We start from the raw sequence: 57,085 nt of genomic DNA on the forward strand, positions 1-57,085 counted from the left end.
AGCCTGTACTACGACTATTCCCCAGGCCCGGCGCAATACGAAACGCCAAGCGGTCTGATCAGCGGCACCATGGAGCTGAAGCGGCAATTTATCATCCGCGACGGCGTGCTTTGCTCGATGTTCGACACCGGCGTGACGATTGGCGACGAGCTGTTGCAGGAGGTGCTGGGCAAACAGGCCGACGGTCAGATGAAAAGCATCGTCGCCACCATCCAGAAGGAGCAGAACAAAATTATCCGCAACACAAGCAAACGGCTCCTGATCGTCCAGGGAGCAGCCGGAAGCGGGAAGACGTCTGCAGCGCTGCAGCGCGTCGCATATCTGCTCTACCGCTATCGGGGAACGCTCCGGTCCGAGCAGATCGTCCTGTTTTCCCCGAACCCGATGTTTAACAGCTACATTTCTACCGTTCTGCCCGAGCTGGGCGAGGAAAACATGCAGCAGACCACCTTTCAGGAATACGTGGAACACAGACTCGGCGATTGGTTCACGGTAGAAGATCCGTTCTCCCAGATGGAGTACATCTACACGGCAATGAACGAACCCGGATACAACGCCCGTGCGGAGGGAATCCGCTACAAGGCTGGCGGTGAATGGCTCCGGGTGATCGATGCATACGTCGAATCGCTCCGAAATGTAGGAATGTGCTTCCGGGACGTGAAATTCCGCGGGCGTACGCTGATTTCCGCGGACGCGATCAAAGAGCGATTTTACGAGATGGATTCTTCACTGCGCATCCCTAACCGGATGAGGCTGCTGGCGGAATGGCTCTTAGGTGAGCTGAAACGGCTCGGGAAAAAGGAAATAAACCGTGCCTGGGTGGATGAAGCCATTGAGCTATTGGATCGCGATGATTATCAGCGGGTGTACCAAGAGCTGAGAGGCAAGAAACAGTTTTCGGGAGAGACGTTCAACGATTTTGACCGGGAACGGGAGCTGCTCGCAGTGAAGGTCGTGCAGGAGCATTTTGCCCCGCTTCGCAGGGAAGTCAAGCAGCTGCGCTTTATCGATCTTGCGGCGCTGTACCGGCAGTTGGTTGAAGATCCGCAGCTCGTGCAATCTCTCACAGGCTCCCTGGAGCTTCCCGGGCACTGGCCGGAGATTTGCTCGCAGACTATGGCGTGCCTGGATGGCGGGAATCTGTTCTGGGAAGACGCCACTCCCTTTTTATATTTGAAGGAAAGGGTGGAAGGCTTTCAAACGAATACAGCAGTTCGGCATGTGTTCGTCGATGAAGCCCAGGACTACTCCCCGTTCCAGTTTGCCTTTATGAAACGGCTGTTTCCCCATGCCAAATTGACTGTGCTGGGTGATTTGAATCAGGCGATCTATGCCCATTCGACGAGCGGCCAGGATTTTGCCGGGCTTGCGACACTGTACGGCGAGGAACATACCGAGAAAATCATCCTGACCCGGAGCTATCGCTCTACGAGGCCCATCGTCCAGTTTACCAGTGCCATGCTTCGCGGCGACAATGCGATCGAACCGTTTAACCGCGACGGGAAAAAGCCGACACTGACGAGGGTGTCGGATCAGCAGGATTTGGCAGAAAAAGTCGCAGCCCGGATTGGCGAAATGACGGCAGCAGGTCATCGCACTATTGCCGTCATCTGCAAAACGGCTAAGGAGAGCCGGGAAGCGTATGAAGCGCTGCGCGAAAAGGTACCGGTTCGGCTGATTGACAAAGAAACCGTCTCTTTTGAAGAAGGCTTTCACATCATCCCGGCCTACCTCGCCAAAGGGGTAGAATTTGACGGCGTTATCATTTACAATGCTTCCCGGGCGCAATACGGCCGGGAAAGGGAGAGAAAGCTCTTTTACACGGCTTGCACCCGCGCCATGCACGAGCTGCATCTGTATTGTCTGGGTGAAAAGAGTCCGTTTTTGGCTGACGCTCCGGCAGATGCTTATGTTGAAGTGTAAAGAAGAGAGAAGGTTTGTTCGCAATCGGATGAGGTGATGAGATGAAGACACTGCCGATCGACTCGATCATGCCCAGCTTGCTGGAGACATTTCGCTCTCATGCCAGCGCGGTGCTGATCGCTTCACCCGGTGCAGGGAAAACCACGCGTGTGCCGCTGGCGTTTCTCGACGAGCCCTGGCTCGCCGGACGCCGGATTTTGATGCTGGAGCCTCGCCGGCTTGCCGCCCGCATGGCTGCCCGGTACATGGCAGCTTCCCGGGGAGAACGAGTGGGGGAGACAGTGGGGTATCGGGTCAGGATGGATAGCCGCGTAGGCCCGAAAACGCGGATCGAAGTCATTACCGAAGGGATACTGACACGCATGCTGCAGTCTGATCCGGCCTTGGAAGACGTGGGGATGGTCATTTTTGACGAGTATCATGAACGAAGTCTTCAGGCCGATCTGGGCCTAGCCCTTTGCCTTCAGTCCCGTGAGTTGCTGCGGGATGACCTGCGGATATTGGTCATGTCCGCAACGCTGGAGGCAGAGCCTGTGTCCGCCTTGCTGGACGGTGCTCCGATCCTGAGGAGCGAGGGGCGTTCTTTTCCTGTGGAAACCCATTATTTGGATACCCGCTGGGAAGGGCCGCTCGAACAAAAAGTGGTTCATACCATCCAGCATGCGCTAAAGCAGGAAGAAGGGGATATCCTGACGTTCCTGCCGGGAGCAGGAGAGATTCGCAGAGTGGAAGCCAGGCTGAAAGAGCTGGAGCTGGGCGGACAGGAGAACGCAGGCAAGCGTATTCGAATAGAACCGTTGTACGGAAATATGCCCTCGGCGGCACAGGATCGGGCGATTGCGCCGTGCCCGCCTGGTGAGCGGAAAATCGTGCTGGCTACGTCGATTGCGGAGACCAGTCTGACGGTGGAAGGTGTCAGGACGGTCATCGACAGCGGACTGATGCGAGTCCCGCGCTTTTCGCCGCGCACCGGACTGACCAAACTCGAGACCGTACGGGTGGCGAGGGCGTCGGCGGATCAGCGTCGGGGACGTGCGGGCAGGCTTGGACCGGGCACCTGTTACCGCTTGTGGACAAAGGAAGAGGAACGGCAATTGGAAGCGGCACGGACGCCGGAAATCAAGGAGGCGGATCTGACGGCGCTTGCGCTGGAATTGGCAGTCTGGGGCGTAGCCGATCCGTCTGAGCTCTCGTGGCTGGATATTCCTCCCGCTGCGGCATTCAGGCAGGCCCGCCAGCTTCTTGCCAGATTGGGGGCACTCGATGAGTCGGGGGCGGTGACCCCGCACGGCAAAAGAATGGCGGAAACGGGATTGCCTCCAAGACTGGCCCATATGATCCTCGTCGCAATCCCGCTTGGTCTGGGCGGGCTGGCTTGCGAGCTGGCCGCTTTGCTCGGCGAGCGGGATGTGCTTCGTGGCTTGCGGGCAGGCGAGGATGTCGATATCCGGACACGGGTTGAAGCGCTGCGTTTTGTTCAGGATGCAGGGTCAGATCAGGTGGAGGAATATGCGGGAATATCTCTCAATCGCTCGCTCTGCCGAAGCGTATGGGCCGAAGCGGAGCATTGGAAACATTCGTTTGGCATACAGCAGGAGGCTTCAGACACGGCAGCGTGCGGACTGCTGCTTGCGTATGCCTTTCCGGACCGGATCGCCCAGCGCAGGGAAAATGGCCGTTTTCTGCTGCAAAACGGGAGAGGTGCGGTTTTTACGAAAATACAGTCTCTCGCGAACGCCCCTTATCTGGTGGCAGCCGAATTGGATGACCAGGGAAGTGAAAGCACGATTTACTTGGCAGCGCCGATTGACGCGGAGCAGCTGGAAAAGTATTTTGCTGACCAGATGGAAAACGAGGCCCTCGTCTATTGGGAGGCAGGCCAGCAAAGCGTGAGGGCGCGAGTCCGCAAGCGCCTGGGAGCCATTGTGATTCAGGAAGCCCCTTTGCTAGAGACCGACCCGGAAGATATATTGTATGCGCTTCTCTCCGGTATCTCATCGGAAGGATTGGAGCTGTTGCCCTGGACGAAACAAGCCCGGCAGTTGCAGCAGCGTCTGCAATTCATGCACCGGCAGGAACAGGGGCAAAGTCAAGGGCAAGGAAAGTGGCCGGATGTATCGGACGAGGCGCTAAGGGAAACGCTTCCCGACTGGCTGGGCCCCCATTTGCACGGGATGAAAAAAGGTGCGGATCTGCAGCGCCTCTCCCTCGCAGATATCCTGCTTGGAATGATCTCGTGGGAGCAGAGAAGAGAGCTCGACAAAGAAGCGCCTACGCATATCGGCGTGCCCAGCGGCTCACGGATTCCGGTTGATTACAGCGACCCGGATGCGCCGGTCCTCTCTGTCCGGCTGCAGGAAATGTTCGGGTTGATGCAAACCCCTCGCATCTGCTACGGGCGTGTTCCGCTGACGCTGCACCTCCTGTCTCCGGCACATCGGCCGGTCCAGGTGACCAGAGACTTGGCAAGCTTTTGGCAGAATGCCTATTTTGATGTGAAAAAAGATTTAAAAGGGCGCTACCCCAAGCATTACTGGCCGGACGATCCCCTGGAAGCGATGCCGACGAGCAAGGTGCGGCCAAAACCGTCCGCGAAATGAACATTTGCCAGAGGCTGTTCTCCAAGCGTCAACAATTGCTTGGGGAACAGCCTCTTTTATGCGCTGTCTTTCACCCTCTGAAAGGGTATCCAGCAGCCGCCTGAGCGTTATGTAGTCCCGTCCGGCATCGCCAAGACGTTAAAGTACCGATTGAATCTTGGAATGCAGTCGGACAGTCCAACTCACCCGCAAGTGTCCCACCGAACCGCCTGCGTTTTTCTCCTTGTTCATCTTCTCCCCTAAAGCTCGAACCAAGGGTCATTTCAAATAAATCTTTCAGCCAATTTTTGGACATGCTATGTTCATGAGATGAGCACTATCAAGATGAGGTGTTTGACAGGAATGGCAAAAAATATTTCCTTCCATGCGACCTGGAGCGAGGCGTACCGGATGGCCCAATCGCTGCGAAACAGCAAGCTGCGGTATTCGGTCAGACAGACTCCCGGAAAAAGCAATCTGGCTTTCTTCTTTCCCGAGGTGAGTATCAGCCAGTACGTCTACCTCTGCATTTTATTTGGCACTCACCGGTAAGCAAACAAGCATTCAAAAGAGAGGGCTGTCCAGCGTTAACAAGGACTTTATGACGCATGGCACCCTCTATTTTCATCGTACAGACATTAAGCGGAGCATGGCAAAAGCCAGATGCGATGGAAGTTCCCTGCCTGGCAGAAATGCCGGCGACTCACGGAGAGAATGCCGAGAGCCTTTCTTAGCTTAAAAAATATGGTGAATGGCGAATTTTGTTTGCAGCACCGCTATAAAAATAGCATCTCAAGCAGGTAATGGATTACAAATGATTAAGAAAATCAGAGGAAGCGGATTTGGTTCAGCATGCGTGAATACTGTGATTCTGCAAGGTGAATGGCTCCTTTGTTTGCTGAACTTTTTTCCTAACACTTCGCACATTTGCCATTTTCTATCGTAAATTCAAAAGACGACACTTTTCGATATTCAAATTACATAGTACAATCTGTATAAGCGAACTTGGGGAGTTCGTAACTTTGCAGCAGCGGCTCGAAACTGTGCAGGAGAGCCGCTCTATTTTTTTACGCTTTCACTGGATGATCTAGGTGATATTTCCTATAAATTCGCATAGCATAATCAGGAATAAAGAACTATAATGAAGCTATGTTATTCACGTGAATAATTCAGTACTACCCTCAATTGCCTGGCGAAAGCCAGGATTTTTTCGTTTATACAAGGTTGAGATAAAAAAATCTCCCACTGTCTCGGATGCTACTCCGGTAACGGGGAGGCTGTGTCGATTGGAGGCAGCGCGGGAAAAAAGCGTCCGGCGATCAATGCCTCAATCAATTCGTCGGTAGAGAGAGAAATCGTCAGGCCGGGGTCAGGAATATCTACGCGGAACAAGCCTGTCTCATGTATAAAATGGAGCGAGCCAGTCGGCGAAATCGAATAGAGCAAAAGATTCTGGCTGGATTTTCTGGATATTTTGACAAATTCTCTCAAAATTGAATAGAGTTCGCCCCAGACCGGCAGGTAGGGCTTCTTTTTATGCCGGAGCAATATTTCGACAAGCTGCTGCTGCAAGCAAACGAGCAATTCTTGTTGTGGGCTGGCTATTTTCAGGGACATGTAGAGGGCAAACTCCTTTTTTTGAAACTATGGATTAGTGTAAAAGATTGATTGTCAAGTTGCAAGCGTGGAAGAGCAGTCGGCCTGCGAGCGCTTCGATTCCGTGCATGCCTCGCGCTTCTTCGGCTTAGTGCATACTTCTGGCAGCAATGAGTGATGGCATTCAATTGACGGTTTTTTCAGATTCGATTAGGATTAGGAGCGAGTAGAAATCGAGGTGAAAGCATGCACACAAAGAAAAAGATGCTGCTGGTGACGGGAGAGGGAACAGACCATATTCCGGCGCTGCGGCTCGCTTTAGGTTCACCTGACATAGAGCTGACGGGCATCGTCTTTGGCGGGCCCAGTCAAACAGAGGCGATGAATCAGACAAGACAAGTGCTGGAGTCGGCAGGACAGAGCGGCCTGTTGCTGGCGCAAGCGGACCAAGGGGCGGAGCTGATTGTCCGGCAGGCAGACCTGCATAGAGGAGAGCTGATCCTGGTCACACTCGGTCCCCTGACAGAATTGGCCAAGGCCCTCCAAATGGACAAGGAACTGGCGAAAAAGTTTGCGGCCGTTATTGTAAAGGGAGGCGCAATCCGCGTACCGGGAAATGTCACCCCGATTGCCGAAGCGAACATGCATGCCGATCCGGAGGCTGCCGCGCTCGTCCTGGCTTCCAAGCTGCCGCTCCTCCTCGTTCCGCTCGATGCGACCTATGCGCTACATATGCGGATGGATGGGGGAAACAGTCTGGATGCGTGTGCGGCAATGATGGCAGCGATCCATCCGGAAATAGCAGAGAAGCAGACACTGAAGATTTCCGTCGACTGCCAGAGCACGCTTTCCCGTGGCGCCCTGATAGCAGATCTCCGGGCGATTCCGCGTGTCGGGATTGACACGGAGGTGTGCCTCGATATTCAGACGGAGCCAGTCGTCAAACGTGCTATGGAAGTCATGGGGACGGGGGACAAGCAATGAAAAAAATAATACTTGATGTAGATACAGGAATCGACGACGCTCTCGCCATTTCCTACGCCGTTCATTCACCGGCGCTGGAGGTTTTGGGAATCACCACGACCTTTGGAAACATTACGGTGGAGGAAGCGACGCGAAATACCGTGCAAATCCTGGAGCTTTTGGGATACAGCCAGATACCGGTCTATGCGGGAGCCAAGCGGCCGCTGTTCCGCGAGCTGAAGGAAAAAGCCAAGCTGTTTCACGGAGAAAACGGCTTGGGCAACATCGAGCTTCCGCCGCCGCAAACGCCTGTACAGAAGCAAGAGGCATCGGCATTCATGATCGAACAGGCGAGGAGACACCCTGGCAAGCTGACGATCGTTACCGTGGGCAGCATGACAAACCTCGCCAAGGCGATCAGGGACGAGCCGGAAATGACTGCGCTGGTGGAGCGGGTCGTCGTGATGGGCGGAGCCGTGACAGTGCCGGGTAATCGGACGCCGGTGGCGGAGGCAAATATTTGTGCGGACCCGGAGGCGGCAGAGCTGGTCTTTCAGTCCGGCATTCCGGTGACGATGGTCGGCCTCGATGTGACGATGCAGACGCTTTTGACCAGGGAGCATCTGGCCTTGTGGCGCGAAAAGGGGACGGATGTTTCCCGCTTGTTTGCCGACATGTGCGAATTTTACATGAATGCCTACGCGCAGGTAGGGAATGTCCGGGGATGCGGGCTTCACGACCCGCTGGCTGTCGGGGTCGTCATTGATCCGACCTTTGTGACTGCCGTTCCGATGCATGTCTCAGTGGATACATCCGGCGGACTGTCGGATGCGCGAACCATTGGCGACAGGCGGAAGCATCCGGCTGCCGCCGCCAATGTCGACGTTTGCCTGGAAGTTGACCATGAGCGGTTCGTCGAACACTTTTTGCAAAATGTTTTCTGATAGAAGATAAGTACACTGCGTGTGAATGCACATGGAAAGGTGAGGCCGATGCTGAAAGAGTTTAAAGAGTTTGCTTTAAAGGGGAACGTCGTTGATCTGGCAGTCGGGGTTGTGATCGGAGCTGCTTTTGGCAAGATCGTAACATCCTTGGTTAACGACATCATCATGCCGGCAGTAGGTTTGCTGCTTGGCAAAGTGGATTTTTCCAACTTGTTCATCAGTTTGGACAGCAGAGACTTTGCGACTCTGAAAGAAGCCAAAGATGCGGGGGTTGCCACGATCAATTACGGCTTGTTTCTCAATACCGTCATCGACTTTCTGATTATCGCGTTCTCCATCTTTATTGTCGTGAAGCAGGTGAATCGTTTCCGCAAAAAGAACGAACCGGAAAAACCGCCTGTGACTACGAAAGAATGCCCGTTCTGCATCTCTTCCATTCCGATCAAGGCGACCCGGTGCCCGCAGTGCACATCGCCTTTGACCGAAATCGAGGCAAAAGCGGCGCAAGGATAACGGTAGAAAAACGATGAGAAAGCAAGACGGGCCAATAGCGCTATCGTCATTGCCGAGCTGGTCTCTCTTTTATCGAGAGGCCGGCTTTCTTTTTTTCAGGCGTGCACGTCTGGCCAAATACTGAGAGCGCAAACGCTTGATCAAACGGTAATACGTCTTGTCAGGCAGCTTCGCAAACAGGCCGCGAGAAGGAAAATCGAAATTCACTTCGATAATGGAGAGCCCGCCTTTTTTGTCTACTGCCCAATCAATCCCTATTTGAGACGAATGCTTGTATTTGTTAAAGTGGGAGCATACATGGTGACTCAATCGGATAAGCTCGCGTGTGACAGTGTTCACCTGCTCGCTTTTTACCGCCTGGGATTGTCGCAGTGCTTTGGGCACCGTGGTGACATAGCCGCCGCCCCGGGCGACATTGGTAATGACACTGTCAGGGCCGGCGACCTTTGCCAGCATGCCGGCGTATTGCCACTTCCCTGCCCCATTGCGCAGCATCATTACCCGGATGTCAAACGGCCGTCCATTTACCTCGGCCAGCGGAATCCCCTTTTGAATAATGTGCTTTCTATTGCCCACGCTCTGATTGACGATTGGTTTCAGTTCCCCCAGTGTCGAGGCGGTGACGGTCTGTCCGCGCTCCTTGACCCATGCATATCCGCTGTCGGTTTTCCATACCTTCATAATGCCTTTTCCCATATGTGTTGAACTCGGTTTGATGTAGACCGTATCGTACTTCTGAAGAAAGGAATCAAGCAGCGCCGGTTGGTACAAAGCCGTAGCAGGCAGATAGCCTCGAATGACCGGATGCCTGTCAAAAAATTTGTGCAGGCTCCACTTTGAAGAAGGAATCAAGCGTATGCCCTCCATTCATAGACAGTTCTCTTGATAGGATATACAGCAAGACCGGAAACTCCACTCTTTTTCTTGAAATATTATTTACTCTATTTCAATTGACCGTGGTAATTTTATTTCATATAATGAAAGCGATAACAGGATTGACTATTCCAAACATTCGTTAGAGAGGCAATTTCGTAAAGATAAGCAGGGTGAGAGTAGGTGAGATCATGAATCAAACTCCCAGGCTGCAAGACTATCGGAGCAGGAAGAAGCATGCGTTGATCGGATTGATGTCAGGGACTTCGCTGGATGGAGTCGATGCGGCGCTCGTGGAGATTCTGACGGACGACCGGGAAGAAATCGAGAGTGTGCGTCTGCAGAAATTTCATTATTTGCCGTATTCCGACGAGCTTCGCGAATGGGTAAAGAGCTTGTGCAGCGTTGATACAGCCCGTCTGGACAAATTGACGGCGGTACACTACGGACTTGCGGAATGGTACGCCCATGCTGTTCGCGAGCTTCTGAAAAAGGCGGATCTTTCCCCGGAGGCGATTGATGCAGTCTGCGTCCATGGGCAAACCGTCTGGCATATCGACAGGCCTGTGCCCTTTCCCGGGCCGGAGGGGATGACAAATGTCCGCGCTTCCCTGCAGATCGGCGAGCTGTCGACCTTGGCAGAGCGTACCGGAATCCCTGTAGTGGGGAATTTTCGGGCGAGGGATCTGGCAGCCGGAGGGGTGGGCGCTCCGCTCGTCCCCTATGCCGATTATGTGCTCTTCCGCCATTCGGAAAAAGGCCGCTTGCTGCAAAATATCGGGGGGATTGCCAATGTGACGGTACTTCCTGCCGGAGCGGCTATTCAGGAAGTGACAGCTTTTGATACCGGTCCGGGGAACATGGTGATCGACGAGATCATCCAGCTCCTGACGGACGGAAAACTTCGCTATGACGAGAGCGGAGCGATGGCGGCAGGCGGAACAGTGTCTTCCGAGCTGCTCTCGGGCTTGTTGTCTGACCCCTATTACCGGCTCGCACCGCCCAAAAGCACCGGGCGGGAAGTGTACGGCAAAGCATTTGCTGCCCGGTTGTGCAGTGATGCAAGGGCGCTCGGCCTCTCCGCAGAGGATATCGCAGCTACCGCAACGGCGCTGACGGCAGCTTCTATCGCGGATGCGTACCGCCATTTTGTGTTTCCCCATGCCCGTGTTCACGAGGTGATCGTGTCTGGAGGAGGAGCGCATAACAAGACGCTGCTTCGCATGCTCCGGGACGAACTGCCCGATGGTATCGCGCTGACGACAGCGCAGGCGTACGGGGTGCCGGACGATGCCAAGGAAGCAATCGCCTTCGCTGTATTGGGACATGAAACCTTGATGGGCCGCCCGAGCAATGTACCGTCGGTAACCGGCGCGAAACGGGCAGTCCCATTAGGCAATATCTGTTTGTATTAACCGAAACTCAGGGGGTAAAAAACGTGAAAAAGAGAGTGTTGGCAAGTTTTTTCCTGTCGCTGTCCCTTATGCTTTCAGCCTGTTCGGGAGGCGGGAGCGCACCTGCAGGCGATTCCAAGCCGCGGTCCGAGGGAGCATCCCAGACTGAAGGAAAATCGGAATTGATCGTCGCGGTCGATCAGGAGCCGGTCGGGTACGATCCGCACAAGGTGCCTGCGGCCTCCAGTGCACGCGTTTACTCATTGGTTTATGACAGCCTGACCAAGCTGGACGCCAATCTCGATCTCGTCCCGGGGCTGGCGGAATCATGGGAAACGGCTCCCGACGGAAAGAGCATTACCTTCCATCTGAGAAAGGGTGTCAAGTTCCACAACGGACAAGAGATGACCGCGGAGGACGTAAAGTACACCTTTGAGCGCATTTTGAATCCGGACACCGGTTCGATCGCCAAATCGTACTTCGCCAGTGTCGATACGATCGAGGTGCCGGACCCTGCAACAGTCGTCTTCAAGCTGAAAACCCCTGATGCGGCTTTCCTGACCAATGCGTCCGCGTCCTCGGCTTCCATCGTTCCGAAGGGATCGACTGATCTGACGAAGGAAGCCAATGGCACCGGACCGTTCATCCTGGAAAAAAGCGAGCCTGGACAGTATGTCCTGCTGAAGAAAAACCCGGACTACTTTAACAAGGAATTGCCAAAGGTAGACGCGATCAAGTTTCAGATCATGAAGGATGAGGCAGAGCGCATGGCTGCCATTCGCGCCGGCAAAATCGACATCAGTGCTGTATCGGCGGATTCGGCGAAGCTTCTCGAGGGCAAGCCGGGTATCCAGATAAAGAGCTACCAGTCTCTGGAGTACAGCTATTTGGGTATCAACGTCAAGAAAAAGCCTTTTGACGATCCGCGTGTCCGCCAGGCCATCAGTTATGCCGTAGACCGCAATCAAATCGTGCAAACCGTATGGAAGGGCGAGGCATCCGTGACCGGGCCGATCGCACCGGCACTGACCAGCTGGGCGCTTGATCCGTCCAGCTATCCAAGCTACACGCCGAATGTGGAAAAGGCAAAGCGGCTGCTTGCAGAAGCGGGGTATCCAAACGGCTTTGACACGGTCATTGAAACAGCTTCTACTTACCCGGACATGGTTGAGTCGGCGCAAATCATTCAGCAGCACTTAAAAGCGATTGGCATCAACGCGAAAATCAACCAACTGGAGTGGGGCAACTACATCGACACCTGGAAATCCAAAGATATGAACATGATGGTCGGCCGCAATACATCCGGCGTGGACTCCGACCGTTCGATGCGCTACTTCTTCTCGACTACAGGATCGGCGAACGTCTGGAATTACTCCAACCCGAAATACGATGAGCTCGTTCAAAAGGCGCTGGAGACGGTCGATGTGCAAGAACGCAAGAAATTGTATGACGAAGCGCAAAAGCTGCTGGTAGAAGACGCACCAAACCTGTTCCTGGCTTCTCCGAAAAACTTTTACGCGGTCCGCGACAACGTCGATTTTTCGCCGACGGCAGCGGGCGAATCCACCGCGTTGGTGAGAGCATCGGTGAAGAAGTAAGTGAGATAGGGAGGGAGTCGGGGAGACGATCTCCCCGATTTCTTCTTTTGTGGAGGGGTATCTATGGGAAGTTACCTGATCAAACGAATCATTAGCTTGATTCCCATCCTTGTCGGCATTTCGATCCTCGTTTTTACGATCCTCCATCTCGTTCCGGGCGATCCGGCGTCGATCATGCTCGGGACGGAAGCGACCCCGGAGGCAGTCGCCGTCCTGCGAGCGGAGATGGGGCTGGATAAACCGCTCATAAGCCAGTACCTGCACTGGGCCGGCGGACTTTTGCAAGGGGATTTTGGTGTTTCTGTGCACACCGGCGAAGAAATTTTACCGCAGATTCTCAAGCGGTTCATGATTACGCTGCAATTGACGATTATGGCGGTTGTGATCGGCTGGACCCTGGCCATTCCGTTCGGCATCCTGTCGGCGATTCGCTCTCACTCCAAAACGGACAAGGTGATTCGCATTTTGACCTTGCTCGGGATTTCGGTTCCCAACTTTGCCATCGGTACGCTTTTGCTGCTCGGCCTGTCGCTGTATTTCAACTGGTTTCCGCCGATCGATGTGGTCCACTTTTGGGATGATCCGGCAGAGGCATTCAAAGTGTTTATCCTCCCGGCGGTTACGATGGGAATCGTCGTCGCTGCCGGCGTGATGCGGATGACCCGTTCCGCCTTTATGGAAACGATGGACAAAGATTTCATCCGCACCGCTCGTGCCAAAGGAAACAGTCAATGGACCGTGGTAATGGGGCATGCGCTGCGAAATTCCTCCATCCCTATCGTTACGATTGCCGGTATGCAGATCGGCTACCTATTGGGCGGGTCGGTCATTGTCGAACAACTGTTTTCCATACCGGGACTGGGGCAGTATGTCCTGGATGGCATTTACCAGCGGGATTATCCTGTCGTACAGGGAGGCGTCCTGTTCGTCGCTTTGGTGTTCGTCTTGGTTAATCTGATCATCGACCTGATTTACACCTGGATTGATCCGCGAATCAAGTATTGACAAGGGGAATGCGACATGCGCACATTTCGAAGACGCTTTTTTGAGAACAAAACAGCAGTCGTCTGTCTGATCGTCCTGCTGCTGCTCGCTCTGGCCGCTGCCTTCGCTCCCGTATTGTCTCCATACGATCCGACGCAGATGTTTCAGGATCATCGCATGGAGGGCAGCTCCGGCGAATTTATTCTCGGCACGGATCAATTCGGCAGAGACATTATGAGCCGGATCATCTACGGAGCCAGAGTCTCGCTGATGGTGGGAATTTCCTCGGTGCTGGTCAGCGTCGCTTTTGGCACGCTGTTTGGATTGATCGCCGGTTACTTTGGCCGCTGGATTGACGGATTGGTGATGCGTGTAATGGACGTGCTGTTTGCTTTTCCGGAAATTTTGCTTGCTTTGGCGATCGTGGCCGCGCTTGGGCCAGGGGCCTTCAATACCATTTTGGCGATCGGAATTGTCAATATTCCGATCTTTACGCGAACGGTCCGGGGAGCAGTCCTATCGATCAAAAATCAGGAGTACGTGGAAAGCGCAAGGGCTATCGGCGCCAGTACGCCGCGCATTTTGTTTCTGGAAATTTTCCCGAATGTAACGGCACCGCTGCTGGTCCAGGCATCCCTCGCTATCTCGGGTGCGATTTTGACAGAATCGGCGCTCAGCTTTCTCGGTCTCGGCATTCAGCCGCCAGACCCTTCGTGGGGCGGAATGATCTCGGAAGCGCGCCGCTATATGGAGCTGGCGCCGGGAATGATCATCTGGCCGTGCGTGGCAATGACGATCACCATCCTTTCCTGCAATATGTTTGGGGACGCTGTGCGCGATATTCTCGACCCGCGCCACCGCGGCAAGTAACGGAGGGACGAAGATGAGTCACGATCAGCTCGAATCTGCCTTGCGAGAGCGTTTGAAACAAAATCTGGAGTCGGGCATCAGCCAAGGGATTTTCCCGGGGGGAATAGCCACTCTTGCCAGAGACGGTCTTCCTGCCATAACCGTAGCGGTCGGGAAGACAGAGGGTGCACAGGACGAGCAGGAGCAGGCATTCGGCTCGGTAGAAGAGCCGAACATGACAAGCTCTGCAAGCCCCGCAGATTCATCCAAGCACGGAGACGGGAAAAAAGACGGCATCGAGGTCGATGCCAACACCATGTATGACATGGCTTCGCTGACGAAGGTGATGGTTGCGCTGCCGCTCGTTCTTCTCAGCGTACAGGAAGGCAGGCTGTCGCTGACAGATTCCGTCACCCGCCATCTCCCGGAGCTGGAAGAGGGGACGGATGCAACAACGAAACGCAAGATCACGCTGCTGCATCTATTGACCCATACTTCCGGCCTCCCCGCTTGGCGCCCCTTTTTCCTCTATGCCCGCGGCGTCAAGGAGTACCTGCGGCTGATCGCGGCTGAGGCGATGACGGGGACGCCCGGCAAACAGGTCGTCTACAGCGATCTTGGCTTCATGCTGCTTGGCTTTATCCTGGAGCGGGCATGGGATGAGCCGCTAGATCAATTGGCCCAGCGGCTTATCTTTCAACCGAGCGGGATGACCCGTACCTGCTATCTGCCCTTGCAGCATGACGGCCTGGATGTGAGCGCAATCGCACCGACGGAGAACGGCAATGCATATGAGCAGGACATGGCAAGGCAGCAGTTGATCCAGGAGGAAGCGCTCGGACTGCCGTCCGCCCGTGAGCTGTCGGAGCGTCTGGCTTGCTTTGACTGGCGGAGAGGAATCATCCGGGGATCGGTGCATGACTGCAACGCATATCACGGCCTCGACGGCGTCAGCGGCCACGCCGGGCTGTTTTCCACCAGCGCGGATACGGAACGGTACATGCGCATCTGGACTTCAAACGAGTCGCCCGTGCGGATCGATCCCGTCCTGCGAGCCACGGCAGTCCGCTCCCATACGGGTGAGCTTGCACCGATGAGAGCGCTGGGGTGGGAAGCATCCGCGACGGGGGGCACGCTGGAGCAGATGGCTGCAGGCTGCACAGGCGGCGATGTCCTCTCCAGCCAAGCCTTTGGCCACACGGGATTTACCGGAACATCGATCTGGCGTGATCCGGCCAGAGGCGCGACGCTGATCATCCTGACAAACCGGGTCCATCCGACTGTCAGCAGCCTGATCGGTCCGTGGAGGCGCTCTGTCTGCAATCAGCTGTTTTCCCTAATCGGGACGGCAGGCTCATCCTGAGCAAAAGGAGGAAGAACAATGGCTGCCATGCTACACATCGATCAATTACGTACATCCTTTGCCCAATCGGGTAAGAGCCTGACGATCATCGACGGTGTCAGTCTGACTGTCCAAGCCGGAGAAACCGTGGGAATCGTCGGGGAATCCGGCTGCGGAAAAAGCGTCACCAGTCTGTCGATCATGCGCCTTTTGGGCAAAAATGCAGAAATGACCGGAAGCATACGCTTTGAAGGGAAGGAGCTTTTGACGCTGTCAGAAAAGGAAATGCAAAAGATCCGCGGCAACGAGATCGCGATGATCTTCCAGGAGCCGATGACGTCGCTCAATCCGCTCCAGACGATCGGAAAACAGATCGGCGAGCCGCTCCGGCGCCATCTCGGACTCTCCAAGCAAGCAGCAAAGGAGAGAGCGGTCCAGTTGCTCAGGGAAGTCGGGATTCCCCGCGCGGAAGAGATCGTCGGCGAGTACCCGCACCAGTTGTCCGGAGGGATGCGGCAGCGGGTGATGATTGCGATGGCGATGGCTTGCTCGCCCAAGCTGTTGATCGCCGATGAACCGACGACAGCGCTCGATGTAACCATCCAGGCGCAAATCCTTGAGCTGATGAAAAAGGTGAGGGCGGAAAACCATACTTCGATTGTGTTGATTACCCACGACCTGGGCGTCGTAGCCGAGATGTGCCATCGGGTCATCGTCATGTACGCCGGACAAATCGTGGAGGAAGCGGAAGTTACGAAGCTGTTCGAGGAGCCGAAGCACCCCTATACAAAAGGGCTGTTGAATTCCATGCCGAGCGTCAGTGTGGATGCGGAGCGGCTGGAGGCGATTCCGGGCTCGGTGCCGCTGCTGCACGAGATGCCGGCGGGCTGCCGTTTCGCTCCGCGCTGTTCCCACGTGATGGACATTTGCCGGGAACAAAACCCGCAGCTTCTTCCTGTCGAGGGCGGTCAAAAGTGCCGATGCTGGCTGTATCAGGAGGGGGATGAGCGATGACGAAGCCGCTCTTGGAAATCAAATCGCTGACGAAGCATTTTGTCAGCAAAAAAGGCTTTTTCGGACAAGAAAAAGTGGTCCGCGCGGTCGACGGCGTTGACTTGACGATCTATCCCGGCGAGACGGTCAGTATTGTCGGAGAGTCGGGATGCGGCAAATCAACGACCGGACGATGCATACTCCGGCTGATCGAACCGACCGCGGGGGAGGTTTTTTTCGAGGGACGGGATATTTGCAAGCTGAGCCCGGCTGACCTCAGAGGGGTGCGCCGCGATATGCAGCTGGTGTTCCAGGACCCGTTTGCCTCGCTCAACCCGCGCAAGACAGTCGGGCGGATTTTGGAAGACCCGTTGATCGTCCACGGAATCGGAACGGCCCAGGAGCGGCAAAAACGGGTAGAAGAAATCATCGAGATCGTCGGCTTGTCCAAGCAGCATCTCAGCCGCTTCCCGCATGAATTTTCCGGCGGGCAAAGGCAGCGGATCGGGATTGCCCGGGCTTTGATCCTGCGGCCAAAACTGATTGTCGCCGACGAGCCGGTATCCGCTCTCGACGTGTCCATTCAGGCGCAAATCCTCAATCTGATGCAGGATTTGCAAAAGGAATTTCAGTTGACCTATTTGTTTATTTCCCACGATTTGAGCGTTGTTCGGCATATATCGGACCGTGTGGCGGTCATGTATTTGGGCAGAGTGGTGGAAGTGGCTGACAAGGAGTCCTTGTACCGGAATCCTACTCACCCGTATACCCAGGCACTGCTGTCCGCTGTGCCGGTTCCCGATCCGAAAAGGGAGCTGCAGCGCATCATCCTGGAGGGAGACTTGCCCAGTCCGTCCAATCCGCCAGCCGGATGCACGTTTCACCCGCGCTGCCGATCCTGCATGGATGTGTGCAGAAGCGAAATCCCGCTGCTCAGACAAAAGGAAGAAGGGCATTGGGTCTCATGCCATCTGGAGTAAAAGACGCAAATAGGAGAGCAGGGGAGGAGCGAACGGGATGCTGGAGAACTTGAAAGAACTTGTGACAGAAGGAAAAAACGAAAGGACGAGGGACCTGGATCAACTGCCTGTGCGCGAAATTTTGCAGGTGATGAACGACGAGGACAAAAAGGTGCCCTACGCGGTTGAGGACGTCCTCGATCAAGTGGCGGACGCAGTTGAGATCATCGTCGATTCGCTGCAAAACGGGGGACGCCTGTTTTACTTTGGCGCCGGGACGAGCGGCCGTCTGGGCATCCTGGACGCGTCGGAGTGTCCGCCCACATTCGGTACGGACCCCGAGCTGATCCAGGGGGTTATCGCCGGAGGACCTTCGGCGATGATCAGGGCGGTAGAAGGAGCGGAAGACTCCGAGGAGCTCGGCGAGGAAGACATTCACAAATACAACGTGACAGGAAAAGATGTTGTTGTGGGCATAGCCGCCAGCGGCCGTACGCCTTATGTGATCGGAGCGCTCCGGGCAGCACAGACGATCGGAGCGAGGACGATTTCGCTGTCCTGCAATGAGACAGCGCTGATCGATGGCGGAGTCGATGTCTCCATCAATGTTGTTGTCGGGCCGGAGGTCGTAACCGGGTCTACCCGGCTCAAGGCAGGCTCAGCGCAAAAGCTGGTACTGAACATGCTGACGACAGCAACGATGATTCGGCTCGGGAAAGTATACGGCAACCTGATGGTCAACGTCCAGGCGACCAATCAAAAGCTGCGGGAGAGGGTCAAGCGAATCGTGATGGAGGTCACGGGTGTCACATACGAGGAAGCCGGACGGCTGGCCGAGCTGGCCAACGGAGACGCGAAAGCCGCCATTTTGATGAAGCTGACCGGATCGAACAGGGAAGAGGCGCTGCAGCTGCTCGAACAGACCAATGGGAGAATTCGCGACGCCATCCGCCTGTACGGATAAGAGATGTAGCAGTCACCGTTGCCGAAAAATGTAACAGGAATGTGCTGTATACAATTGTTTTCGATAGATAGGAACCAAACCGGAGGGGAGACCGCTCCGGTTTTTTGCGTTTTCCAGGAAGAAGTTAGTTCAAAAATATTCAGTAGAGTTTAATCATAATGAAATTATAGAAAATAAATAAGAATACAAAAAACGCGGATTTTGTCAAAGTTATGCTATGATAACCTAGCGAAAAATATATAGATCAACCATGTAATTTTCAGTACCATCCAAAAGATACCAGAAAGCAGTGTCGAAAGTGCAAAAAGGAATTTCTTTACATTGAGAAAAAAAAAACCGTGTCTGCTACTATAATATTGTTACTTCGACAAATTTCGACAATTCCTTGTCGATTTTGTACTGATATATACACAATTACGAAAGGACAGCGAGGTGTCAGGATGAAACGATTCGGGTTAGCCATTCAAATTGTAATCGGTCTATTCCTTGGTATTCTGGTAGGTGCTATCTTTTACGGCAATCCTGCGGTGGCGAGCTACCTGCAGCCGATTGGCGACATCTTTATCCGGCTGATTAAAATGATCGTCGTTCCGATCGTCATCTCCACGTTGATCGTCGGGGTTGCTGGTGTGGGAGACATCAAAAAGCTGGGGAAGATCGGCGGAAAAACGATATTGTATTTTGAAATCGTTACCACGATTGCGATTATTGTCGGTCTTGTTGCAGCGAACCTGTTCCATCCCGGTGTCGGGGTTGACATGACGAATCTTGCCAAAACCGATATCCACCAATATGTGGAGACGGCTGAATCGACGCAAAGCCACAGCTTTGTTGATACCTTCGTCAATATCGTGCCGAAAAACGTATTCGAATCGATTGTCAAAGGCGATATGCTGGCGATTATCTTCTTCTCCGTCCTGTTTGGACTCGGGGTTGCCGCTGCCGGAGAAAAGGGTCAACCTGTTCTTCGATTCTTCCAGGGTGTGGCGGACGCCATGTTCTGGGTCGTCAACACAATCATGAAGTTCGCGCCGTTCGGTGTTTTCGCATTGATTGGCGTAACCGTTTCCAAATTCGGTCTGTCGTCCCTTGTTCCGCTCGGGAAGCTGGTCATTTTGGTACACCTGACGATGCTGTTCTTCATTGTGGTCGTTCTCGGTGTCATTGCACGCATGAGCGGGATTTCGATCTTTTCCATTATCAAGATCTTGAAGGACGAGCTTCTTCTGGCCTATTCTACGGCCAGTTCGGAGTCGGTGCTTCCGAAGATCATGGAAAAGATGGAGCGCCTTGGCTGTCCGAAAGCCATCACGTCATTCGTCATTCCGACGGGCTACTCGTTCAACCTGGACGGCTCCACGCTCTATCAGGCGCTGGCGGCTTTGTTTATCGCGCAGATGTATGGCATTCACATGCCGATCAGTGCGCAAATTACACTGATGCTGGTATTGATGGTCACCTCGAAGGGGATTGCGGGGGTGCCTGGAGTATCCTTCGTCGTACTGCTTGCGACCCTTGGCTCTGTCGGCATTCCGCTTGAAGGTCTTGCCTTCATCGCGGGAATCGACCGTCTGCTGGACATGGCTCGCACAGTGGTCAACGTTGTAGGCAACTCTCTTGCCGCTGTCGTTATCTCCCGCTGGGAAGGGCAGTTTGACCAGGCAAAAGCAAAAGAATACATCCGTGAAGCCACATCCAAGGTGGCGTAAAACGGTCAAAGGGCCCCTCGCCGGAATCATCAGGCGAAAGGGCCCTTTTTTGTTGTATCATGAAGTGAGGACTACGCAGAAATTGACCGGAGAGAAGAGCAATTTTCGCGAAGCGCTCCAAAGGCCGCTAACGGTACGATAAAGACATTTGCCGGAGCACATCGGCAGGGAAGGCGGTCAAAGCGCATGACTGCGCAAACGAAGCTGTATTTTTTGTGTATGCGAAAAAAGCGAGAAATCCGAGTGCAGCAAACATGCAATAGGGAGGTTTGGAAATAACTGGCACATTGGAAGTCCCGCCTGCCTTGTGCCAGAGAACAAAAAGTCGGAAAAGAGGGATTTTTTTATGAAGGAACGCTACTCAGTTGGAATCATTGGTTCCGGAGTGATGGGGGAGCGTCTTATGCACGCAATGAATACCCATGAACGCTTCACGGTGGCGGCAGTTTGTGATGCCGCTTCGCAGCGTGCCCGAGAAGTGGCAGACCGCTTCGGCATCGCAGCTTGGCATACAGACCATCGGCTATTGCTCCGTGAAGCGGAGCTCGATCTTGTTTACATAGCAGTTCCACCTAAATTTCACCATCCGATTGGCTTGGACGTGCTTGCCGCAGGGAATCATTTGCTGTGCGAAAAGCCCTTGGCGAACTCGGTTCAGGAAGGAAAAGAGATGCTGCGGGCGGCAACTGAGGCTGGTGTTATCCACGCCATGAATTTTCCGCTCTTCTATCGTCCGATTTTTCCCGAGCTGAAGCGGAGACTGGCGGAGATCGGAAGCGTGCGCAGGGTGGACATCGTCACTCATTTCCATCAGTGGCCGCGTCCTTGGCAGCAGACAGCATGGCTTTCCGGCCGGGAGCAGGGCGGCTTTGTCCGCGAAGTGCTGCCGCACTTTCTCCACCTGACCTATGCACTCTTGGGCCGCTGCGAAGTAGTTCGCTCTGATGTGGACTACCCGGAAAACCAGGAGCTATGTGAAACGGGTATTTCCGCGCTGCTTCGTCTCCCGGACGGAACGCCCGTCACGATTAATGGCCTCGCAGGCATCGCTCATGAGGAGCATTTGGCTTATACGGTCTACGGTACAAAAGGGACGCTGTCTGTGAAAAACTGGAGCACGCTGCTGGCAGGGGGGATGGGCCAGCCGCTGGAAGAAGTCCAGGTGCCGGATCAGGATCGCATGCACCTGCTGCTCGATGAGCTGGCGAATGCGCTGGATGGAAAAGAGGCGAGACTGATCGGCTTTGATACCGGACTCGTGGTCCAGGAAGCCTTGGAGGCCTTGCATGGAAAAGAATAAACCGCTCTATATGCGTGTTCCGGCCCGATAGATTGTCAGCCAGAGGCACATCACGCAGGATGAAAATGTCAAGTCCGAACGGATCGAAGCCCGGGCCGCGCAGTAGTTGAGAACGTCGGAGCGATGACACAGATTTGCATTTGCAGCCGGTTTTGGGAAGCTTGCCGGGATTGCAACGCAGGAAGCAAATTGTTCGATTGAGGTGAACAAAGTGAAGGAAGAAACGCTGGATATTTTTGACGAGAAAGGGCAATGGATCGGTACGGAAGCGCGCAGTGAAGTGCATCGGCTCGGACTGTGGCATCAGACGTTTCACTGTTGGATATACCGCCGGGAGAAAGAGCGGGTCTACCTGCTATTTCAAAAACGCCATCCTCAGAAGGACACCTCGCCAAACAAGCTGGATATCACTTCGGCGGGCCATCTGCTTGCCGGTGAAGGGCCGAGGGACGGCGTGCGTGAGCTGGAGGAAGAGCTGGGACTGGCTGTCTCGTATGAGAGCTTGCAGCATATTGGAGTCATACGGGATGTTTCCGGTGAGCCGGGCATTGTCGACAGGGAGATTTGCCACGTGTACGGATATGAATCCGACCAGCCCTTGGAAGCGTACCAGATCCAGCAGGAGGAGCTGACCGGCTTGCTCTGGATTCGGCTTGATGAGCTGATGAGATTGTTGAACGGCGAGATTTCTTCGGTTCGAGCGAGCGGATTCGTCTGCGACGAAGACGGAAGCGTCTCTGGAGTAAGCCAAGAGGTGGGGATGGCAGACCTGGTCGCTCATGAGAAAAGCTACTATCAGACAGTGTTCAAGGCGATCAGAAAACTGGCCGACACATCATAAAAACAGGCTGCACGGCAACATGAAGGGGCCCCGGTTTGTCTACCGGGATGCCCTTTTATCCATTCGGCTGCTCCAATAGCGAGCATTGTGAGAGTGGCAGCGGTTCGAGAGCGGGCGATACAAAGCCCGATTGTCTCTTTTTTCTTGCCAGAAGATGGAAGCATTCAGTAAAATATTTTTTATCAGATGTATCGCAACTGAAAAAAGGGAAGCGGGGGATGATGCCGGTGGAAGAAATCCGCGTATTGAAGCCTTCCGAAGCGGAGGGATTCGTCAGAATAGTCGGAATGGCATATCCGAGACAGGAAATGCAAGTGCCGGATATGAAGGAACGCTGGATCAATCGGATTCGCGAAAGCATGCAGGAGGATCCGGGGGTTTCTTTTGTCGGCTGTTTTCGCGACAACCGGATGGTCGGTGTGATGAAATGGTTCGATTTTCACATGAATGTTCATGGAAAACGGCTGCTCACCGGAGGGATCGGTACCGTTGCTGTTGACCTGCTGCACAAAAAGGAGAAAATAGCCAAATCGATGCTGCTCCATTTTTTGCGGGCATACCGTGATCGTGGCGTCAGTCTCGTCTCCCTTTATCCGTTCCGAGTCGATTTTTACAAACAGATGGGCTTCGGAGCCGGAACCAAAATGAATGAATACCGGGTTTCTCCTCTGGACCTGCCTGCCGGGAGCAAGCAGGACGTCATTGCTCTGTCCAAGGAGGACCGCGCTGATATCCTGGGGAGCTACAACCGCTATGCCGCGAAAACCCACGGGATGATCGAAAAGACGGCACGCGAGCTGGATGCCTTTCTGGATCGGCCGGAGCATATCGCCTTTGGCTGCCGAAAGGATGGACAGCTAAGCGGCTATCTGGTCCTGCAGTTTAAACAGGTCAGACAGGAAAATGCCAGCATCCACGATTTGCACGTCAAGGAGTTTATCTGTGAAACGCCGGAGGCCATGCGTGGACTTCTCGCCTTTTTGCGCAGCCAAGCCGACCAGGTCAGGCGCTGCATCTTTTATACCCAGGAAGAAGATTTTCACTTTCTGCTCGCCGATCCGGGAAACGGCTCTGACCGTCTGATCCCCTTCTACTATCATGAAAGCCATGCGTCCGGTGTCGGGCTGATGTATCGAATGATTGATGTAGCGGGTTATTTTCGTCAAATGGCGGATCACCGTATGGGAAGGGAAAGCTGCACGCTTACCTTTCATATTCGCGACAGCTTTCTGCCGGATAATGAAAAGAGTTATACCATCTGCTTTCGCGACGGGTTGCCCGGGCTACTTCCGGAAACGCCCGCACAAGCCGACGCGGAAGTATCACTCGATATCTCCGATTTTTCTTCGCTTGTCATGGGGGCAGTCCGCTTTCACAGCTTATACCAGTACGGGCTGGCCCATTTGTCGCGGCCCGAATACGTAGAGGTGATAGACCGGTTGTTTGCCGTCCCTTGCAAGCCACGCTGTACGACCGGTTTTTAGGTCGAATCAATTCTACCTTCTCTTCATATAGTGGCAGTAAAAGGGGAGGGGGTAGGTATTCCGTGTGGGGAGCTGTTCTCATATTTTTCATCTTCATGGTCTTGGTCTGGTGGGTGGTAGACCTCCTGTTCCGCTTTATGCGCAAAGACACGATCAAGTTTGATCAAAATCATTTATGGGAAAATTCTCCCATTACCAAGAAGGAAATGAACTACCCGGAGCAGAAAAAAGAATAAGGAAGGTTTTGCGGAAAATATCATAAGCGCCGTGTTCGCGGCGTTTTTTTCCATTTTTGCGTTTATTTCGCCAAAGTCACTCGCTAAACGGTGATCCCAAAGAAACAGGACCATATTCCTTAACATGAGGTGAAAACGGTGAATGGCGTCATCAATTGGCAACGAAGAGACTACTTTCGACTGCAGCTGGTTCCCCCGCTCTGTTCGCGCATGACAATCGTCATGTTAAAAGGAAAGACGATGAAGGTGGGGAGCGCAGATGTTTTGATCGAAGACATAGGAGGTGGCGGCCTTCGCTTTCTCTCTGATTTGAAATTGCCGGTAAATGATCAGTTGGTGCTTGAATTTGAAACAGAGGTATTTTCTCGGCAATTGAAAATGTACGGACATGTCGTTCGCAACAGCAATTGGAATGAAACGATCTATGAATACGCTGTCAAATTTACGATGGACGAGTGGGCCCACGCCGAGATCAATCGCATGGTCAATCTGCTGGCGATTCGCATGAGGCAAAAAAGCTCTTTGCCGAGCGGCTTGTTTTGGCAGGATGAGAAGCAAGCGTATTTTGCCAAAGCCGATTCAAGCGATCCGCAGGTTGTGTAATCCGTATATCTGAACAGACAAAAACCCCATCTGCAAGCGATGAGGTTTTTTGTTTTTAGCGGATACCTGAAGGCAGTGCCGGAGGAATGTAGTTCAAATGCTCGTCTGCGGTGATATAGTCAGTGTTTACCATCAGCAGCAGAAACCGTTTTCCCGATTCCGGGTCGCTGAGGATAATGTGATCTCTCCCTGCCGTTTCCAGAACACCGCGGAAAATTTTCGCATTCCACTGGGTATTGTTCTCAAAGGTTTGGTAAACCGTAATCACCTTTCCGCGGTTCAGGCGAAGGATGTTCTCAATGTAGGATTCTTCAACGACCTGACCGGGAGCCAGAGGCGTTCCGGGAATCAGACTTCCGCTTGGCTGCATGGGGACAGCTTGCTGTTGTCCCGGTTGAACCGGCTGCTGGCCCATCTGGTACGGAAAGGATGAAGAAGGATACATGTCCGTATAGGGGTAGGTGACATAAGGATTGTAAGGCATTTGTTGACTCATGATGAACTCTCTCCTTTTCTGGACTTGCAAGCACCATCAAGTACAATCAGAAAACACGGGGGCAATCCCTGGGGGAAGGGACGAAGAAGCAGTGGGCCTTGTAACGTCCCGAATTTCGCTGGTTATACCATTGCGCCGGACAGTTGCCGCTGGGTCGAAAAAACCACAATGCGTTTGAGGCGGGATGCGTGCGCTCTCCATTTACGACTCGTCTTGCCAGGCGGCGCTCCTTATCCCTGGCGCGCTGATAGAAGTAAGGTTTTTGTACAGCTTCATAACCTCCCGGTGACTGAAACACCATGTCCCGCATCGTTCGTATATTTCTAAAATCAAGACAATTGGCAAGAATGCGGTTCACGCCGACGTTTCCGACCATCAGCATGCCCAGTTCCCCTTCTCCCTCGGCTTCGGCACGGATCAGACGAGCCAACATGTCGACATCTCTGGAGTTTACCTTGATTACGGCCATCGCTTCACCTCCTCCAAAAAACTCACAATTACAATATATGGGGAGGTACATATTAGGTGAATGTCCATGAAATATTGCGAAAGAGACGAGGTATTTGGGGCCGCAAACAAAAAAACGCGTCCAGGAAGAGGGACAGCGCACTTTCCGGAGCGTTTTTGATTCAAAGGCAAACACTTTTCAGCAGACAATCAAGCGGTTTTTTTTCTGCGTTTATTCCATACCAGCCAGGCGATAGCGACAACCGCACCGATGCCCAGCACGGCTATTTCCAGGTATTCGTCGAGCAATACTTTGGCGTGTTTTCCATAGAGGTGAAACAATATTCCGATGAGATAAAATTTGATACCCCGACCGAGAATGGCAAACAGCATAAGCTTCGTCAGCGAATAGTTAAAGACGCCGCTTAAAATGGTGAACACCTTGAAAGGGATGGGAGTAAAGGAACCAATCAATACGGCGGCATCTCCGTTTTTGTCGAACTGTTCGGTAGCCAGCTTTGTCCACTTTTCCGGCAGGATCTTTCTCAAGATCGGTTTGCCGAGCCACTTGCCCAGTATGTATCCGATCGGAGCGCCAAGGATAGAGCCGGTAAACGCGACCGTGGCATAGCGCAGGGCAGCGGCTGGATCGATCAGGCTCATCGCGATCTGCAAGAAAAAGGGAGGAACGGGTACGATAAACGAGTCCAAAAAAGAAAGTCCAAATAGCCCCCAGACTCCATATTGCATGAAAACTTGTGTAATTTGTTCAAACATGAGCGTCTCCTCAAGTCCTTGATTATCGTTTCATTATACAGGAAACGAAATCGTTTCTGTAGTTCTATATATGTCTTGTACAAAGGTATATGTCTCGTATTACGTTGGTCGGCGAAAAGAGTTACAGAAAAACATGGAAAATGCAGAAAGAAACTTGCTTCTATTTGCCAACAGAAAAGGACATACTGTTAGGGATTTGTGAAAAGGAGGAATTGGTCACATGCAACCTCACGCGTACGGAGCACATGAAGTGATGGAGCTGCACGAAGTTTTGAATGAGGCGGTCAATGCGATCAATACGGCCCAGCTGTATGCTCCTTATGTTCGCGACCCTGAACTGAGTCACCTGCTTGGCCATCAGCTGCAATTCATGCAAAATGAGTACAACAGCATGGTCCATACCGTCCACGGGCTGGGTGCGGGAGAGGCGCTGCCATACCGTCCTGCTTCAGCGATAGCGGCGGCACATGCAGTCATGGGCACCATGCAGTCCGGTCAAATGCCGCAAATGTACCCGCAAACGTATCCGCAAACACAACAGCCGAATGTTCATCCCAATCAGATGGACGATCGGGATGTTTCTTCGGCAATGCTGGGCCTGCACAAGTCAGGGGCAACATGCAAAATGGCGGCAGCGCTTGAGGCTGCCCATCCACAGCTCCGAAACATGCTGCTGCAGAGTGCTGTCAACTGCGCCAACCAGGCTTACGAAATGTGGGGCTATATGCAGCGAAAGGGATACTATCCATTCCTGACGATGCAGCCGACCGCCAATGCGCAATTGCTGCGCGGCTACCAACCGGCGTCCGAAGGGAGCCAGGGTGCGGGGCAGCAAATGACACCGCCTCCCGCGGCTATGCCTTCGCCTCATAACGGGACGGTGATTACGAACGCGGTTGAGCCCGAGGGCCCTGCTTCGCAGCAGACCTCCGCCATCTCAGGCGTGTCCTACCCGAGCCCAACACTGCAGCGACCAGCGAATGCAAGCCAAATTTTTTCCTCTCCCACGTACAGACAGGAGCATTACGGAGTGAGCGAGGAGACGCAGGTCGCGGCTGATGCCGAGGGAACTTTGACAGCGGAAGCCTACAGCAGTCTGTCTCAGCCGACCGACAACAGACAGGGGCGAAGCAGAAAAAAAGGAGCTTCAGATTCGACAATTGGGTAAAAAGTCTCTAGGAATTGTTGACGTTGGGAAAGATTGTCTACTACTATAAGGGTACAGACCATACAACGGGAGGTACCCAATGAAAACACTGGGATCGGGGAAAGTCATCTTTTTTGCACCAAATGGAACCACTCTTGAATTTAAGGGAGAAATCGACATACGAGGCGATCGTTTGGCCATTACGGAAATTATCTACTTCAACGGAAAGCCCAACGGAGCACGCGAGATGAACGTTCCCTTGGAGCAATCGGTTATTTATTGGGACCCTGAAGTGTATGAGGAGATCGGCTTTGAATAATTATTCGCAGCGCAACCCTGCCAAGAGGTAGGGTTGTTTTTTCTTGCTTTGAAAAGCGACCGCTGTCTTCGATGTGCAACCTTCCCTCTGTTTCCATCCGTTTAAAAGTATATCGCCTCAAGCAGGACATATACTGTAACTACATTGCGGATTGGGGAGATGGACGATGCAAACGTACGCCTTATATTTTGAAAATGTCCCTGCGCATTGTGATGCTTTTCGCTCGATCATCGATGAGATGAAGGAGCGGGTCAACACCGATCCGGTGCGCATTACATATGAAGAACGCGATCAGGGCGATTTCAGGATGTTTCGCTTTCAAAGCTGGTGTATGGAAGAATACGATGCGGAGACGATAGAATGGGCACGTGCATTTATCTCGCTGGCTGTAGCCGAGTGGGTCATTCGGGTCAAGGAACCGGAGGTCATGGAGGAAATAGCCGGCGACCTGATCGAGTCCGAGCAGCTTGAAGATGAGTGGCCTTACGTTATTCCGTTCGTCCAGCGGCTTTTTGCAGAAGGGGAAGAAGAAGCCGATCTTCTGCAAGCGACTACCCGGAAAGCAAGGATATACCGGAAAGTGCGGGACTACCTGGAGGACGAGCGCGAATTGAACGTACTCGGGTTTGTCCGCTTCCGTCTGCAGGAGCATTGGAATGAGTTGTTTGAGCTGATCGAAACCGGCCTTGACGATTATCTCGAAGACAGGCAGTATCAGGAGTTCGTTGACCTGCTGCGCTTTTTTATCGCCGATCAGGAAGCCAAGCAGGAAGTCGTTCACGTTGTTCCTAGTGTGGACAAACCTTTCCATCTCTATGACAAACACGGAGACCGAATCTGGCTGGACCATCTGGACGCCGTCATGTTTACGGATGAACAGAAATGCCGGGAAGAGGATTATCTGGTGAGCGCTCTGGTAGCGATTGCGCCGGAACGTATCGTTTTTCACATGGCGCAGGACAGGCCCGCATTGACACAGACCGTTCGCAGCATTTTTGAAAACCGGCTGATCACCTGCCATTCGTGTTCCCTGTGTCTGTCCGGCAGACGTGTACTTGACGTAAACAAACCAACTCCTTTATAATACGAAAAACAACCTAACACGGAAAATACAATGAGAAGGACATGGACGATACCCATGTTGCTCCAGAGAGGCGGGACACAGGCTGGAAGCCCGCTGCGTACACGTATCGATCTACCCCCTTCGAGTAGCCGCCGGGAAAGAGCTTCTTGCTCACAGTATCGGCGAGCCGGTTCAAACCGTTACGTTTTCGAGAGGTCTGGAATCGACCTGCTTTTGACCCGTTGATGGGCAGGGCATGTCTACAGGCCAGTAGGGTGGTACCGCGGGTTACAAGCACTCGTCCCTTCAGGGATGAGTGCTTTTTTATTTTCCCTAAACAAAGCAAATACGATGGAGAAAGGAAGTATGGATCGTGGCACAAATCAACGTTACATTCCCTGACGGCGCCGTTCGTCCGTATGACGCAGGCGTCACTGTCGAAGAGATCGCCGGTTCGATCAGCTCCAGTCTGAAGAAAAAGGCGGTTGCCGGTAAAGTAAACGGCAAGGTAGTCGATCTTTACACACCGATCGAGGAGGATGCGGCCGTTGAGATCGTTACGCTTGATTCCGCGGATGGTGTGGAAGTGTATCGTCACAGCACGGCCCACTTGCTCGCTCAGGCGATTAAACGCCTGTACGGGAAAGAGGTAAAGCTGGGCATCGGTCCGGTGATCGAAGACGGATTTTATTACGACATGGATATCCCGGTGGCACTCACCCCGGATGATCTGCCAAAAATCGAGGCGGAAATGGAAAAGATCATCAAGGAAGACTTGCCGATCCGCCGCAAAGAAGTAAGCCGTGACGAAGCAGTCGCGATCTTCAAGGAAATTAACGATCACCTGAAGCTGGAGTTGATTCGCGACCTTCCGGAAGATGCCACTATCACCATCTACGAGCAGGGTGAATTCTTCGACCTGTGCCGCGGACCGCACTTGCCGTCCACCGGTTTCATCAAAGCATTCAAGCTGATGAGTGTGGCTGGGGCGTACTGGCGCGGAAATTCGGATAACCAGGTTCTCCAGCGCGTATACGGCACGGCTTGGCCGAAGAAGGCGGAGCTGGATGAATATCTGCACTTTATCGAAGAAGCGAAAAAACGCGACCACCGCAAGCTGGGCAAGGAATTGGAGCTGTTCATGTTTTCCGAAGAAGCGCCAGGCATGCCGTTTTATCTGCCGAACGGCTTCACTGTCCGCAACGAGCTGGAGCAATTCTCCCGCCGCATGCAGCAGCTGGCCCACTACACGGAAGTGCGCTCTCCGTTTATTATGAACCAGCGCCTCTGGCTGCAGTCGGGCCACTGGGATCATTACCACGAGAATATGTACTTCTCCGAGGTAGACAATACCACTTATGCATTGAAGCCGATGAACTGTCCCGGCCACATGCTGATCTATAAAAACAAAATGCACTCCTACCGCGATCTGCCGATTCGCTACTCCGAATTCGGTCAGGTGCACCGCCACGAGTATTCCGGCGCACTGAACGGGATGCTTCGGGTACGGACCTTCTGTCAGGACGATGCCCACGTATTTGTTCGTCCGGACCAGATCGAGGGAGAGATCAAGAGCATGATCCGTTTGATCGACTCGATCTACAAAGTGTTCGGATTTGAGTACAGCGTAGCTCTTTCCACTCGTCCTGAGGATTCGATGGGTTCCGATGAGCTGTGGGAGATTGCCGAAACATCCTTGAGAAACGTGTTGGAAGAAGCGGGATTGCCGTACGAAATCAAGGAAGGAGACGGTGCGTTCTACGGACCGAAGATCGACTTCCAGATTACGGACGCGCTGAAACGCCGCCATCAGTGCGGTACGATCCAGCTCGACTTCCAAATGCCTGAGAAGTTTGACCTGTCATACGTCGGCCAAGACAACGAGAAGCATCGTCCGGTCGTATTGCACCGCGCCATGTACGGTTCGATGGAGCGCTTTATCGGTATCCTGATCGAGCACTATGCTGGCGCATTCCCGGTCTGGCTCGCTCCGGTTCAGGTTCGCCTGATGACGATCAATGAAGTGCATGTGGAATACGCGCAAAAGGTCAAGGAAAAAATGGAGCAAGCCGGCATTCGCGTGGAGCTTGATGCCCGCAATGAAAAAATCGGGTACAAAATCCGCGAGGCACAGGTGCAAAAAGTGCCTTACATGCTGGTTATCGGTGAAAACGAAGTCGCTCAAGGGACGCTGTCCGTCCGCAAGCGCGGCGTAGGCGACGAGGGCGGCATGAGCGTAGATGCCTTCCTCGACAAGATTAAAGCCGAGATTAGCGAAATGAAGTAAACCTGACAGACCGCTTGGGTCAGTACAGGGGAGAAACAAACAAGCTGTCCGTTTGAAATCGGAAATGAAAAAGGTGCTGTCCGCAAGAGCCGGGACAGCACCTCTTTTCATAAAGCGAACCCGGGACTGCAAACTCGGGATAGCGAACTCGGGCGACGAGCGATCCGGACCCCCTCTTGGAATGATCTGCAGACCAGGGCTTTTTTGCTCCCGACTGTCCGTTAATGTCCTACGTACTTGGCGTACAGTCTCCGGGCAGCTGCGATGTCATCTGTACCCTGGATGAGCACGCGTCCGTCCTGGAAAAAGACGAGCGTGCAGCCTTCCACATGAAAGCGGAGCAAAAACGGATTGGCTTCGACTCGTCCGAGGACGCGAAAGCGCTCGGCCATTCGGTCGAGATTGACAGAGAGGGGGCGCTGCGGGCTGATTTGGACCGTATCTCTGCCGCACAGCGCGGCAAACTCCTCAGCCCCTTCTTGCCACTCGAGACTGCTGAAGCTTCGCCCGACACAGGCGGGGCATGCAGGATTTCGGCCATTTGCGACATTCATCTGCATGAAGTCGTTTTCCCAGATGTCTAGCTGTTCCAGATGGGGATTCAGCATGTCATCCGCTCCGATGAGCAGTTTGAGCGCTTCCGTCGCCTGGTAGGATGCGACAATGTGAACAATAGGGCCGATCACGCCGACTGTATCGCATGTTTCTCCCCGTCCTGCGGGAGCGGTAGGAAATAGACAGCGAAAGCAGGGAGTGATGCCGGGGCGGATAACAGAGAACATTCCGCGCGCGCTTACAACGCCGCCGTAAACCCAGGGAATCGAATGCTTTACGGCTACGTCGTTGATCAGATAACGAATCTGAAAGTTATCTGTCCCGTCGAGAATGACATCCACATCGGAGAGCAGGGCTTCCGCATTGACCGGGCTGATGTCTGCGACGATTCCTTCGACAGCAATGTCAGCGTTGATGCGCCTCAGCTTGGCAGTTGCGGCGACCGCTTTTGGCAGATGCTGCCTGGCATCCGCTTCATCGTAGAGCATTTGCCGCTGGAGGTTGCTTTCCTCCACAAAATCCCTGTCGATCAGCCGCAGGTATCCGACGCCGGCTCTCGCCAAGTGATTGGCGAGAACGGTTCCCAGTGCTCCCATCCCGACGACTGCCGCTTTTTTCTGTTGCAGCATATTTTGTCCCGCACTGCCGATCGGGGCAAACAGCATCTGTCTGGAATAGCGCTGCATCCAATCCGGATTCATTATCCAGGCCCCCTTTTTTAGTAAATCATCCGGCCGCAGAGGAAGTCCTGCAGCTCGGGACTTTTCGGCCGGGTAAAAAACGCCTCCGTACTTCCGTTTTCAACGATCCGTCCCTTGTGGATAAACAAGCATTCGTCGGTCAACCGCCTTGCCTGCTGCAAATTGTGAGTCACGATCAGGATCGTGATGTCCCGCGTCTGTTGGATCGCTTTCAGCACTCGCTCGAAAATGGCGATGTGATAAGGGTCGAGGTTTGCAGTCGGTTCATCGAGAAAGAGCAGATCAGGCTGGTATACCAGCACCCTTGCCAGGGCGATCCGCTGCGCCTCTCCGCCCGATAGGGTATGCGCACGCTGCTTGGCCGTATGCCCCAGCTCGACCAGTTCCAGCGCTTCCGTGACGAGCGAACGGATCGCCGTCCGATCTGTTCCGCGATAACGCAGCCCCAGTGCTACATTGTCAAAGACGGTGGAGTCAAACATGGTTGGCTTTTGCGGGACGTAACCGATCCGCCGCTGCAGTGGCAAGCCTTTTGCGTGGGTGAGCGAAGAAAGGTCAACAACCGTGCCAAACACATCCATCCTGCCTGCAGCCGGCTGCTCCAACAGCGTCATCGCACGCAGCAAGGTGCTTTTGCCCGAACCGCTGGGACCGACGATGCCGTAGATTTTCCTATGTTCAAATACGGCTTTGTCTACACGCAATACGGTCTTTCCTCTGTAGGCGACTTCCAGGTCGCTGAGCTTGAGCTTGTTCATCCTGTCATCTCCGCCCGGTTTTTAATTGGTTCAGTACGCCGATAACCAAGAAGCTGTTGAACAAAAAGCTGATCAGCAAAAGGACCAATCCCATTTGCAGTCCTGCCGTGAAGTTGCCCATTCTCGTTTCGAGTATGATCGCTGTGGTCATAACCCGTGTATGGTGCTCGATATTACCGCCCACGAGCATGACGGCGCCAACTTCGGAAATCGCTCTGCCGTATGCGGCTGCTACGCCAGCCCAGATGCCTTTGCGCGCTTCCTTGACGATGGTAAAGACGAGCTGCAGAGGGCTGGCACCGAGACTTTTCGCGGTTTCCCAATAGGCCCTCTCCTTTGCCTGGACGGCAGACAGGCTTAATCCAGCCAGGATCGGAGTGACCAAGACGACCTGGGCAAGCATCATCGCCTCCGGAGTGAACAAAAGGCCGAGCGAACCGAGCGGCCCGTATCGGGAGAGCAATAAATAGACGATGACCCCGACCAACACCGGGGGAAGACCCATACAAGTGTAAATCAATACGATAACCAGCCGTTTTCCCGGGAAAGAATAAAGACCGAGACAGGCGCCGAGCGGAATGCCGATCAAAGAGCCGAGCAATATTGCAGTCGTTGTCACTTTGAGGGAGAGCCAGACAACCTCCCATACTTCAGGGGTCATGAGCATGAAGCAGAGCCCCTATCGTTTCTTGGCAGAAGGGACGAACAGCCCTTTTCCGTATTTGTCTTTCCCGAACTCGCCGATTATTTTTTGCCCCTCCTCGCCGGTGAAAAACTGGATAAATTGCATCGCTTCATCCGGTTTGGAAGTCGATTTTACTTTGATAATGCCGTATGGATTCAGCAAAGACTGATCTCCCTGCATGACGACCTGCAAATTCAGCTTGCGGGAGAGATAGGTGGCCTCATCTGTGAGCGTGTAGGCATTTTTCTCATCCGCCATTTGCAGGGTTGCCCCCATTCCTTGACCAGAGGAGAGGTACCAGTCGCCCTCGGGAGTGAGCTTCGCTTCCTTCCAGATGCTTTTCTCCTTCTTGTCCGTTCCCGAATCATCACCGCGAGAGATGAATGGAGCCTTCTTTTCCGCGATGAGGGCAAACGCTTCTGCTGCGGTTTTCGCTGTTTTTGCGCCGGCCGGATCATCAGCGGGACCTACGATGTAGAACTGGTTGTACATGACGTCATAGGCGTCTGTTCCGAATCCTTTGGATACGAATTCGTCCTCCGCCTTTCGGGAGTGCACGAGGAGCACGTCGGCATTGCCGTCCTCGCCCAGCTTGATCGCCTGTCCGGTTCCGACGGCGACGACCTTTACCTTGATGCCGCTCTTTTGCTCAAAGGCGGGCAGCATCACATCCAACAGGCCGGAATCTTGCGTGCTGGTCGTCGTGGCCAAAACGATCTCCTTGGCGGACGATTCCGACGGCTTCGATTCGGGAGCTGCCGGTTGCCGCGGCTCCGCAGCGGTGGCCTGCTGCTGATTTCCTGCCGGAGGCTGCTGCGAGCTTTGCGTTGCTGCCGATGGCTCCTGCGAGCAGGCGGCGAGAAGCAAAGAAAGAACGGCAGCGAAGAAAGAGACATAAAGACGCTTCAATCTAATCATCTCCCTATTGTTGAAATCATTTTTACATTCTGTCAATTATTTTTCCGGTTGAGGACACCCCGTAGCCTCCCATGGCGACGACCATTTGTTTAAAGCCCGGGTCGCGCAGCACCTCGAGCATGATGCGGAATCGCTCCTGATCGAGCAGTCTCGTAGGCAATACGAGATCGTACCGCTCTTCCTGCACAGGGAAAAAGTCTAGTCCAAGCCCGCGGGCGGCACTTTCGATTCCCAGTGCAGTGTCCGCGTCTCCCCGCAGGACAGCGGAAGCAAGCTCGTAGTGTGTGTTCATTTCCCGGTAGTAGCCGGGTACGCGATCGGCGGAGCGGCCGAGCTGGCGCAGCTTGAAGTCGAGCAGCACCCGAGTGCCTGAGCCTCGCTGACGGTTGACGATGCGGTGACGGCCCGAGAGAAACTCCTCCCAGCTGGTGATCATCCGCGGATTGCCCAGAGGCACGATAAACCCTTGCCAACGGGTGACGAGATTGACGACGGCCACCTCCTCGTTTGGCAGCAGAGAGCGGATATAGGGGAGGTTATACTCGCCGGTCGTCTGGTCCAGCAGGTGACAGCCGGCGATGTCCACGCGGCCTTTGTACAGCTCGATCAATCCGTCCATACTCCCGGAATAGACAGGGAACAGCGTTACCCCGCGTCTGGCGATCATACGGGTGAGCAGGTCGAGCGACAAGTCATGGCTGCCGGCAAAGTAAATCTCCTGCAGCGGGTGACCTCTTCGCAAAACGGCGGCGCGGTCATGGAGAGTCGGAAGCTCCTCCTCTGACGATTTGTGAGCGCGCATGAAATGGTCGAGATCAGTTCGGAGAATGCGCAGGGCTCGTCCGATTTTGGAAGCCGGCAATTCCTTGCGCTTGATCATCTCGTAAACGGTGTACTTGGACAGCTTTAATACTGCAGCGACCTCTTCCGGAGTGAGATACGCCCGATCCACCAGAATCCCCCTTCCGAGCACGTTAATTTGGTTTTGTTTGGTTTTGTTGGTAGCAGTTTGGTTCCGTTTTGTTTAAAACAAACATACTTGAGGAATGGTTCGCTTGGCAATACATCAGTCGAAAAAATAATCGAAAAATTGGTAATTTTGCCGATCCGCCGCAGTATTATAGGAAGGAAATCCTGCTCGATAGTCGAACTTAGAGAGGATAACGTTCAGATTCAACCATATGGAAAAAAAGGGGGAAGCATGCGATGAACCTGGGAGGTTTCAAAAACCGCGAGATCCTGGTCGACCTCTCTTCCGGTGCCGTGGATTATCGCCAGATCGACGAGGAGCTGGCGAGGAAGTACATCGGTGGACGCGGGCTTGGAGTGAAATACGTGTATGACAACGGTCCGCAGGTGGAACCGTTTTCTGCCGAGAACATCCTTTGTGTGATGACCGGACCGGTGACCGGATCGCGCTCGGCGATGAGCGGCCGTCTCTGTATGGTGACCAAGTCTCCGTTGACAGGTACGGTGACGGATTCCCACATGGGCGGATGGTCGGCTGCGCGGCTGAAGTGGGCGGGCATCGACAACGTCATTTTCAAAGGCAAAAGCGACAAACCAGTCTACCTGTACATCGAGAACGGACAGGGAGAGCTGCGCGATGCAAGCGACTTGTGGGGAAAGGGGACCCGCGCTACAGTAAAGGCGATGCAAGAGCGCTACGGCAAGGAAGACCTGAGTGTGATCTGCATCGGACAAGCGGGAGAGAATCTGGTTCGCTTTGCGGGGTTCATGAACGAAAACGACCGAGCGGCAGGGCGTGGGGGCACAGGGGCGGTAGCCGGCAGCAAGAATTTGAAGGCGATCGTCATCAAGGCGCCCCAAAAAGGAAACATGCCGCAGCCTGCACAGGATGAGGAGTACAAGAAAGCAAACCAGAAGGCGCTCAAAGCGATCATGGAAGGCGGTCTGACGGCTCCGAAAAAGGGCGGTCTCTCTGTATACGGCACGAACGTTTTGACCAGTATCATCAATGAAGTAGGCGCACTTCCGACGATGAATTCCAAATATTCGCACTGGGACGGAGCAGAGGGGCACAGCGGCGAGACGGTCAACGCTACGCTGCTCGTGGCGGACAATACCTGCCATGCCTGTCCGGTAGCCTGCAAAAAGGAAGTCGAAGTAAAGGAAGGCAAGTACAAAACCCGCGTCGAGAGCTTCGAGTACGAGTCCGGCTGGGCGCTTGGCGCCAACTGTGGAGTAAGCGACGCGGCGCCGATTTCCTTTTTGATCAATCTGTGCAACGAGCACGGCATGGACACGATTGAGCTGGGGAATACGCTGTCCTGTATGATGGAAGCGTACGAGAAGGGGCTGACGGAAGAGAGAATCGACTGGGGCGATGCAGACCGGATGATCGAGCTGACGGAAATGCTCGTCTTCCGGAAAGGGATCGGCGATGTGCTCGCAGAAGGAACCGCCCGAGCGGCGAAGCACTTCGGCGACGAAAACCTGGCGATGTGCGTCAAGGGTCAGGCCATTCCGGCGTATGATCCGCGCGGCATCCAGGGGATTGGACTCGGCTACGCGACCAGCAACAGGGGGGCTTGTCACCTGCGCGGGTACACGGTTGCCAGCGAAATTGCCGGTATCCCGATGCCGACAGACCGCCTGAAGCCGGAAGGCAAGGGAGAGCTGCTGAAGGTATTCCAGGACCTATTGGCCTTCTCCGACTCGATGAACATTTGCAAATTCTCCTCGTTCTCGGAAAATGCGGAGAACTACGCTGAGCAGTACGCGACGATGACCGGCGTTCAAGTAAGCGCGGACGACGTCATGAAAATCGGCGAGCGCATCTACAATCTGGAGCGCCATTACAACAACCTGGCCGGATTCAATAAACGGGAGGACGACCACCTGCCCAAACGCTTTACGGAAGAGCCGGGAACAGGGAACAGTGCCGGCCATGTAAGCCGCATGGACGTCATGCTGGACGAATACTACCAGGTGCGCGGCTGGGTGGACGGCGTTGTGCCTGAAGCAAAACTGAAAGAGCTGGGCATTTCCTAGCAAGCAAGAAAAGGTGGAGCCTGGCATCCACCTTTTTCTGGCTATCTTTCTTTCTCGCCGGCTGTTTCCGGCCTGTCAACCGCCAACCCGGAGAACCTTGATCCGAAAGCGTTCCCACAGTCGGTCGAGCGTTCCCTGATCGTCAGCCTGAAAGCGGATAAACACGGCTTGCACCTCAAAGCGGGAGGTAATCGGTATGGTTTCCTCCCGCAACAATTCAGCTTGCCAACGTTCGCCTCGGACTGTGATCGGCAGCGTATCGCCGAGCGGCACTCCGCCGCACTCGGCGAGATAGGTGATCAGGTGAGAGAGAGGGATGCCGCGCAGCTCCACGGTTTGCTCAGCCATTTCAGCCTCCTGCTACCGGAGGGAACAGCGCAAACTGGTCATCCTCCTGCACGCGTGTCTCCAGCCCGTCTGCATGAATGACATTGCGCCCGTTGATAAAGACGTGGACAAATGGTTTGAGTGTTCGCTCCGGTGTGAAGACCTCCTCTTCCAACGCAGGAAACATCCTGATCAGCGTCTCGAGGATATCGATGACCCGATTGCCGTTGTCTGTAGGGACTTCTACCGTTTTTGCCTGACAAATTTCGCGGAAATTGGCGAATACCTTTACGATCATATCGGAATTTTCTCCTTTTTCTTGTAATTATAGTCGATCCTGTGATCAAGCTAAACGATTATTCCAAAGGGAGGCAGACATGAAATTCTTCCATGTAAAAACCGTGTCCGAGACGCTGCGCATCATCAACGAGCAATTCCAGCCCTGCCGGCCTCCCGTCGAGCTTCCCCTGATCGAAGTGTGCGGGATGGTGCTTGCCGAAGACGTCATCTCTGATGAGCAGGTGCCGCACTTTTCCCGCTCGACGGTAGACGGTTTTGCTGTTTGCGCCAAAGATACGTTTGGGGCCTCGGATTCATTGCCGGCGTTCCTGGACATAACAGGCCGGATCGAGATGGGCATGGCAGCGGATACTGCCCTGCATGAAGGACAGGCTCAGGCAATTCCGACAGGAGGGATGATCCCTGCCGGGGCTGACAGCGTCGTCATGATCGAGCATGTCGAAGAGGTTGGGGAGATGTTGAATGTCTTCCGGCAAGTTGCTCCAGGCGAAAATATCGTCCGGGCCGGCGACGACGTGGAGCGAGGAGAGCTGGTCATGGCTTGCGGGCATCGGCTCCGTCCACAGGATCTTGGCGTCCTGTCTGCGATCGGAAGGACATCGGTGCGTGTACACCCTCGGCCAATCGTCGGCATATTGTCCACCGGAGACGAGATCGTTCCTTCGGAAAAAAAGGTGCTTGCCCCGGGAGAAGTAAGGGACATCAACAGCGTCACCATCGGAGCGGCAGCCCGGCAATGCGGAGCAACGGTCCTGTACGGGGGAATCGTCAAAGATGATTACGATACCTTTGCCAAACGGGCAAGCGAATTGTTTCATAAAGTGGATTTTCTCATTTTGTCGGGCGGCAGCTCCGTCGGGACGAGGGACTACACCGTACAGGTGATGCAGTCTCTCGGTGATCCCGGCGTTCTGGTTCACGGTGTCGCGACCAAGCCCGGCAAGCCGACAATTCTGTCAAAAGCGGGAGAAAAACCGGTGATGGGCTTGCCCGGTCATCCGGTATCGGCGATGATTATGTTTCAACTCTTCGCTGTCCCCATACTGGAGAGACTCCAGGGGCTTCGCCCGGCTCAGACGGACCTGCGCCTGTCGGCAAAAATAGCGAGAAACGTCCCTTCCGCGGTTGGGCGGACGGATTACATTCGAGTCAAGCTGGAGGAGAGAGAGGACGGCTTGTGGGCTGTGCCCGTCTTTGGAAAGTCGGGCCTGATTTCCACGCTGGTCGAAAGCGAAGGGATCGTGGAGATTGCGGCAAATAAAGAAGGAATCGTAGAAGGCGAGTCTGTCAAAGTACATCTTTTCAAGAGCTGAAGCAAAAAAAGCAAGTCATAGAAGGGCGAAAGCGCAGGGATCAAACCAACGCTGAAACGTTCGCAGGAGGAGAAGTATGCGGAAAATCTACCTGGAAGACACCCCGCTTCGGGAAGCACAAGAGAAGATTGCGAAAAAAGTCCGCTTCGCGCCGCAGATCGAGTACATTCCGACGGCAAAAGCACTTGGCCGGGTTACCGCCGAGCCGATTTACGCCAAGGTTTCCATGCCCAATTACCACGCATCTGCGATGGACGGCATCGCCGTAAGGGCTGAGAAGACATTTGGGGCAGACGAGCAGCATCCCGTCAGGCTGAAGCGCGGGGAGGACTACGTAGAAGTAGATACCGGAGACCCGATTCCCGACGGATTCGACGCCGTCATCATGATCGAATATGTGCATCAGGTGGACGAGGAGACGATCGAGATTTTGGAGTCGGTCGCACCCTGGCAGCATATCCGTCCGATCGGCGAAGACGTTGTGATCGGCGAGGTCATCGTGCCGGCCCACCACAAGCTGCGGCCAGTCGATCTGGGAGCATTGCTCGCGGGCGGCAATGTCACGATTCCGGTCTACAAGAAGCCGAGAGTTGTCATCATTCCGACCGGATCGGAGCTGATCCCTCCTTCCGAGCAGGTAGCCGAAGGGGAGATCATCGAATTTAACGGAGCCGTTTTTGCCGCTTATTTGGAGGAGTGGGGGGCGGAGCCGGTCATTCACAGCATCGTTCCGGACGACTGCGGATTGATCAGGGAAGCGGTCAAATCGGCCGTGCAGGATGCGGACCTGGTGCTGTTGAATGCCGGTTCGTCAGCGGGCCGGGAGGATTTTACCGTCCATGTCGTGGAAGAGCTGGGGGAAGTGCTGACACATGGAGTAGCGACCCGTCCGGGAAAGCCGGTGGTAGTCGGGATTGTGGAAGGAAAACCCGTGATCGGGCTGCCGGGATATCCCGTTTCCGCCTACTTGAATCTGGAATGGTTTGCCCGTTCGCTCATTCATCGGTATTATGGAGTGATGGAGAACGAGCGTCAGAAGATTAAAGCGACAATCGGGCGACGCATCGTTTCCGTCATGGGAGCGGAAGACTTTATCCGCATGACGGTCGGCTGTATCGACGGCAGGTACATCGCCAATCCATTGACCCGCGCGGCGGGAGTCACCATGTCGATGGTACGGGCCGACGGGCTCTTGCGAATCTCCCCCGGCCATCTCGGATACGAGCAGGGAGAGACGGCGGAAATCGAGCTGTATCGGCCGCTCGAGCAGATTCATAACACGATCGTAGCTACCGGAAGCCATGATTTGTCCATGGACGTGCTCCATACCTTGCTTCGCCTGGCCCATCCGGATCGGTTCCTCGTCTCCTCCCATCTCGGCAGTATGGGAGGGATTCTGGCCATTCAAAAAGGGGAAGCCCATATCGCAGGTATCCACTTGTTCGATGAAGCGACAGGCACCTACAATCAGCCGTTTGTGGAAAAATATTTGCCCGGCAAGGACGTGGTGCTCATCCAGCTGGTCTACCGTCAGCAAGGCTGGATCGTCAAACCGGGAAATCCGCTGGGGATTGCTACGGTTCGCGACCTGGTAAGACCCGGCGTCACGTACATCAACCGTCAAAGGGGTGCGGGAACGAGGCTGCTGCTGGATTATTTGCTCAAGCAAGAGCGGATTGATCAAGCGGACATTTACGGCTATTCCCGTGAGGCAGTCTCCCATTTAAGTGTCGCCGCCGCGGTCGCCGGTGGCACTGCTGATGTCGGACTGGGCATTTATTCGGCGGCCAAAGCGATGGGACTCGATTTTATTCCGGTCGCCGAAGAGCGCTATGATCTGCTGATGAGCGGATCGTTCTACCGGAGCGAAGAGGGCGCACAGCTTTTGGAAATCATCCGTTCTCCGCAATTTGTTCAAGAAGTTGAGCGTTTAGGGGGCTACAATTGCCGCGATTCTGGCAGTATCATATATATATCGTCCCATCTGTCACCCGCGTAAGCAAGCAGGGTAATGATGGCGAATGGGGAGTGGTCAGCGATGGAAAAGCAAGTGTTTGATTCACGAAAACGTCCTCTCCGCGATTTGCGCATATCTGTGACAGACAAATGTAATTTTCGCTGCCAATACTGCATGCCTGCTGAAATATTTGGCCCGGACTATCCGTTCTTGCCGCAGCACAAGCTGCTTACGTTTGAGGAAATTACACGGTTGACCGCCATTTTTACTTCGCTCGGTGTCGAGAAAATCCGCATTACAGGCGGAGAGCCATTGATGCGCAGGAATCTGGCGGACTTGATCAGGATGATTCGCGGGGTAGAGGGGGTCAAGGATATTGCGATGACCACCAATGGCTCGCTGCTGGCCAAGCACGCCAAGGAGCTGAAGCAGGCGGGACTCGACAGAGTGACAGTGAGTCTGGATTCTCTCGATGACGAGCGCTTTAGCAAGATAAACGGCCGAGGGTACCGCGTGGAGCAGATACTCGAAGGAATAGAGGCTGCGTCTGAAGCGGGACTTGGCGTGAAAATCAATATGGTCGTGCAGCGCGGAGTCAACGACCAGGATATCCTGCCGATGGCCCGGTATTTCCGGGAGAAAAAGCACATCCTGCGTTTTATCGAGTTCATGGATGTCGGCAACAGCAACGGCTGGAGGCTGGATCAGGTGGTGCCATCCAGGGAGATCGTCAGCATGATTCACAGCGAGATGCCTTTGGAAGCCGCTGATCCCAATTATTACGGAGAAGTCGCATCGAGGTACCGCTATGTCGGCGAGGAGGGGGAGATCGGCTTGATCTCTTCGGTCACCCAGGCGTTTTGCTCCACTTGTACGCGTGCCCGCTTGTCGGCGGAGGGCAAAATGTACAACTGTCTGTTTGCCTCGTCCGGCGAGGATTTGCGCGAGCCGCTGCGGGAAGGGAAGAGCGACGGGGAAATCCGGGAGCTGATCAGCTCGATCTGGCTTCGCCGGGATGACCGCTATTCCGAGGAGCGTCTCAAGAATACGCCGGGGATCGCCAAACGATCCAAGGTAGAGATGTCCCATATCGGTGGATAGTGAAAGTGAAGTCCCCCTTGACAAGACTTGCTTCACCCAGTATGATTATATGAGTATAAACACTTATACCTTCGAGAAAAAGCAGGAGCGCCCAGCTTCTCACCTGGTTCGACGTCATTTTGACTGTTGACAGGTCACTCGCAAAGCAATCTGTGAATCTGTTGTATTTGCTAGGTGAGATATGTGCGGGCGCATTAGCGTTCGCACATTTTTGTTCCTTCTCGAAAAAGACGGAGGTGGCAAGTATTAGCAAGGATCAACTGTTAGTGAACGAAGCGATTCGCGCCCGTGAAGTCCGTTTAATTGGATCGGACGGGAGCCAGTTGGGAGTCGTGCCCATCAGAGAAGCGCTGCGTATCGCGCAGGAAGCTGATCTCGATCTGGTGAACGTAGCTCCGACAGCCAAGCCGCCGGTTTGCCGTATCATGGACTACGGCAAGTTCAAGTACGAACAGGCAAAGAAGGAAAAGGAAGCGCGTCGCAACCAGAAGATCATCGAGTTGAAGGAAGTGCGTTTCTCTTCCAACATCGAGGAACACGATTTTCAAACGAAGCTTCGCAACGTCCGCAAGTTTTTGGAAGAACAGCACAAGGTGAAGTGCTCGATTCGTTTCCGTGGACGTGAAATCACTCACTCCGAGATCGGACAGCAAGTCTTGGAACGTGTTGCCACCCTTTGTGAAGATCTTGCAGCTCCAGAGCGCAAGCCTAAAATTGAAGGCCGCAGCATGATCATGATTTTGGCGCCGAAAGCGGAAAAGTAAAAGCCGAGGCCACACCGCCTCGAAACAGCAGTTTAGGACAGGAGGATTACCACCATGCCGAAAATGAAAACTCATAAAGGCGCTGCGAAGCGTTTCAAAAAGACTGGTTCCGGCCAACTGAAGCGCGACCACGCTTACACCAGCCACTTGTTTGCCAACAAATCCACCAAAGCGAAGCGCCACCTGCGCAAAGGCGCTCTGGTGTCCAAAGGCGACCAAAAACGCATCGAACAGCTGGTTACGTATCTGTAAACCGTATTCTCGAACCAACAAACACTATGATCAGCATGTGCTCCCTAAGCGCCTTGTGGAGGTTGGGTAAGCCGGCCAGCTTTCAGTCTGGCTTTCGCCCCGGCCGCTAGTCAATCAGGCCGCCGTGCTGGAATATCAGGAGGAATTTAGTATGCCAAGAGTAAAAGGTGGCATTGTATCACGCCGTCGTCATAAGAAAATCCTGAAGCTGGCGAAAGGATACTTCGGTTCCAAGCATCGCCTGTTTAAATCCGCGAACGCACAGGTAATGAAGTCCCTGATGTACGCGTATCGCGACCGTCGTCAGAAAAAACGTGATTTCCGCAAACTGTGGATCACTCGTATCAACGCGCAAGCTCGCCTCAACGGTCTGTCCTACAGCCGTCTGATGCATGGCCTGAAAGTGGCTGGCGTTGAAGTAAACCGCAAAATGCTTGCTGATCTGGCTGTGAATGACAAACTGGCATTCAACGAGCTGGCAACAGTTGCAAAAAGCAAACTGAACGCGTAAGACAATAAAACCGGTCGTCCCTTCGGGGTTGACCGGTTTTTTTATTTTTATCGAGTTAGCAAATCAGCCCCCGGCCCATCGCTTTGGCCACGGCCTGCGAGCGGTTATGCGCCTTTAGCTTCCTGACAGCGGATTTGATGCATAATGGACCAGGTTTTGGGAAATCGAAGAAGGACCGCCTGCATGCCTGCATAATCCGGCAAAACCAATGACGGTTGACGACGAGCAGATCGGCACGATCAGCAAATGGTTCAACCCCTGTACATAACGAGAAGGATACTGGTGCAGCGAATCAGACAAGGAGACAGTCGTCTGCTTTTCGCGAACGGCAGTAAGAACAGAGGGCAGTCGCCATACTTCGGCGCGAACGTCTCGCATCGAGTACGGCCCAAAATCGTCGTAGCCGAGAATGCCTTCGCCTGTTTGCTCGAGAACCGAGTAGTGAAAGATGGATGAGCCCTGAGACGGAAAAATCTCCAAAAAGCTTTTTGCAGCCAAAGTTAACCCTGGACGTACCGGAAGAGACCGTAATGGATGACTCCTGCTCAGCAAAGCAATACATACCGCGAAGGGGCAAACAAGATCGCGGTCGACATGTTCAAGGACGCGCTCGATCCATACAGCATGGAGATTTCTCAAGGCTTGCTGGATGTGCGCAAGGAGTACCTCCAGACTGCTCTCGACGAAATCAAGAAGTCTTACGGCTCCTATGACGAATACCTGGAGAAAGCGCTGGGGCTGACGAAGGAGAAGCGCAAAGCGATGCAGGATTTGCTTCTGGAAGGAACACCGAAGAAGCCTGAGGCTGCTCAGAAGAAATAAAGGGAAGCGCTGCGAGTGGACTTTTAAAAAGCTGCGGTGGGACTTTTGAAAAGCTGCAAGTGAACTCATGGTCTCCGAAAAGCAGCGAGTCGCGCTTAAAAAATAACAGATGGATGTCACAAGCAGCGAGACAGACGCCAAATAGCAGCGATTCGGACGCCGAAAATATGACTGTCTGCTCATATGCCGCTCGCTAAGACAAAAAGAAACCGCCGAGTTGCTTGCGAAAGTGAAGCGAACCGGCAGTTTCTTTTTTACACGCATTTTTCGACTGAAAGTCAGGCACTACTCGGTAATTTTGATTTTCATCTCTACGATATTGATCGTCTTGTCATCTTTGTCTTTCACTTTGACCAGTTCACCCTTCAGCTTTTCGCCTTTTGTTCCGTAGGCTTCCTTCAAGGTTGGCCACGTCACCTCTTCAGGCTCATAGCGAATCAGGAAATAATACTCCTTGACCTTTTTGGGATGGGCGATTTGCAAGGTAAACGAGCCATCGGGCTTGACACGCGTAGAGTCCGTGTATCCGTAATGAATGTGCCCGGGAATATCGACATCCCCTTTGACAGTTGCCCCTTCCAACAGGTTGCTTTTTACCGAGACGTAGAGGTATTTTTCATCCTTGGTCACAGTTGGTTTGAACCAGACGGTCGGGTCCCCGTAATCGGAAGGTCTATCCCACTTCGGAGTCTCAAATGCGACGGCCGTTTTGAGTGGGGCATCATGGGCCACATGAGCGTAAGCAGCAGCGTAGTATGCTATCTCGGCAAAATTGCTGGACTGGTAGACGAATGGTCCGGCCAGCTTCTCCCCGCTATCTCCATAGACTTTCTTGAGGCGATCGCTTTGGTCGTAGGGATCAAAGGAAAGCTCCACATCCATCGTATTTTTGACATCCGGCTTTTTTACAGTCATCTCAAAGCTGCCGTCCCCGTTAACTTCTGTCTTTGCCTTGTATCCCCACATGTTGTAGCCCTTTGAGGTAACCTCCGCCTCCACGATGGCCCCAGGCAGCAGATTGCTGGTCCCTTTGATGACGAGTTCCTTCTCTTCGACGGTAACATTCCCCCCGAGACGCACCTCGGTCTGACCCTGATCGGTCGGAGCGTCTTCAGAGGACTGTCCAACCACTTCAAAGGGGACGGCTTCTCCGGGAGCTTTATTTGCTTCAGATGAGGATGTATCGGATGTTTTCGTATCCGATGAAGCCTCCTCGGTTTTTTGGGGGGCCTTCTCATCAGCCGGTTTGGCGTTTTGCGAACAAGCGGTGAGAGCGGCAATCAAGAGAATGGCCGTAAGCCATATGCCGATCACTTTCTTCATGCATAATCCTCCTAGGAAAAAAATCAGAACAACAGCATCGTACCATTTTTTTCTTCTTTGTACATGGAATTGGGAAAAAATGAGAATTTGGTACTGGTGCAATGGTCTTGGAAAGGATGGTATGCCTCACCGGGGGAACTCAGGCTTGAAACCTGCCGATGCATCCGTCTCCGGGAGGAAATAAAACCCATCTCCCGTCCGTTTCTGGCCTCCATGCAGATGCGTTACGATGAGAGCGTGAAAGAAAATCCTGGATAGGAGTGTTAGAACAGATGAAAAAGAACAAATGGATGATGTTGGGCCTTCTGGCAGTAGCGAGCTCGGCGATGCTGACGACAGGAGCCTTTGCCAAGGAGAGAGAAAATAAAGGAACATACGTGGTGCCGCCATCCTCGTTCCTGGGAAAAAGCACCGTATCTGACAGCAGCCAGTCTGAGGGGCAAGCGGCAGCGCAAGCCACAACATCACTGGCAACACCAGCCACAATGCCGGTGGTCAGCTTCTTTGCTCCCTACGAAAACGAAAACTCTGACAAGTAGATTCAAGAGCGCCGTCTGGATGAAAAAATCCGGCGGCGCTTTTTTGCTCTCCGGGAAAGTCGATCACTGACCGGGAGAATTCACTGGCTGCCGGTGGGCAATTGTTTGCCGGGACGAATATCCACCCGCCTGCTTTCCTCATATGATGTGAGGTAAGCCTAGCAGGAAGGGAGAGTAAACGCATGACCCATCAACGCAGGTTTTCGGACGCGGAGCTGAATGTGACAGCTTACCGCCTGGAAACCAAGCACCCCCAGGATGTGCTCGCATGGGGAATCGAACAGTTTGGGACAGAGATTGTCCTGGCATCCAGCTTCGGTGCGGAAGACGTCGTCTTGATCGACATGCTGCACAAGCTGGCCCCGAAAACGCCAATCTTTTATCTCGACACAGGCAAACACTTTCCGGAAACGCTGTCGACGAGGGATCGCTTGCAAGAGCGTTATGGCATCTCATTCATTCAAAAGCTGCCAGCGCTCACTCTGGAAGAACAGGCGGAGAGATACGGCGACAAGCTCTGGGAAAGGGAACCGAATCTCTGCTGCAAGCTTCGGAAGGTAGAGCCGCTGCGAGAAATTCTTTCCACATATAGCGCATGGATTACAGGAATTCGGCGGGAGCAGGCCCCTACGCGGGCAAATGCGAAAAAGGTGGAGTGGGATGAAAAATTTCAGTTGGTCAAGCTGAACCCGTTGGCGGATTGGACTCAGGAAGACGTCTGGACGTACATCCGGTCCCACGATGTCGTCTACAACCCTCTGCATGATCGCCACTATCCGAGTATTGGATGCAGTGTTTGCACCCGGCCTGTAATGCCGGGAGAGGACCCCCGTGCTGGCAGGTGGAGCGGTTTTTCGAAAACAGAATGCGGACTGCATAAATAAGCAATGGGAGATGAGGATGATGAAACAGTGCAGCCTGCCCCACGGTGGCATTTTGATCAATCGACTCGTATCGCCGGAAAAAAGGTTGCCGCAGAAAGGAAGCCGCAAGGTCATAACGGTGGATCGCTGGACGCTGTCAGACATCGATTGTATTGCCATCGGAGCGTTTTCGCCGCTTACCGGCTTTCTCGAAGAAGCGGATTACGAGTCTGTTGTCGAATCGATGCGTTTGCAAAACGGCACGGTCTGGTCGATTCCGGTCACCCTCGCCGTGGATGAGAGAACTGTGCGGGATGTCGGGATCGGGGACGAAGTGCTGCTGGCGGGGGAAGATGGTACGGTGTACGCAGTGCTGACGGTTAACAGCAAATACAAGCCTGATAAAAGACGAGAAGCCTTGCATGTATTCCGTACAAACGATCTGGAGCATCCCGGAGTAAAAAAGCTGTTTGAGAAGCCCGATCTGTACATTGGCGGTCCGATCGACGTCCTGAAAAGACCCATTCCCGCACTGTTTGCCGATACCTACTACACGCCGGCGGAGACGAGGGAAGCATTCAAGGAAAAGGGCTGGAAGACTGTCGTCGGGTTTCAGACACGCAATCCGGTCCACCGGGCCCATGAGTACATCCAAAAGACCGCTTTGGAAATCGTCGACGGCTTGTTTCTGAATCCGCTGATGGGGGAAACGAAGGCGGACGACGTGCCGGCTGTCGTCCGGATGGAGAGCTATCAGGTGCTGCTTGAGCATTACTATCCGCGGGACAGGGTGTTTTTGGCCTCTTTTCCGGCAGCGATGAGATATGCCGGGCCGAGAGAGGCGGTGTTTCATGCTTTGGTGCGGAAAAATTACGGCTGCACCCATTTCATCGTAGGGCGGGATCATGCCGGAGTCGGAGATTACTATGGAACCTATGATGCACAGCACATTTTCTCCGAGTTTTTGCCTGGGGAGCTGGGGATTCAACTGCTCTTTTTTGAACACAGCTTCTACTGCAAGGCATGCCAAGGAATGGCGACAGGCAAGACCTGCCCGCATGACAGCAAGCAGCATGTAAAGCTGTCCGGTACAAAGGTAAGGGAGCTGCTTCGCAACGGAGTGATGCCTCCAGCCGAATTTTCCCGACCCGAGGTAGCCAAGGTGCTGATCAGAGGGATGGCGGAGAAAAATGGGCTGAAAGCGTAAAGAGAGACCATGCCGAAAGTCCGGGAAAGCCCGGGCTTTTTTGCTGGGCAGGGATCGGAATCTCCTGACTCGTTTTTCGACGGAAAGCAGGATGGAGGGGGCTCTGGGCCGGAGAAAATGCAGCGGCAGCGCAAATTTTTTGAAAAGAATGTGAATCCGCTTACACGAAAAAACCGCACGGCGAAGCCGTTTTTGACTGAACATTCGTTCGGACAAAAGTCCGGCAAAATGTTTTTTATCTCGTTGACACCCCCTAGACGCGTGGCTATAATCAGACATAACACTTTATTTTCAGACAACAATGAAATATTGAAAATATTGATTCAAACCGGCTATGACAAGGATGGTGCCTGCCACTTCTTTTACAGAGAGCCCAGGATGATGAGAACTGGGCAAAGAATGCAGAGCATTGCTCGCCTTCGAGCCGCCTTACTGAAAGTCGCTGCCGCCATAGCGGCTAGTAGGTAGGGCCGATTGACACCCGTTACCGTGTCGCAGTCTTCAATCGACTGGCTGAGATCGGCTGACCGTGAGGCGCCGATGAAGTTGGGTGGTACCGCGAACCCTTTCGCCCCAAACAGACATGGCATACAAAACCGTGTCGGGGCGAAAGGGTTTTTCTATTAGCCAATAGGTTTTTTCAATACATGAAGAGACCGTGGGAGGAGGAGAGAAACATGAGTGTACAAACAGCCGAATTACAAGGAAAGAACGGCATGCCGCCGGTCAAGTTCGGTGAGGAGGTGACAGGGGCGGAGACGCTTCTGCGCAGCCTGATCCTGGAGCAAGTGGAGTACATTTTTGGCTATCCGGGCGGTGCGGTCCTGCCGATTTACGATTCTTTGTACGGCAGCTACTTCAAGCACATTCTGACCCGGCACGAGCAAGGCGCGATTCACGCAGCCGACGGCTATGCACGGGCGACAGGAAAGCCGGGCGTGGTCATCGCCACATCCGGGCCGGGGGCTACCAATCTCGTAACCGGGATTGCCACGGCGCAGATGGACTCCGTTCCGCTCGTTTGCATCACAGGCAACGTGGCTCAGCAACTGATCGGCACGGATGCGTTCCAGGAAGCCAACATCACGGGCATTACGATCCCGATCACGAAGCACAGCTACTTTGTGCGTGACGTCCGCGACATTCCGCGAGTCGTCAAAGAAGCGTTCCATATCGCAACGACAGGGCGCCCGGGACCGGTCCTGATCGACATTCCGAAAGACGTCAGCAATGCCAAGGCGCCGTTCTTCTATCCGGAAAAGGTGGAAATTCGCGGCTATCAAGCCGAGGTAGTGCCGAGCGACGAGGATGTCGAGGCTTTCGTTCAGGCGATTTCAAAGGCGAAGCGGCCCGTAATCATGGCAGGCGGCGGGATCATTTCCGCCGGAGCCGATCAGGAGCTGCGCGCTTTCGCCGAAGCGGCGCGGATTCCGGTCATCAACACCTTCATGGGGCTGGGCGGATTTCCAGGGGTACACGAGCTGTCTCTGGGAATGCCGGGAATGCACGGCTCCTACACAGCCAATCAGGCGCTGCTCAACGCTGACTGTGTCATCGGGCTCGGTGCCCGCTTCGACGACCGGATCACGATGGGGCGGACGAAGGAGTTTGCTCCGAAAGCCCGCATCGTCCACGTGGACATCGATCCGGCGGAGCTTGGCAAAAACGTCTCCACAGCCGTAAAGGTGACCGGAGATGTGAAGAGCACCTTGCAAAAGGCGCTGCCGCTCATCTCCCGGTGCGACTCCGAGGAGTGGATTGCGCAGCTGCACAAGTGGCAGGCAGAAAAGCCGTACAGCTACAAAAAGGATGGCGAGGTCTTGAAGCCGCAAGCGGTGATTGAACTGCTGTACCGCTCCACGAATGGAGAAGCGATTGTCACGACAGACGTCGGACAGCATCAGATGTGGACGGCACAGTACTACAAGTTCAAGCATACCCGCTCCTTCATCTCCTCGGGCGGTCTCGGCACGATGGGCTTCGGCTTCCCGGCCGCGATCGGCGCGCAGATTGCACATCCAGAGCGAACAGTTATCGCGGTGGTAGGGGATGGCGGCTTCCAGATGACCAACCAGGAGCTGGCAATTCTCGCCCAGTATCGCGTACCGGTCAAGGTCGCCATCATCAACAACCAGTGTCTCGGAATGGTTCGCCAGTGGCAGGAGCTGTTCTACGACAACCGCTACAGCCAGATCGATCTGACCTGCAGCCCGGACTTTGTCAAATTGGCAGAGGCTTACGGAGTAAAGGGCTTGCGGGCATCGACGCCAGAGGAGGCAGAAGCTGTCTGGGCCGAAGCACTCCGGCATGACGGTCCAGTCGTTGTGGATTTCCGCGTGGCCCAGGAAGAAAACGTCTATCCGATGGTTGCTGCCGGCAACACATTAGATCAAATGGTATTGGGGGACGACTAGATGCAGCGACATACGATTGCCGTACTCGTCAATGACCAACCCGGCGTGCTGACGCGTGTCGCCAATCTGTTTGGCCAGCGCGGCTTCAATATCGACAGCATCACTGTCGGAGGAAGCGAAGAGGCGGGGCTGTCCCGGATGATCATCACCACCGGGGGAGACGAGCAAAAAATCGATCAATTAATGAAGCAGCTCTATAAATTGATTGATGTGATCAATGTTACGAACCTCAGCGCAAACAGCTTTGTATCCAGGGAGCTGGCACTGATCAAAGTAAGTGCCAACCCGAGCCAGTTGGCCGAATTGAACGGGATTGTCGAGCCGTTCCGGGCCGCAATCGTCGATGTAGGTCCAAATTCGCTGATCGTCCAGGTAACAGGGGATACAGAAAAAATCGACGCCTTGCTCGTTCTTTTGCAAACCTACGGTATCATTGAGCTGACGCGTACCGGTTCCATGGCAATGGCACGCAGTGTTGTGCCTGTACCGGCCAACGTATAAACCAGCATATTCAGAATAATGATAACAACTAAACTTTTTTAGGGAGGCTATACACATGGTAACTATGTACTATGAAGCAGACGTAAACAAAGAGGCACTGAGAGGAAAAACGGTAGCAATTATCGGATACGGCAGCCAAGGCCACGCGCAAGCACAAAACCTGCGCGACAGCGGTTATAAAGTCATTGTCGGTCTTCGTGAAGGGAAATCCTGGGACCAAGCGGCAAAAGACGGCTTTGAAGTCGTATCGGTAGCGGAAGCGGCCAGCCGTGCAGATGTGGTGCAAATCCTCATGCCGGATGAGCGTCAGGCGCAAGTATACCGCGACGAGATCGCAGGCAATCTGAAAGCGGGCGCGACGCTTTGCTTCTCCCACGGCTTCAACATCCACTTCGGGCAAATCGTGCCTCCAGCAGACGTTGACGTGATCATGGTTGCTCCAAAGAGCCCGGGCCATCTCGTGCGCCGCGTGTATCAAGAAGGCTTCGGCGTTCCAGGTCTGATCGCGGTATACCAGGATGCTTCCGGCAAAGCGAAGGAAACAGCACTGGCGTACGCAAGCGGCATCGGCTGCACCCGGGCGGGCGTCATCGAAACGTCCTTCCGCGAAGAGACTGAAACAGATCTGTTCGGTGAGCAGGCTGTATTGTGCGGCGGCGTGAGCGAGCTGGTAAAAGCGGGCTTCGATACGCTGGTTGAGGCTGGATACGAGCCGGAAATTGCCTACTTCGAATGTCTGCATGAGCTGAAGCTGATCGTTGACCTGATGTACGAAGGCGGACTCGCCCGCATGCGCTACTCCATCAGCGACACAGCCGAATACGGCGACTACAGCACAGGCCGTCGCATCATCACGGACGAAACTCGCAAAGAGATGAAAAAAGTGCTTGCGGAAATCCAAGACGGCACATTCGCCCGCAACTGGATCTTGGAAAACCAGGCGAACCGCCCTGGCTTCAATGCTCGCCGCCGTCTGGAAGCAGAACACGGCATCGAGCAAGTGGGTGCGAAGCTGCGTGGCATGATGTCCTGGCTGAATAAATAAGAAAAAAAACAAAACAACAACTTTTGTGGAGGTGGAAAGTTCATGCGGACCATTGAGATTTTTGATACAACACTGCGCGACGGGGAGCAGTCTCCGGGCGTCAACATCAGCACGAACGAGAAGGTGGAGATCGCCCTACAACTAGAGAAGCTGGGCGTTACGAGAATTGAAGCGGGTTTTGCCGCTGCCTCCCCGGGCGACCAAAAGTCCGTGGCCGAAGTGGCAAAGCGCGTGAAAAATTCCACCATTGTCAGCCTGGCCCGCGCGGTCAAGGGCGATATGGATAAGGCATACGAAGCGCTGCGCCATGCGCAAAACGCCTGCCTCCACGTCTTTTTGGCGACATCGCCGATTCACCGCGAGCACAAGCTGCGCATGTCCAAGGAGCAGGTGCTGGAAAAAGCGGTGGAAGCAGTCACATACGCCAAGAAATACTTTACGGAAGTGCAGTTCTCCGCCGAGGATGCTGCCCGCACCGAGATCGATTTTCTGGCCGAAGTGGTAGAAGCTGTGATCAAAGCAGGCGCGACCACAGTCAACATCCCGGATACAGTCGGTTACATGACACCGTACCAGTACGGAAACATCTTCCGCGAGCTGCGCCAGCGCGTTCCCGGAGTGGAAGGAATCCGCCTGAGCTGTCACTGCCATGACGATTTGGGCATGGCGGTGGCAAACAGCCTCGCCGCAGTGGAAGCAGGCGCGACCCAAGTGGAAGGAACCATCAACGGTATCGGAGAGCGCGCAGGCAACGCAGCGTTGGAGGAAGTGGCTCTCGCCCTTGAGACTCGCAAGGATTTCTACGAGGCGACGACCAAGCTGAATCTGAAGGAAATCGCCCGGACCAGTCAGCTGGTCAGCCGTTTGACCGGGATGATCGTGCCTGGGAACAAGGCGGTCGTGGGGGCGAATGCGTTTGCCCACGAATCGGGAATTCACCAGGACGGCGTGCTCAAAGAGGCGACCACCTACGAAATTATTCGTCCGGAATCCGTCGGCTTCAAATCCAACAAGCTGGTGCTGGGCAAACACTCCGGCCGCCATGCTTTCAAAGAAAAGCTGGTGGAGCTTGGCTACCATCTGGAGCAGGAAGAGATCGACGCGGCTTTTGCTTCCTTCAAGGAATTGTGCGACAAGAAGAAAGAGATCAGCGACGATGACATTCTGGCTCTGGTTGACGGAAAAATGGTCCGCGGGACGGAAATGTACCGCCTCGAGTCCGTACAGCTTTCCTACGGCAACCTCTCCGTACCGACCGCGAGCGTAAGACTGGTGCGGGCAGATGGTTCGACATGCGAGGAGGCTGCATGCGGAAACGGTTCTGTTGATTCCATTTACAAGGCAATTGATCGGGCGACGGGTGAAGAGGTCAGTCTGACCGATTACAAAATTCTCTCGGTAACACAAGGCCAGGATGCCCTCGGAGAAGTGTTTGTCCGCTTGCAGCAGGGCGATCTTACGGTAACCGGCCGTGGCGTAAGCACGGACGTTCTGGAAGCGAGCGCCATTGCTTATGTGCGGGCCATCAACAAGATTCTGGAGCGTCGCGGAGAGGCCCTGGTAGCAGCGACGAGCTGAGCGTGAGACGAACGGTAAAAAGGATAGAGTGGAAGAGACCAAAGCGTACGGCAGACGGTAAAAATGATAGGAAACCGAACGCAGCCGGTAAAACGATTCGGTTGTATATGATGCCGGATATGAATCGGCTGCATGAAACCATATATAAATAGAAGAAAAACGATACGTGGAAGAGATCAACCATACTTGCATGAGACGATACTGAAAGAAAAGCGGGATGAAGATGAAAAAAAACTATCGCATCGCAGTCCTGCCCGGAGACGGAATCGGACCGGAAATCATGGAGGAAGCGGTCAAGGTTCTCTCTTTGGTGGCAGAACGTGAAGGAGTAACATTTGACTACAAATACGGACGCATCGGCGGTATCGCCATCGACACAGATGGAACACCGCTGCCAGCAGAAACCATCGCGATCTCAAAAGAAGCGGATGCGGTTATGCTGGGTGCCGTGGGCGGTCCCAAATGGGATCAAAATCCCGGCCATCTTCGTCCGGAAGCGGGGCTTCTCGGCATTCGCAAAGAGCTGGGCTTGTTTGCGAATATTCGGCCGGCGACCATGCATTCCTCGATGGTAGAGGCGTCCTCGCTCAAGCCGGAGGTCGTATCTGGCGTCGATCTGATCGTCGTCCGGGAGCTGACAGGCGGCATCTATTTCGGAGAGAAAAAACGCTACGACGGACCGAACGGCGAAGTGGCAGAAGACCAATGCATCTATCACGAGGCGGAGGTCGAGCGTATCGTCCGCGTCGCGTTTGATGTGGCCCGCAAGCGCCAAAAACGCCTCGTCTCGGTAGACAAGGCGAATGTTCTCGAAAGCTCCCGTCTCTGGCGGAAGGTAACAGAGCGGGTAGCGGCCGATTATCCGGACGTCGAGCTCTCCCATATGCTGGTAGACGCGTGCGCCATGCAGTTGGTCCGGGCTCCGAAGCAGTTTGATGTCATCGTGACAGAAAACATGTTTGGGGACATTTTGAGCGATCAGGCGGCCATGCTGACCGGTTCGATCGGTATGCTGGCATCGGCAAGCCTCGCTGAGGGAAGCTTTGGCCTGTACGAACCGGTTCACGGTTCGGCGCCTGACATCGCCGGACAAGGAATCGCCAATCCGTTGGCGACGATCCTGTCCGCAGCGATGATGCTCCGGCTCTCCTTTGGGATGGACAAAGCGGCAGATGATGTAGAGCGTGCTGTCTGGTCCGTACTGGAAGCGGGACACCGTACCGGAGACATCGCCGCAGACAGAAGCAAAGCGATTGGAACAAAAGAAATGGGCCGACTGGTGTGCGAAGCACTCTCCGGCTCCGCCGTTTCCAAGTAAAGAGAATACACGGGATCCTGTTTGCAAAGGTCGTTGTGCCGACAGCAAGCAGGGTCTTTTTTATGGCTCATATCACTGGAAGGGTAAACCCTTATTGTGAATGAACTCATTCTTGTAATATACTAAAGTCATTAACTCAATCTTTTGACAGATGTCGCCACGTGTTGCCGTGGCGGCCCAACAAAGCAGCATTAGAGGGGAGAACAGCGTGTCCTCGATCGGATTTCTGCTCAGTTTTCTTGCGGTCTTGATGTGTACAGTCGTTGCCGGTGTTGTGGCGAAGCGAGCTGTACGGCGCAGCAGCGATTTTAGCAATGCAGGGGGCTCCTTGTCAGCCGGGATGGTTGCCGGAGCCCTGGTAGGTGGATTCGTCGGCGGCACCTCTATCGTCGGAACGGGAGAGCTTGCCTTTCAGTACGGCTTGGCTTCGATCTGGTTTACGCTGGGCGGCGGGGTTGCGGTCATGCTGCTTGGGCTGTTTGCCAATCGCTTTATTCGGATGAGGGTGGAGACGCTGCCAGAGCTGGTCGGAGGGCAATACGGTCGCCGCTCGCAACTGGGAGCCAGCTTGTTTTTATCCTTGGGCATGTTTATCCAGGTGATCGCACAATTGCTGGCTGCCCTTCCGTTCGTCACTGTTTTCTGGAAAGGGCCGTTGGTTGTTATGGCGTTGATCCCGTCCTTTTTAATTTTTGCTTACGTGCTGGCTGGCGGTTTCATGGGAGCGAGCATCGTCGGGACGTTAAAAACAGCCATGCTTGTACTGCTGCTGGTCGGGACTGGCGCTTGGCTGTGGTGGCAAGTGAGCGGAGACAGCTACATCCGTTGGTGGGGCGAAGGGCGTTTCACTCTGACTGTGCCGGAAGCAGGCATAGGCTGGGCGCAGGGTGCAGCAATGATCGTCGGCATTTTTTCTACGCAGGCGTATCTTCAGCCCATTTTCGCGAGCCGCAGTGCCGCAGATGCCCGGACAGGCGCCGTGACAGCGGGAGTTGTCATCATTTTGATCGGTCTGGTGAGTGCATGGATCGGGATGTATATGCATGACACGCATCCGCAGCTTTCACCGCGCGAGGCCGTTCCCCAGTTCTTTCTGCTCCATTCCCCGATATGGCTGGCCGGTGGGGCATATGCC

56 protein-coding genes and 1 other annotated feature (2 of these 57 running past the window's edge) are annotated in these 57,085 nt (G+C 54.1%); of the genes, 42 read left to right on the top strand and 14 right to left on the bottom strand.

Features of this window, described 5'->3' with window-relative positions:
• From helD to NST96_RS08350, 3 genes are all read left to right on the top strand, one after another.
• Positions 1-1,923 carry the 3' portion of an RNA polymerase recycling motor HelD gene (gene helD, locus NST96_RS08340; RefSeq protein WP_342406014.1) on the top strand. 495 nt of this gene lie to the left of the window's left edge, so only the last 1,923 of its 2,418 coding nucleotides appear in the window; the start codon falls outside the window, past its left edge; its stop codon occupies positions 1,921-1,923.
• Positions 1,924-1,964: 41 nt separating this feature from the next.
• The gene (gene hrpB, locus NST96_RS08345; protein ID WP_031932289.1) at positions 1,965-4,523 is read left to right on the top strand and encodes an ATP-dependent helicase HrpB; all 2,559 of its coding nucleotides are present in this window, start codon (positions 1,965-1,967) and stop codon (positions 4,521-4,523) included.
• Positions 4,524-4,865: 342 nt separating this feature from the next.
• Positions 4,866-5,054, top strand: coding sequence for a hypothetical protein (locus tag NST96_RS08350; protein ID WP_024984421.1), 189 nt, complete (start codon positions 4,866-4,868; stop codon positions 5,052-5,054).
• 705 nt (positions 5,055-5,759) lie between these two features.
• Here NST96_RS08350 and NST96_RS08355 read toward each other — a convergent pair.
• Positions 5,760-6,119 carry a hypothetical protein gene (locus NST96_RS08355; RefSeq protein WP_003387865.1) on the bottom strand — a complete coding sequence of 120 codons (360 nt, stop codon included), beginning with the start codon at positions 6,117-6,119 and terminating at the stop codon, positions 5,760-5,762.
• A 225-nt stretch (positions 6,120-6,344) separates the two neighbouring features.
• Between NST96_RS08355 and NST96_RS08360 the strand changes: the two genes are divergently transcribed.
• From NST96_RS08360 to mscL, 3 genes are read left to right on the top strand one after another with little or no spacing between them, the layout of a single operon-like run.
• A complete protein-coding gene (locus NST96_RS08360; protein WP_342406016.1) occupies positions 6,345-7,082 on the top strand; it encodes a nucleoside hydrolase in 738 nt (245 codons plus the stop codon).
• On the top strand, positions 7,079-8,005 hold the full coding sequence (locus NST96_RS08365; protein WP_003387863.1) for a nucleoside hydrolase: 927 nt from the start codon (positions 7,079-7,081) through the stop codon (positions 8,003-8,005). Before NST96_RS08360 ends, NST96_RS08365 begins: the two co-directional genes overlap by 4 nt.
• A 48-nt stretch (positions 8,006-8,053) precedes the next feature.
• Positions 8,054-8,518: a large conductance mechanosensitive channel protein MscL gene (gene mscL, locus NST96_RS08370; protein WP_003387862.1), complete on the top strand. Its 465-nt coding sequence runs from the start codon at positions 8,054-8,056 to the stop codon at positions 8,516-8,518.
• Positions 8,519-8,587: 69 nt separating this feature from the next.
• Here mscL and NST96_RS08375 read toward each other — a convergent pair whose 3' ends face one another.
• Positions 8,588-9,370, bottom strand: coding sequence for a YheC/YheD family protein (locus NST96_RS08375; protein ID WP_122958110.1), 783 nt, complete (start codon positions 9,368-9,370; stop codon positions 8,588-8,590).
• Between the two features lie 212 nt (positions 9,371-9,582).
• On the opposite strand from NST96_RS08375, the gene NST96_RS08380 reads away from it, so the two are divergent.
• From NST96_RS08380 to NST96_RS08445, 14 genes are all read left to right on the top strand, one after another.
• Positions 9,583-10,806 (top strand): anhydro-N-acetylmuramic acid kinase, encoded by a 1,224-nt coding sequence (locus tag NST96_RS08380; RefSeq protein WP_051925446.1) that lies wholly within the window; start codon positions 9,583-9,585, stop codon positions 10,804-10,806.
• A gap of 23 nt (positions 10,807-10,829) precedes the next feature.
• Positions 10,830-12,383, top strand: a complete 1,554-nt coding sequence (locus NST96_RS08385) for an ABC transporter substrate-binding protein (RefSeq protein WP_003387859.1) — start codon at positions 10,830-10,832, stop codon at positions 12,381-12,383.
• 63 nt (positions 12,384-12,446) lie between these two features.
• Complete coding sequence (locus NST96_RS08390; protein WP_311067670.1) at positions 12,447-13,388, top strand: ABC transporter permease; 942 nt, start codon at positions 12,447-12,449, stop codon at positions 13,386-13,388.
• A gap of 15 nt (positions 13,389-13,403) precedes the next feature.
• A complete protein-coding gene (locus tag NST96_RS08395) occupies positions 13,404-14,237 on the top strand; it encodes an ABC transporter permease (RefSeq protein WP_003387856.1) in 834 nt (277 codons plus the stop codon).
• Between the two features lie 13 nt (positions 14,238-14,250).
• Positions 14,251-15,579, top strand: a complete 1,329-nt coding sequence (locus tag NST96_RS08400; protein ID WP_172920930.1) for a serine hydrolase domain-containing protein — start codon at positions 14,251-14,253, stop codon at positions 15,577-15,579.
• Between the two features lie 18 nt (positions 15,580-15,597).
• Positions 15,598-16,572 carry an ABC transporter ATP-binding protein gene (locus tag NST96_RS08405; protein ID WP_003387854.1) on the top strand — a complete coding sequence of 325 codons (975 nt, stop codon included), beginning with the start codon at positions 15,598-15,600 and terminating at the stop codon, positions 16,570-16,572.
• Entirely contained in the window at positions 16,569-17,531 is a 963-nt protein-coding gene (locus NST96_RS08410) for a dipeptide ABC transporter ATP-binding protein (protein WP_003387853.1), read from the top strand. Before NST96_RS08405 ends, NST96_RS08410 begins: the two co-directional genes overlap by 4 nt.
• A gap of 37 nt (positions 17,532-17,568) precedes the next feature.
• Positions 17,569-18,474 carry an N-acetylmuramic acid 6-phosphate etherase gene (gene murQ, locus NST96_RS08415; RefSeq protein WP_003387852.1) on the top strand — a complete coding sequence of 302 codons (906 nt, stop codon included), beginning with the start codon at positions 17,569-17,571 and terminating at the stop codon, positions 18,472-18,474.
• A 440-nt stretch (positions 18,475-18,914) separates the two neighbouring features.
• On the top strand, positions 18,915-20,183 hold the full coding sequence (locus NST96_RS08420) for a cation:dicarboxylase symporter family transporter (protein ID WP_003387851.1): 1,269 nt from the start codon (positions 18,915-18,917) through the stop codon (positions 20,181-20,183).
• A gap of 346 nt (positions 20,184-20,529) precedes the next feature.
• A complete protein-coding gene (locus NST96_RS08425) occupies positions 20,530-21,483 on the top strand; it encodes a Gfo/Idh/MocA family oxidoreductase (protein WP_122958112.1) in 954 nt (317 codons plus the stop codon).
• A gap of 211 nt (positions 21,484-21,694) precedes the next feature.
• Positions 21,695-22,324, top strand: a complete 630-nt coding sequence (locus NST96_RS08430) for an NUDIX domain-containing protein (RefSeq protein ID WP_024984414.1) — start codon at positions 21,695-21,697, stop codon at positions 22,322-22,324.
• A gap of 218 nt (positions 22,325-22,542) precedes the next feature.
• The gene (locus NST96_RS08435; RefSeq protein WP_238986202.1) at positions 22,543-23,808 is read left to right on the top strand and encodes a GNAT family N-acetyltransferase; all 1,266 of its coding nucleotides are present in this window, start codon (positions 22,543-22,545) and stop codon (positions 23,806-23,808) included.
• Positions 23,809-23,870: 62 nt separating this feature from the next.
• Positions 23,871-24,044, top strand: coding sequence for a hypothetical protein (locus NST96_RS08440; protein WP_155807990.1), 174 nt, complete (start codon positions 23,871-23,873; stop codon positions 24,042-24,044).
• 138 nt (positions 24,045-24,182) lie between these two features.
• Positions 24,183-24,647 (top strand): PilZ domain-containing protein, encoded by a 465-nt coding sequence (locus tag NST96_RS08445; RefSeq protein WP_003387847.1) that lies wholly within the window; start codon positions 24,183-24,185, stop codon positions 24,645-24,647.
• 55 nt (positions 24,648-24,702) lie between these two features.
• On the opposite strand, the gene gerQ is transcribed toward NST96_RS08445, so the two are convergent.
• From gerQ to NST96_RS08460, 3 genes are all read right to left on the bottom strand, one after another.
• Entirely contained in the window at positions 24,703-25,143 is a 441-nt protein-coding gene (gene gerQ / locus NST96_RS08450; protein WP_003387846.1) for a spore coat protein GerQ, read from the bottom strand.
• A gap of 46 nt (positions 25,144-25,189) precedes the next feature.
• Positions 25,190-25,612, bottom strand: coding sequence for a cell wall hydrolase (locus tag NST96_RS08455; RefSeq protein WP_003387845.1), 423 nt, complete (start codon positions 25,610-25,612; stop codon positions 25,190-25,192).
• A 188-nt stretch (positions 25,613-25,800) separates the two neighbouring features.
• A complete protein-coding gene (locus NST96_RS08460; protein WP_003387844.1) occupies positions 25,801-26,367 on the bottom strand; it encodes a VTT domain-containing protein in 567 nt (188 codons plus the stop codon).
• A gap of 220 nt (positions 26,368-26,587) precedes the next feature.
• Between NST96_RS08460 and NST96_RS08465 the strand changes: the two genes are divergently transcribed.
• The 4 genes from NST96_RS08465 to thrS all read left to right on the top strand — a co-directional run bounded on the left by NST96_RS08465 (position 26,588) and on the right by thrS (position 31,183).
• Positions 26,588-27,535, top strand: a complete 948-nt coding sequence (locus NST96_RS08465; protein WP_342406028.1) for a spore coat protein — start codon at positions 26,588-26,590, stop codon at positions 27,533-27,535.
• Positions 27,536-27,614: 79 nt separating this feature from the next.
• Positions 27,615-27,833 carry a hypothetical protein gene (locus tag NST96_RS08470; RefSeq protein WP_003387841.1) on the top strand — a complete coding sequence of 73 codons (219 nt, stop codon included), beginning with the start codon at positions 27,615-27,617 and terminating at the stop codon, positions 27,831-27,833.
• A 166-nt stretch (positions 27,834-27,999) separates the two neighbouring features.
• On the top strand, positions 28,000-28,917 hold the full coding sequence (locus NST96_RS08475) for a putative sporulation protein YtxC (protein ID WP_039071393.1): 918 nt from the start codon (positions 28,000-28,002) through the stop codon (positions 28,915-28,917).
• Between the two features lie 352 nt (positions 28,918-29,269).
• Positions 29,270-31,183, top strand: coding sequence for a threonine--tRNA ligase (gene thrS, locus NST96_RS08480; protein WP_003387837.1), 1,914 nt, complete (start codon positions 29,270-29,272; stop codon positions 31,181-31,183).
• A gap of 221 nt (positions 31,184-31,404) precedes the next feature.
• Here thrS and NST96_RS08485 read toward each other — a convergent pair whose 3' ends face one another.
• The 5 genes from NST96_RS08485 to NST96_RS08505 are packed head-to-tail and all read right to left on the bottom strand — an operon-like array spanning position 31,405 to position 35,752.
• Positions 31,405-32,439 (bottom strand): ThiF family adenylyltransferase, encoded by a 1,035-nt coding sequence (locus NST96_RS08485; RefSeq protein ID WP_024984411.1) that lies wholly within the window; start codon positions 32,437-32,439, stop codon positions 31,405-31,407.
• 17 nt (positions 32,440-32,456) lie between these two features.
• Entirely contained in the window at positions 32,457-33,197 is a 741-nt protein-coding gene (locus tag NST96_RS08490; RefSeq protein ID WP_003387834.1) for an ATP-binding cassette domain-containing protein, read from the bottom strand.
• Between the two features lie 4 nt (positions 33,198-33,201).
• Positions 33,202-33,864 carry an ABC transporter permease gene (locus NST96_RS08495; RefSeq protein WP_003387833.1) on the bottom strand — a complete coding sequence of 221 codons (663 nt, stop codon included), beginning with the start codon at positions 33,862-33,864 and terminating at the stop codon, positions 33,202-33,204.
• A 12-nt stretch (positions 33,865-33,876) separates the two neighbouring features.
• Positions 33,877-34,791: an extracellular solute-binding protein gene (locus NST96_RS08500; RefSeq protein WP_171506404.1), complete on the bottom strand. Its 915-nt coding sequence runs from the start codon at positions 34,789-34,791 to the stop codon at positions 33,877-33,879.
• Between the two features lie 31 nt (positions 34,792-34,822).
• Positions 34,823-35,752, bottom strand: a complete 930-nt coding sequence (locus NST96_RS08505) for a helix-turn-helix transcriptional regulator (RefSeq protein ID WP_327969845.1) — start codon at positions 35,750-35,752, stop codon at positions 34,823-34,825.
• Between the two features lie 254 nt (positions 35,753-36,006).
• Between NST96_RS08505 and NST96_RS08510 the strand changes: the two genes are divergently transcribed.
• Positions 36,007-37,815, top strand: coding sequence for an aldehyde ferredoxin oxidoreductase family protein (locus NST96_RS08510; RefSeq protein WP_003387830.1), 1,809 nt, complete (start codon positions 36,007-36,009; stop codon positions 37,813-37,815).
• 75 nt (positions 37,816-37,890) lie between these two features.
• Here the strand turns inward: NST96_RS08510 and NST96_RS08515 are convergent, their stop codons facing one another.
• Both NST96_RS08515 and NST96_RS08520 read right to left on the bottom strand, forming a co-directional pair.
• A complete protein-coding gene (locus tag NST96_RS08515; RefSeq protein ID WP_003387829.1) occupies positions 37,891-38,163 on the bottom strand; it encodes a hypothetical protein in 273 nt (90 codons plus the stop codon).
• 1 nt (position 38,164) lies between these two features.
• Positions 38,165-38,440 carry a ubiquitin-like small modifier protein 1 gene (locus NST96_RS08520; RefSeq protein WP_003387828.1) on the bottom strand — a complete coding sequence of 92 codons (276 nt, stop codon included), beginning with the start codon at positions 38,438-38,440 and terminating at the stop codon, positions 38,165-38,167.
• A gap of 79 nt (positions 38,441-38,519) precedes the next feature.
• Here NST96_RS08520 and glp point away from each other — a divergent pair, with 79 nt between their 5' ends.
• The 6 genes from glp to rplT all read left to right on the top strand — a co-directional run bounded on the left by glp (position 38,520) and on the right by rplT (position 44,340).
• Positions 38,520-39,755, top strand: a complete 1,236-nt coding sequence (glp, locus tag NST96_RS08525; protein WP_171506405.1) for a gephyrin-like molybdotransferase Glp — start codon at positions 38,520-38,522, stop codon at positions 39,753-39,755.
• A gap of 76 nt (positions 39,756-39,831) precedes the next feature.
• The gene (locus tag NST96_RS08530; protein ID WP_251247222.1) at positions 39,832-41,754 is read left to right on the top strand and encodes a molybdopterin biosynthesis protein; all 1,923 of its coding nucleotides are present in this window, start codon (positions 39,832-39,834) and stop codon (positions 41,752-41,754) included.
• Positions 41,755-41,793: 39 nt separating this feature from the next.
• Positions 41,794-42,813 (top strand): GTP 3',8-cyclase MoaA, encoded by a 1,020-nt coding sequence (gene moaA / locus NST96_RS08535; RefSeq protein WP_003387825.1) that lies wholly within the window; start codon positions 41,794-41,796, stop codon positions 42,811-42,813.
• A gap of 73 nt (positions 42,814-42,886) precedes the next feature.
• Positions 42,887-43,032 (top strand) — a sequence feature (ribosomal protein L20 leader region).
• Positions 43,033-43,073: 41 nt separating this feature from the next.
• A complete protein-coding gene (gene infC / locus NST96_RS08540; RefSeq protein ID WP_031932304.1) occupies positions 43,074-43,577 on the top strand; it encodes a translation initiation factor IF-3 in 504 nt (167 codons plus the stop codon).
• Between the two features lie 54 nt (positions 43,578-43,631).
• Complete coding sequence (rpmI, locus tag NST96_RS08545; RefSeq protein WP_003387823.1) at positions 43,632-43,829, top strand: 50S ribosomal protein L35; 198 nt, start codon at positions 43,632-43,634, stop codon at positions 43,827-43,829.
• 151 nt (positions 43,830-43,980) lie between these two features.
• The gene (gene rplT / locus NST96_RS08550; protein WP_003387821.1) at positions 43,981-44,340 is read left to right on the top strand and encodes a 50S ribosomal protein L20; all 360 of its coding nucleotides are present in this window, start codon (positions 43,981-43,983) and stop codon (positions 44,338-44,340) included.
• Positions 44,341-44,454: 114 nt separating this feature from the next.
• Here rplT and NST96_RS08555 read toward each other — a convergent pair whose 3' ends face one another.
• The gene (locus tag NST96_RS08555) at positions 44,455-44,838 is read right to left on the bottom strand and encodes a hypothetical protein (RefSeq protein WP_243013971.1); all 384 of its coding nucleotides are present in this window, start codon (positions 44,836-44,838) and stop codon (positions 44,455-44,457) included.
• A gap of 36 nt (positions 44,839-44,874) precedes the next feature.
• Here NST96_RS08555 and NST96_RS08560 point away from each other — a divergent pair, with 36 nt between their 5' ends.
• The gene (locus tag NST96_RS08560; RefSeq protein WP_003387819.1) at positions 44,875-45,162 is read left to right on the top strand and encodes a tyrosine-protein phosphatase; all 288 of its coding nucleotides are present in this window, start codon (positions 44,875-44,877) and stop codon (positions 45,160-45,162) included.
• 285 nt (positions 45,163-45,447) lie between these two features.
• Here NST96_RS08560 and NST96_RS08565 read toward each other — a convergent pair whose 3' ends face one another.
• Positions 45,448-46,485, bottom strand: coding sequence for a hypothetical protein (locus NST96_RS08565; protein ID WP_039071390.1), 1,038 nt, complete (start codon positions 46,483-46,485; stop codon positions 45,448-45,450).
• A 272-nt stretch (positions 46,486-46,757) separates the two neighbouring features.
• On the opposite strand from NST96_RS08565, the gene NST96_RS08570 reads away from it, so the two are divergent.
• The 10 genes from NST96_RS08570 to NST96_RS08615 form a co-directional block, all read left to right on the top strand.
• Positions 46,758-47,024, top strand: a complete 267-nt coding sequence (locus NST96_RS08570) for a hypothetical protein (protein WP_342406040.1) — start codon at positions 46,758-46,760, stop codon at positions 47,022-47,024.
• Positions 47,025-47,206: 182 nt separating this feature from the next.
• Complete coding sequence (locus NST96_RS08575; protein ID WP_003387816.1) at positions 47,207-47,908, top strand: phosphoadenylyl-sulfate reductase; 702 nt, start codon at positions 47,207-47,209, stop codon at positions 47,906-47,908.
• A gap of 19 nt (positions 47,909-47,927) precedes the next feature.
• Complete coding sequence (gene sat / locus NST96_RS08580; protein ID WP_003387815.1) at positions 47,928-49,094, top strand: sulfate adenylyltransferase; 1,167 nt, start codon at positions 47,928-47,930, stop codon at positions 49,092-49,094.
• Positions 49,095-49,103: 9 nt separating this feature from the next.
• Positions 49,104-49,562, top strand: coding sequence for a hypothetical protein (locus NST96_RS08585; RefSeq protein ID WP_003387813.1), 459 nt, complete (start codon positions 49,104-49,106; stop codon positions 49,560-49,562).
• Between the two features lie 209 nt (positions 49,563-49,771).
• The gene (gene ilvB / locus NST96_RS08590) at positions 49,772-51,508 is read left to right on the top strand and encodes a biosynthetic-type acetolactate synthase large subunit (protein WP_003387812.1); all 1,737 of its coding nucleotides are present in this window, start codon (positions 49,772-49,774) and stop codon (positions 51,506-51,508) included.
• Complete coding sequence (gene ilvN / locus NST96_RS08595; protein ID WP_003387811.1) at positions 51,509-52,009, top strand: acetolactate synthase small subunit; 501 nt, start codon at positions 51,509-51,511, stop codon at positions 52,007-52,009.
• Between the two features lie 55 nt (positions 52,010-52,064).
• Positions 52,065-53,054, top strand: a complete 990-nt coding sequence (ilvC, locus tag NST96_RS08600) for a ketol-acid reductoisomerase (protein WP_003387810.1) — start codon at positions 52,065-52,067, stop codon at positions 53,052-53,054.
• Between the two features lie 42 nt (positions 53,055-53,096).
• Positions 53,097-54,632, top strand: a complete 1,536-nt coding sequence (locus tag NST96_RS08605) for a 2-isopropylmalate synthase (RefSeq protein WP_003387809.1) — start codon at positions 53,097-53,099, stop codon at positions 54,630-54,632.
• Positions 54,633-54,855: 223 nt separating this feature from the next.
• Complete coding sequence (gene leuB, locus NST96_RS08610; protein ID WP_024984402.1) at positions 54,856-55,950, top strand: 3-isopropylmalate dehydrogenase; 1,095 nt, start codon at positions 54,856-54,858, stop codon at positions 55,948-55,950.
• Positions 55,951-56,158: 208 nt separating this feature from the next.
• Positions 56,159-57,085: the 5' portion of a hypothetical protein gene (locus tag NST96_RS08615; RefSeq protein ID WP_340701208.1), read on the top strand. Its footprint extends 474 nt past the window's final position; only the first 927 of its 1,401 coding nucleotides appear in the window; its start codon is at positions 56,159-56,161; its stop codon lies beyond the right edge, outside the window.

Origin of the sequence: Brevibacillus sp. FSL K6-2834 (assembly GCF_038592925.1) — a bacterium.
Taxonomy (GTDB): Bacteria; Bacillota; Bacilli; order Brevibacillales; family Brevibacillaceae; genus Brevibacillus; species Brevibacillus borstelensis.

Bases quoted from the DNA above. Each gene is read 5' to 3' on its own strand.
- hrpB (WP_031932289.1), top strand. From the start codon at position 1,965: ATGAAGACACTGCCGATCGACTCGATCATGCCCAGCTTGCTGGAGACA.
- NST96_RS08350 (WP_024984421.1), top strand. From the start codon at position 4,866: ATGGCAAAAAATATTTCCTTCCATGCGACCTGGAGCGAGGCGTACCGG.
- NST96_RS08355 (WP_003387865.1), bottom strand. From the start codon at position 6,119: ATGTCCCTGAAAATAGCCAGCCCACAACAAGAATTGCTCGTTTGCTTG.
- NST96_RS08360 (WP_342406016.1), top strand. From the start codon at position 6,345: ATGCACACAAAGAAAAAGATGCTGCTGGTGACGGGAGAGGGAACAGAC.
- NST96_RS08365 (WP_003387863.1), top strand. From the start codon at position 7,079: ATGAAAAAAATAATACTTGATGTAGATACAGGAATCGACGACGCTCTC.
- mscL (WP_003387862.1), top strand. From the start codon at position 8,054: ATGCTGAAAGAGTTTAAAGAGTTTGCTTTAAAGGGGAACGTCGTTGAT.
- NST96_RS08380 (WP_051925446.1), top strand. From the start codon at position 9,583: ATGAATCAAACTCCCAGGCTGCAAGACTATCGGAGCAGGAAGAAGCAT.
- NST96_RS08390 (WP_311067670.1), top strand. From the start codon at position 12,447: ATGGGAAGTTACCTGATCAAACGAATCATTAGCTTGATTCCCATCCTT.
- NST96_RS08395 (WP_003387856.1), top strand. From the start codon at position 13,404: ATGCGCACATTTCGAAGACGCTTTTTTGAGAACAAAACAGCAGTCGTC.
- NST96_RS08400 (WP_172920930.1), top strand. From the start codon at position 14,251: ATGAGTCACGATCAGCTCGAATCTGCCTTGCGAGAGCGTTTGAAACAA.
- NST96_RS08405 (WP_003387854.1), top strand. From the start codon at position 15,598: ATGGCTGCCATGCTACACATCGATCAATTACGTACATCCTTTGCCCAA.
- NST96_RS08410 (WP_003387853.1), top strand. From the start codon at position 16,569: ATGACGAAGCCGCTCTTGGAAATCAAATCGCTGACGAAGCATTTTGTC.
- murQ (WP_003387852.1), top strand. From the start codon at position 17,569: ATGCTGGAGAACTTGAAAGAACTTGTGACAGAAGGAAAAAACGAAAGG.
- NST96_RS08420 (WP_003387851.1), top strand. From the start codon at position 18,915: ATGAAACGATTCGGGTTAGCCATTCAAATTGTAATCGGTCTATTCCTT.
- NST96_RS08425 (WP_122958112.1), top strand. From the start codon at position 20,530: ATGAAGGAACGCTACTCAGTTGGAATCATTGGTTCCGGAGTGATGGGG.
- NST96_RS08435 (WP_238986202.1), top strand. From the start codon at position 22,543: ATGATGCCGGTGGAAGAAATCCGCGTATTGAAGCCTTCCGAAGCGGAG.
- gerQ (WP_003387846.1), bottom strand. From the start codon at position 25,143: ATGAGTCAACAAATGCCTTACAATCCTTATGTCACCTACCCCTATACG.
- NST96_RS08455 (WP_003387845.1), bottom strand. From the start codon at position 25,612: ATGGCCGTAATCAAGGTAAACTCCAGAGATGTCGACATGTTGGCTCGT.
- NST96_RS08460 (WP_003387844.1), bottom strand. From the start codon at position 26,367: ATGTTTGAACAAATTACACAAGTTTTCATGCAATATGGAGTCTGGGGG.
- NST96_RS08465 (WP_342406028.1), top strand. From the start codon at position 26,588: ATGCAACCTCACGCGTACGGAGCACATGAAGTGATGGAGCTGCACGAA.
- NST96_RS08470 (WP_003387841.1), top strand. From the start codon at position 27,615: ATGAAAACACTGGGATCGGGGAAAGTCATCTTTTTTGCACCAAATGGA.
- NST96_RS08475 (WP_039071393.1), top strand. From the start codon at position 28,000: ATGCAAACGTACGCCTTATATTTTGAAAATGTCCCTGCGCATTGTGAT.
- NST96_RS08485 (WP_024984411.1), bottom strand. From the start codon at position 32,439: ATGAATCCGGATTGGATGCAGCGCTATTCCAGACAGATGCTGTTTGCC.
- NST96_RS08490 (WP_003387834.1), bottom strand. From the start codon at position 33,197: ATGAACAAGCTCAAGCTCAGCGACCTGGAAGTCGCCTACAGAGGAAAG.
- NST96_RS08495 (WP_003387833.1), bottom strand. From the start codon at position 33,864: ATGCTCATGACCCCTGAAGTATGGGAGGTTGTCTGGCTCTCCCTCAAA.
- NST96_RS08510 (WP_003387830.1), top strand. From the start codon at position 36,007: ATGAACCTGGGAGGTTTCAAAAACCGCGAGATCCTGGTCGACCTCTCT.
- NST96_RS08515 (WP_003387829.1), bottom strand. From the start codon at position 38,163: ATGGCTGAGCAAACCGTGGAGCTGCGCGGCATCCCTCTCTCTCACCTG.
- NST96_RS08520 (WP_003387828.1), bottom strand. From the start codon at position 38,440: ATGATCGTAAAGGTATTCGCCAATTTCCGCGAAATTTGTCAGGCAAAA.
- glp (WP_171506405.1), top strand. From the start codon at position 38,520: ATGAAATTCTTCCATGTAAAAACCGTGTCCGAGACGCTGCGCATCATC.
- NST96_RS08530 (WP_251247222.1), top strand. From the start codon at position 39,832: ATGCGGAAAATCTACCTGGAAGACACCCCGCTTCGGGAAGCACAAGAG.
- moaA (WP_003387825.1), top strand. From the start codon at position 41,794: ATGGAAAAGCAAGTGTTTGATTCACGAAAACGTCCTCTCCGCGATTTG.
- rpmI (WP_003387823.1), top strand. From the start codon at position 43,632: ATGCCGAAAATGAAAACTCATAAAGGCGCTGCGAAGCGTTTCAAAAAG.
- rplT (WP_003387821.1), top strand. From the start codon at position 43,981: ATGCCAAGAGTAAAAGGTGGCATTGTATCACGCCGTCGTCATAAGAAA.
- NST96_RS08560 (WP_003387819.1), top strand. From the start codon at position 44,875: ATGACTCCTGCTCAGCAAAGCAATACATACCGCGAAGGGGCAAACAAG.
- NST96_RS08565 (WP_039071390.1), bottom strand. From the start codon at position 46,485: ATGAAGAAAGTGATCGGCATATGGCTTACGGCCATTCTCTTGATTGCC.
- NST96_RS08570 (WP_342406040.1), top strand. From the start codon at position 46,758: ATGAAAAAGAACAAATGGATGATGTTGGGCCTTCTGGCAGTAGCGAGC.
- NST96_RS08575 (WP_003387816.1), top strand. From the start codon at position 47,207: ATGACCCATCAACGCAGGTTTTCGGACGCGGAGCTGAATGTGACAGCT.
- sat (WP_003387815.1), top strand. From the start codon at position 47,928: ATGAAACAGTGCAGCCTGCCCCACGGTGGCATTTTGATCAATCGACTC.
- NST96_RS08585 (WP_003387813.1), top strand. From the start codon at position 49,104: ATGCCGAAAGTCCGGGAAAGCCCGGGCTTTTTTGCTGGGCAGGGATCG.
- ilvB (WP_003387812.1), top strand. From the start codon at position 49,772: ATGAGTGTACAAACAGCCGAATTACAAGGAAAGAACGGCATGCCGCCG.
- ilvN (WP_003387811.1), top strand. From the start codon at position 51,509: ATGCAGCGACATACGATTGCCGTACTCGTCAATGACCAACCCGGCGTG.
- ilvC (WP_003387810.1), top strand. From the start codon at position 52,065: ATGGTAACTATGTACTATGAAGCAGACGTAAACAAAGAGGCACTGAGA.
- NST96_RS08605 (WP_003387809.1), top strand. From the start codon at position 53,097: ATGCGGACCATTGAGATTTTTGATACAACACTGCGCGACGGGGAGCAG.
- leuB (WP_024984402.1), top strand. From the start codon at position 54,856: ATGAAAAAAAACTATCGCATCGCAGTCCTGCCCGGAGACGGAATCGGA.